The organism is Verrucomicrobiota bacterium, from assembly GCA_016871495.1.
Classification (GTDB): Bacteria; Verrucomicrobiota; Verrucomicrobiia; order Limisphaerales; family VHDF01; genus VHDF01.
In genome coordinates this window covers 57,672-100,442 of record VHDF01000004.1, presented here as the reverse complement: position 1 = coordinate 100,442, position 42,771 = coordinate 57,672, and the positions used below count along the sequence as shown (strand labels likewise).

Annotated in this window: 33 protein-coding genes (1 of these 33 cut by a window edge); 21 read left to right on the top strand and 12 right to left on the bottom strand. The window is 60.8% G+C overall.

The features are described 5' to 3' along the window. The 3 genes from FJ404_02035 to FJ404_02025 form a co-directional block, all read right to left on the bottom strand. A partial coding sequence (locus FJ404_02035; GenBank protein MBM3821663.1) for a hypothetical protein occupies positions 1-3,483 on the bottom strand: 3,483 nt, incomplete at its 3' end. Between the two features lie 247 nt (positions 3,484-3,730). Continuing rightward, positions 3,731-4,273: a hypothetical protein gene (locus tag FJ404_02030; GenBank protein MBM3821662.1), complete on the bottom strand. Its 543-nt coding sequence runs from the start codon at positions 4,271-4,273 to the stop codon at positions 3,731-3,733. A 313-nt stretch (positions 4,274-4,586) separates the two neighbouring features. After that, positions 4,587-5,318, bottom strand: a complete 732-nt coding sequence (locus tag FJ404_02025; GenBank protein MBM3821661.1) for a type II secretion system protein — start codon at positions 5,316-5,318, stop codon at positions 4,587-4,589. Between the two features lie 37 nt (positions 5,319-5,355). On the opposite strand from FJ404_02025, the gene FJ404_02020 reads away from it, so the two are divergent. The 6 genes from FJ404_02020 to FJ404_01995 all read left to right on the top strand — a co-directional run bounded on the left by FJ404_02020 (position 5,356) and on the right by FJ404_01995 (position 13,251). Then, entirely contained in the window at positions 5,356-8,316 is a 2,961-nt protein-coding gene (locus FJ404_02020; protein ID MBM3821660.1) for a tetratricopeptide repeat protein, read from the top strand. Between the two features lie 438 nt (positions 8,317-8,754). Continuing rightward, positions 8,755-9,939 carry a glycosyltransferase family 4 protein gene (locus FJ404_02015; protein ID MBM3821659.1) on the top strand — a complete coding sequence of 395 codons (1,185 nt, stop codon included), beginning with the start codon at positions 8,755-8,757 and terminating at the stop codon, positions 9,937-9,939. Continuing rightward, positions 9,933-10,907 (top strand): undecaprenyl/decaprenyl-phosphate alpha-N-acetylglucosaminyl 1-phosphate transferase, encoded by a 975-nt coding sequence (locus tag FJ404_02010; protein MBM3821658.1) that lies wholly within the window; start codon positions 9,933-9,935, stop codon positions 10,905-10,907. Before FJ404_02015 ends, FJ404_02010 begins: the two co-directional genes overlap by 7 nt. 108 nt (positions 10,908-11,015) lie before the next feature. Next, a complete protein-coding gene (locus FJ404_02005) occupies positions 11,016-12,044 on the top strand; it encodes a Gfo/Idh/MocA family oxidoreductase (GenBank protein ID MBM3821657.1) in 1,029 nt (342 codons plus the stop codon). Between the two features lie 22 nt (positions 12,045-12,066). Continuing rightward, positions 12,067-12,690: a phosphoribosylanthranilate isomerase gene (locus FJ404_02000; protein MBM3821656.1), complete on the top strand. Its 624-nt coding sequence runs from the start codon at positions 12,067-12,069 to the stop codon at positions 12,688-12,690. Between the two features lie 168 nt (positions 12,691-12,858). Beyond that, positions 12,859-13,251: a hypothetical protein gene (locus FJ404_01995; GenBank protein MBM3821655.1), complete on the top strand. Its 393-nt coding sequence runs from the start codon at positions 12,859-12,861 to the stop codon at positions 13,249-13,251. Positions 13,252-13,686: 435 nt separating this feature from the next. On the opposite strand, the gene FJ404_01990 is transcribed toward FJ404_01995, so the two are convergent. Continuing rightward, complete coding sequence (locus FJ404_01990) at positions 13,687-13,890, bottom strand: zinc ribbon domain-containing protein (GenBank protein ID MBM3821654.1); 204 nt, start codon at positions 13,888-13,890, stop codon at positions 13,687-13,689. Positions 13,891-13,977: 87 nt separating this feature from the next. On the opposite strand from FJ404_01990, the gene FJ404_01985 reads away from it, so the two are divergent. Together FJ404_01985 and FJ404_01980 are read left to right on the top strand one after the other, a co-directional pair. Next, positions 13,978-14,595 carry a hypothetical protein gene (locus FJ404_01985; GenBank protein ID MBM3821653.1) on the top strand — a complete coding sequence of 206 codons (618 nt, stop codon included), beginning with the start codon at positions 13,978-13,980 and terminating at the stop codon, positions 14,593-14,595. Between the two features lie 26 nt (positions 14,596-14,621). Then, positions 14,622-15,605, top strand: coding sequence for an asparaginase (locus FJ404_01980; protein MBM3821652.1), 984 nt, complete (start codon positions 14,622-14,624; stop codon positions 15,603-15,605). Positions 15,606-15,703: 98 nt separating this feature from the next. Here FJ404_01980 and FJ404_01975 read toward each other — a convergent pair whose 3' ends face one another. Continuing rightward, positions 15,704-19,315 carry a hypothetical protein gene (locus FJ404_01975; protein ID MBM3821651.1) on the bottom strand — a complete coding sequence of 1,204 codons (3,612 nt, stop codon included), beginning with the start codon at positions 19,313-19,315 and terminating at the stop codon, positions 15,704-15,706. 2,194 nt (positions 19,316-21,509) lie between these two features. On the opposite strand from FJ404_01975, the gene FJ404_01970 reads away from it, so the two are divergent. The 3 genes from FJ404_01970 to FJ404_01960 all read left to right on the top strand — a co-directional run bounded on the left by FJ404_01970 (position 21,510) and on the right by FJ404_01960 (position 24,908). Next, positions 21,510-22,238 carry a sulfite exporter TauE/SafE family protein gene (locus tag FJ404_01970; GenBank protein ID MBM3821650.1) on the top strand — a complete coding sequence of 243 codons (729 nt, stop codon included), beginning with the start codon at positions 21,510-21,512 and terminating at the stop codon, positions 22,236-22,238. Then, the gene (locus FJ404_01965; protein MBM3821649.1) at positions 22,217-23,491 is read left to right on the top strand and encodes an NAD(P)/FAD-dependent oxidoreductase; all 1,275 of its coding nucleotides are present in this window, start codon (positions 22,217-22,219) and stop codon (positions 23,489-23,491) included. The genes FJ404_01970 and FJ404_01965 overlap by 22 nt, the downstream gene beginning before the upstream one ends. Before the next feature lie 592 nt (positions 23,492-24,083). After that, positions 24,084-24,908 (top strand): hypothetical protein, encoded by an 825-nt coding sequence (locus FJ404_01960; protein MBM3821648.1) that lies wholly within the window; start codon positions 24,084-24,086, stop codon positions 24,906-24,908. 263 nt (positions 24,909-25,171) lie between these two features. Here FJ404_01960 and FJ404_01955 read toward each other — a convergent pair whose 3' ends face one another. Continuing rightward, positions 25,172-25,897 (bottom strand): MazG family protein, encoded by a 726-nt coding sequence (locus FJ404_01955; protein ID MBM3821647.1) that lies wholly within the window; start codon positions 25,895-25,897, stop codon positions 25,172-25,174. 32 nt (positions 25,898-25,929) lie between these two features. Then, entirely contained in the window at positions 25,930-27,006 is a 1,077-nt protein-coding gene (proB, locus tag FJ404_01950; GenBank protein MBM3821646.1) for a glutamate 5-kinase, read from the bottom strand. A gap of 126 nt (positions 27,007-27,132) precedes the next feature. Between proB and FJ404_01945 the strand changes: the two genes are divergently transcribed. The 5 genes from FJ404_01945 to thiS all read left to right on the top strand — a co-directional run bounded on the left by FJ404_01945 (position 27,133) and on the right by thiS (position 32,063). Next, on the top strand, positions 27,133-28,314 hold the full coding sequence (locus FJ404_01945; GenBank protein ID MBM3821645.1) for an aldo/keto reductase: 1,182 nt from the start codon (positions 27,133-27,135) through the stop codon (positions 28,312-28,314). Positions 28,315-28,409: 95 nt separating this feature from the next. After that, on the top strand, positions 28,410-29,633 hold the full coding sequence (locus tag FJ404_01940) for a hypothetical protein (protein ID MBM3821644.1): 1,224 nt from the start codon (positions 28,410-28,412) through the stop codon (positions 29,631-29,633). A gap of 20 nt (positions 29,634-29,653) precedes the next feature. Next, on the top strand, positions 29,654-30,760 hold the full coding sequence (locus FJ404_01935; GenBank protein MBM3821643.1) for a glycosyltransferase family 4 protein: 1,107 nt from the start codon (positions 29,654-29,656) through the stop codon (positions 30,758-30,760). Continuing rightward, positions 30,721-31,815: a glycosyltransferase family 2 protein gene (locus FJ404_01930; protein MBM3821642.1), complete on the top strand. Its 1,095-nt coding sequence runs from the start codon at positions 30,721-30,723 to the stop codon at positions 31,813-31,815. The genes FJ404_01935 and FJ404_01930 overlap by 40 nt, the downstream gene beginning before the upstream one ends. Positions 31,816-31,847: 32 nt before the next feature. Further along, positions 31,848-32,063 carry a sulfur carrier protein ThiS gene (thiS, locus tag FJ404_01925; GenBank protein MBM3821641.1) on the top strand — a complete coding sequence of 72 codons (216 nt, stop codon included), beginning with the start codon at positions 31,848-31,850 and terminating at the stop codon, positions 32,061-32,063. Between the two features lie 7 nt (positions 32,064-32,070). Here thiS and dgoD read toward each other — a convergent pair whose 3' ends face one another. Together dgoD and FJ404_01915 are read right to left on the bottom strand one after the other, a co-directional pair. After that, positions 32,071-33,309 (bottom strand): galactonate dehydratase, encoded by a 1,239-nt coding sequence (gene dgoD / locus FJ404_01920; GenBank protein ID MBM3821640.1) that lies wholly within the window; start codon positions 33,307-33,309, stop codon positions 32,071-32,073. Positions 33,310-33,529: 220 nt separating this feature from the next. Next, on the bottom strand, positions 33,530-34,624 hold the full coding sequence (locus FJ404_01915; GenBank protein ID MBM3821639.1) for a hypothetical protein: 1,095 nt from the start codon (positions 34,622-34,624) through the stop codon (positions 33,530-33,532). Between the two features lie 372 nt (positions 34,625-34,996). Here FJ404_01915 and FJ404_01910 point away from each other — a divergent pair, with 372 nt between their 5' ends. Continuing rightward, entirely contained in the window at positions 34,997-35,725 is a 729-nt protein-coding gene (locus FJ404_01910; GenBank protein MBM3821638.1) for a hypothetical protein, read from the top strand. A gap of 190 nt (positions 35,726-35,915) precedes the next feature. Continuing rightward, a complete protein-coding gene (locus FJ404_01905; protein MBM3821637.1) occupies positions 35,916-37,274 on the top strand; it encodes a Gfo/Idh/MocA family oxidoreductase in 1,359 nt (452 codons plus the stop codon). Positions 37,275-37,385: 111 nt separating this feature from the next. On the opposite strand, the gene FJ404_01900 is transcribed toward FJ404_01905, so the two are convergent. Further along, on the bottom strand, positions 37,386-37,808 hold the full coding sequence (locus FJ404_01900; GenBank protein ID MBM3821636.1) for a hypothetical protein: 423 nt from the start codon (positions 37,806-37,808) through the stop codon (positions 37,386-37,388). Between the two features lie 86 nt (positions 37,809-37,894). On the opposite strand from FJ404_01900, the gene FJ404_01895 reads away from it, so the two are divergent. The 3 genes from FJ404_01895 to FJ404_01885 all read left to right on the top strand — a co-directional run bounded on the left by FJ404_01895 (position 37,895) and on the right by FJ404_01885 (position 39,808). Beyond that, positions 37,895-38,176 (top strand): hypothetical protein, encoded by a 282-nt coding sequence (locus FJ404_01895; GenBank protein MBM3821635.1) that lies wholly within the window; start codon positions 37,895-37,897, stop codon positions 38,174-38,176. Between the two features lie 14 nt (positions 38,177-38,190). Continuing rightward, positions 38,191-38,568 carry a hypothetical protein gene (locus FJ404_01890; GenBank protein MBM3821634.1) on the top strand — a complete coding sequence of 126 codons (378 nt, stop codon included), beginning with the start codon at positions 38,191-38,193 and terminating at the stop codon, positions 38,566-38,568. 88 nt (positions 38,569-38,656) lie between these two features. Then, the gene (locus FJ404_01885) at positions 38,657-39,808 is read left to right on the top strand and encodes a pyridoxal phosphate-dependent aminotransferase (GenBank protein MBM3821633.1); all 1,152 of its coding nucleotides are present in this window, start codon (positions 38,657-38,659) and stop codon (positions 39,806-39,808) included. Between the two features lie 150 nt (positions 39,809-39,958). On the opposite strand, the gene FJ404_01880 is transcribed toward FJ404_01885, so the two are convergent. Further along, a complete protein-coding gene (locus FJ404_01880) occupies positions 39,959-42,496 on the bottom strand; it encodes a hypothetical protein (protein MBM3821632.1) in 2,538 nt (845 codons plus the stop codon). Between the two features lie 69 nt (positions 42,497-42,565). Next, positions 42,566-42,771 carry the 3' portion of a DUF1080 domain-containing protein gene (locus FJ404_01875; protein ID MBM3821631.1) on the bottom strand. 373 nt of this gene lie beyond the right edge of the window, so 206 of the gene's 579 nt are visible here — the last part of the coding sequence; its start codon lies beyond the right edge, outside the window; it ends in the stop codon at positions 42,566-42,568.

The window sequence follows — 42,771 nt, the reverse complement described above, 5'->3', positions numbered from 1 at the left end:
GCCCAGGGCGTAGACATAGACATCGTAGCCGCCTTCGGTGAGCTTAGCCGGGATGCTGGCGATGCTGACGGTGGTGGTGGTGGCATTGCCGGTGTCAAGGTAACCGGTGGTCAGCTTGAGGTTGTTCCCGGTGAACTTGTTGTTTTCCTCACCACGTCCGGTGGAGGCCCAGGTGTTTCCGGACCTCCAGGAGACGGTGACGGAGGTGGGTTGGGCAGTTCCCTTGACATCCGCGACAATGCCGGTGGTGGCGCTGCCGGTGGCTGTTTTCAGGTTGTTCCAGTTGGCTTGAGCCACGCTGGCGACGCCCGCGACGTCAGCGGCCGCGAGGGTGCCTTTGTTGTTGCCGTTGGCTTCTTCAGCACCGAAGTTCAACCCGATGCCGTATTCGGTTGAGGAAGGAATCGTCGGAGGTCCGCCTGCGGCGTAGAGGACGGCCGCATCGAACAACTTGAGGCCGTCGGCGTTGAGGTTCGCAAACGTATTGTCCAGCATGCCAAAGTAGAGGCGGATGGCTGGAGCTTTGATGGAAGCGTCAAACAATTTGGCGCCTTTTTCGTAGACGTAGATCGCGGCGCGGGTGGCGTCATCGGCGATGGTTGCGATGATCGTGGCGGCGGGTCCAGGAACACCCCAACTGATGTCGGTGGCGGCATTCACGTTGGAAAGCAGTCCGGCTTTGAAACCGGCGGCCAACGGATGATCCGCTTTGACAATGTTGATCTGGGTCTGGCCGCCGGCATTGCCGCGGGTGACGTTGTCTGCGTCATTGGCGCGGTCGGTGGTATCGAAGTTGTCCTCGTTGGCGGGTTCCCAGAACATGACGGGAACGGCAGCGTCCTTGAACTTGTCGCCGACCTCCGCGGAACTGACGGTGGAGGAGATCATGATGAGCGATTTCCCGGTTGCGTCCGAGGTCTGCGAGGGCGAGGCGCCCACGGTGACCACTTGCCATCCCTGGGAACCGAGGCGATTGACGATCGCACGGTCGGAATCATTCGGACCCGCGGTGGAGTGGATGAACAGAACGCTCGGCAGGCCGTTGACGATGAGGTTGGCAGTCGAGCTGGTCGAGCTGCCTTCGTCATTGGAGACCACCACGGTGTAACTGCCGTAGGTGGATTGGCTGGCCGAAGCTACGGTGTAGTTGGCGCTGGTGGCACCGGCGATGTTCACGCCATTGCGCTGCCATTGGTAACTGAGCGGCAAGGAGCCAATTGCTTTTGTGCTGAAGGTCACGCTGGCACCCAGGTTCACGTTGGCGCTGACGGGATGGTTGAGGATGCTGGGTTTGCCTTGGTTTGGATCGATATCCGCTCCGAGCACATTGCCGCTGAGGGCGGCCGAGCCGTTGGCGGGATCGGGATCGGTGGCTTTCTTCCAGGTGAAGGCGCCATTATCGCCGCCGCCGCCTTCTTTGTAGATCAGGGATACCCAGTAATTTCGACCCGAGGTAAGCCGGATGGTGTTGCCTCCGGGCCATTCGGTTCCCGCGAACTTGTCCGAGCGGTTTTCGGGGAGATCGGGATCGCGCCGATCCCGGAGGACCCATTGACGTTCGCCGTTCCACTGCGGTTCAGTGGCGATTAATTTGGCATTGGCCGGTTTGTCGTCGGTCGAGAGGAAAAGTTGAGCGTTGTCGTCCGCCGAAAGGAAGAAGACATAATCCGCCGTTTCCGATGGCGTGAGGAACCCGCTGATGCGCGCGCCATAATTGTCACCGTAGCCGGTGGGACCTTCGGCCCGGCCGATCACGCGAACTTCGTCGGCGTTGTCGGGATACTTTGCGTCTCCGGTGAGCGCGTCGATCGCGGTGCCTCCGATGCCGGTGTAGGCTTCCCATTTCAGGACGCCTTGGGTGCGGGTCAGCACTTCCTGGGGCGTGGTGACCGAAACTTCGGCCGTGAAGCCTGAGCGGTTCAGAGCCGGGTCAATCGCGCGGATGCGGTATTTGGTGGTGCTGCCGGGTTTAACGGTTTCAGCGAAGCTGGTGGCATTGATCAGCGAGCCGAGCACTTCGCCATTCCGTTCAATCTCATAGGCTGCGCGACCGGAATCGTCCGTGGCCGCGGTCCAGGTCAGCTTCACTCGGCGAGGATGGACGGCGCTGCCGGCCAAGGCGGTGGGCACGGTGGGAGGGGTCGCGTCCGTGATCGACTCCGTGGTGAGCTTGATGTTGTCGATGTGGGTGTGTTCGTTGGCACCGCCGGTCCGGCCTGCCAGCACGAGGCGTCCGACGCTCGGGAAGTAGGCTGTTTGAGCTTTGTCGAGGAGCGTCCGGCCTTTGAAAATCACCGTCAGTTTACCGGTGTTGTCCAGCTCGACCACAAAGCGCTGCCAGCAGAGTGTCTTCCAGGATTCTGGGGCTTTGGGATCGCCATCGGGCCAGTAAGCGATGTCGCGCGGACCCGTTTGGAGGCTGGTGTTGTCACCGCAAGCGCCGTGCCGAGTCGGCAGGGGTTGGCGGAGGATCGTCTTGTTATCGACCCGGACGATGATGCCTTCGATGTCACCGCCGTCGGGCAGGGTGTTGCCGGACCAGGTGTCGAAGTCAATCGCGATGCCGGTGGTGGCGCCGCCTTCGGCGATGCCGCCGGCGAAGAGACCTTGGGAGCTGATGCTGTCAGGCAGGTTCGCCAGGACGGGGTCATTGCCGCGGGCGAAGCTGATGCTGAAGCCGTCCGCCGCACGATCGCCGGTGCTGTTCCCGATGCGGAGGTCGCATTCGAATTTGAACGCGGTGACGACTTTCCCGCTATCGATGTCGGGGAAGACGACGCCCGTGTATTGAGAGCCGATGGGGTAAGTGATGGCGAGGAACCCGCCTGGATTACCTCCGGAGGAGACCCAGGGCGTCTCGTTGTTTCCACCGATGATAAAGCCCGAGCCGGCTGCGGTCGGGTCCGCGGTGAAATCAAACGTCGCGCTGGCGGCTTGGCCCGCCGTCGTGCCGGCGATCAGCCCGGCGAGGCCTATGGCGGCGGCACAGGCTGACTTCCAGCGACCGCGCTGAGGTTGCTTGGTTAGATTCATAGTTGGTTTATGGGTTGGTTCTGATGCGCTTGCTTCCTTTGAGCGATAAACGGGCATGCGCGGTTCGAGAAGACATCGCGCAAGTCCATTTGCGCTTTCGGGATCGAGGTATCCTAGGAAGATCCCGGCCGGGATGCAAGCGCAAGTTGCGAGGAATCGTGCTTGCTTTTTAACAAGCTGGAAGCGGCGTAGCCCATCCCGGCACCAAAACCCAGTCCGTAAGCCACCCCCCAAAGCACCATGCCGATTTTGGGACCCAGCGCATCGTGCAGCAAACTTCCGAGAAAGTAACCGACGGTATGGCCTGTGACCAATGCGAGCGAGACAGGGATGATTTGGCCCTTGGCGGAGCAACCGACGACCACGGTGGCCGCCATCAGGAGGGGGCCGAGAATCGTCGCGACGATCTCCCCAGTCCGATTGGGGGAGGCGAACCACGCTGCGCACCATCCCAGGGTGTAGGCGATGAAAGCGGCGGTGAACAACCCCGCAAACGACTTGATCGGGACGCGAAATGCTTTGGAGAGCAATAAGTTGGAGAGAATGATGAACAGGAGCGCCCAGACCGTATAGGCACCGGCCTCCGTGAGATTACGATACATCCATCCGCCGGCTCCTGCGACGGTCCCGAAAACGACGAGGCTGGAGAGAAGGAACGCCACCGCGCCCCTGACCATGAACGTGACACGGCTCACGGCTATTTCCGTTTCATGGCCTTGAGCGCTTCGTAGGCTCGTTTGGCTTGAGGATCGCCCGAGGCCATGGCATCAAGGAGCCGGGATTCAAGAAGCACCGTCGAATTGTGGACGGCAAGTCCCTGGTCCAGAGTGACTTTGGGATCGTCTCGAACGACTTGGAGGGAGAGGACGGCTTTCTCGTAATCGCCTTGTTTGAGGGCGGCGGAAGCGGCCTGCGCGTTTTGTTTGATGTGGGAGGGAGCGGATTCGAAAGCTTGGTCCAATTGAGTGGCCGCTTGTTGAGGAGTGGCGGGGGTCTTGAGATCTTGATCTTGCTTCTTCGAACATCCCGCGAAACTGGCGAAGACCAGAGCCAAAAGGAGAATTGTTTCAGGGGAAGCGATGATTCCGGAACTGCGGATCGGAAACTGAGGGGCTTGGAGAGCGCGGAGCCACAGGGAGAAGCCGTAACGAATCAGCGAGAGAAGACGACTGGCGAGGCGCGGAGCGCCTTGGATCGCCGGGCTTCGGCGTTCCCGCCGTTTCAGTAACGGAATGCGCATGAAGGAATGATGGCGCGCGGTGGAATGGGCATTGAAGCGGCGTAAACGCCGCGCTCCATTTTGATTCGCACGAATCATCCATCGGAATGCTTCTCCCATTGTCCTTGGTTTTGAGTTCATGGTGATGGGGCTGAGCGCGAGGTCCGCTACCCGCTCGGCAAGAAAACGCAGACTAGCCGCAGGACGGCGTGATCCCGACGGGGAACGCGAGGAGCGACGGGCAAATGGAAAGCGACGTTGCTGCGGCTGGTGCTTCGCACACAGCCGCGCTCCATTCAAGGGAGATTTGGGAACCAACCGGTGAAGCATGGAATTATTCACCGGTTCGATTGCCGGGGTTGCACCAAAAGCGTCCGGGTCGCTGTCCGCGAAAGCCTCCAATGCCGGCTTCCATGGCATATTGCCGAAACTTCATGAATTCGGTCTGACCGCCGAACATGCCCATGACCACGCCTTCATTGTGTCGGCGGGTGACGCCTTCGTCGGGGCGGCTGGCGACGTTGTCGTAGTTTGAAGGCTGTTTTTCGTCAGCTTCCCAGTAGAGCATGTAATCGGGGTTGAACAGGGACATTTTGTAGGAGACGAAATTCCCGGCGGGGCCGGTGGTGTAGCCTGAGGCGGCGCCGTTCATCATGTAACTGGATACTTTCATTTCCCGGGCGCGGAAGTGGGTGGTGTTGGTTTTGTTGTCCAAGGGGCAGAAGTAGAGACTCTTTTCCTGGTGGTAGGTCCACAGTTGGCCGAGGGTGATGGTGTGGTCGGGTTTGTTGGTGACGACCCGCATGTAGCACCAATTCGCGACATTGAATGTGCCGGAGCTCCAGGAAGTGTAGGGCAAGTAGTCCTGGTGATCGCCGACGTACATGTGGGTGGAGAGCAGGATCTGTTTGACCTGGCCGAGGCATTTGGCGCGGCTGGCTTGTTGTTTGGCCTTGCTCAGCGCGGGGAGCAGCATGCCGGCGAGAATGGCGATGATCGCGATGACCACGAGGAGCTCGATCAGGGTGAAGGCATCGCGGAGTTTGGAGCGAAAATTCTTTTTCATGGGCGCGGGATGCGTTTGATGGAGTGGGGCGGGGCGAATGGCGGCGAGAGGGATCGTTATGGAGGCGATACTCGACAGGCTTTCCGCTGTCGAGGCAATTCAAACCAGCCAAGATAGCCTTGCCAAAGGCGGGGGAACTCGCTTCAACTGGCGGCTCCCGATTATGGAAGAAGCGGACCGCAATCCACGCTCCTGGGTGATTTCAAAGTGGCCCTGGGTTATTGCCTTGCTTGGCATGATCCTCTACGGCGCCACGCTGAACCGCTGGGTGTCGATGGCCAGTTTGCCGGTGGTGGCCAAGGTGACGGGTTGGGATTGGTCGCCGCAGGTGAATGGGCCGCTGCTGCATTTGGTGACGGTCCCGTTCAAGTTCTTGCCTGAAGCCAGCAGGCCCGTGGCCTTGAATGTGTTCACGGCAGTCCTCGCGGCCCTGACGCTGATGATGCTGGCGCGATCGGTCAGTCTGCTGCCCCAGGATCGGACGCGTGATCAGCGGCAGCGAGAGCGCAGCGAGCACTCTTTCCTCTCGATTCCATCGGCTTGGATGCCGCCGCTGCTGGCGGCGCTGGTCTGTGGTTTGCAATTGACGTTTTGGGAGCATGCGATCGCCGCCACGGGCGAAATGCTCGATCTTGCCTGTTTCGCGTTCTGCATTCTCTGTGTTCTGGAGCACCGCGTCGGTCTGGAGCAGAAGTGGATGGACCGCCTGGCGTTGATGCTGGGTGTGTCGATGGCGAACAATTGGGCGATGGTGGGTTTCCTGCCTTTGTTTGTCGCGGCGGCGGTTTGGATTCGCGGACGCGCGTTTTTCGATGTGACGTTCCTGGCCCGGACGGTTGCGTTCGGTTCCGTCGGGTTGTTGCTGTATTTGTGGCTTCCGTTGGTGGCCACGATCCAGAAGTCCACCCCGAGTTCCTTTTGGGATTTGCTGCGCATCGAATTGGCGACTCAGAAGAATATTTTGCTCTACTTTCCGAAGAGCCGGATTCTGTTGCTCTCCTTGACGTCGTTACTTCCTTTGGCAGTGATCGGTGTGCGCTGGCCGTCCTCGTTTGGCGACACCAGTGTGGCCGGCACGGTGCTGACGAACCTGATGTTCCGCCTCACGCACATGATGTTCCTGGGAACGTGCTTGTGGGTGTCGTTCGACCCGAAGTTCAGTCCGCGCGAGTTGGGCTACGGGTTTCCGATGTTGACGTTCTACTATGTCGGGGCGCTTTGCGTGGGCTATTTTGCCGCCTATTTCCTCCTCATTGGCAGTGATGCGCGCGGCGGGAGCAGGGGGCGGCGGAACCCTTCTGGTTTGGCCGCGATAGCGGGGATGGCCACCGCAGGCTTGGTGTGGCTGGCCCTGGCGGGCGTGCCGGCGGGCCTGGTCTACAAGAACTACAAAACTCTCGCCGCGATGGACGGAAGTGTGCTTCGTGACTATGTCGCGGATGTGAAAGAGCGCATCCCGGCGAAGGCACCCGTCATTTTAAGCGACACGTCGAGCCAGATTCAGCTTTTGTCCGGAGGTTTCGGATCTGGTGGCGCGGGTGAGTCGCCGGTGTTCGTGGATACTCAGGCGTTGCAGTATGGGGCCTATCAAGTCCAGTTGGCCAAGCGATACCCGGACCTTCTGCCCAAGGAATGGGTTGAATCGATCGAGGGGGGCAAGGATGTCTTTGACCAGCGAACGCTGCTTCGCATCGTCATTCATGTTTCGTCTACGCGGGAGGTGTATTATTTGCAGCCCAGCTTTGGCGGATTCTTTGAATCCTTCTATTTGAAACCGGACGGCATGTTTTACCGGCTGCATTCTTATCCGACGAACTCCATTGCGGCGCTGGGGCTGGATCCGGTGGAGGTCTCGAAGAATCTGGAGTTTTGGAGAGGGCGTGAAACCCGTTTGACAGCCTTGGCCGACCTCATCGAACGTAAAGTTCCCGACGCCGTGGCCGTGGGGGCCTGGTATTCGCGATCTGCGAACTATTTCGGCGTGGAAATGCAAAAGCTCGGCGGCTTGAACGAGGCCGGGCAGTTGTTTAAGCGGGCGGTGGAGCTCAATGGCGAAAATATCGCGGCCATTCGAAACCTCCGGTTTAACGAAGGGTTGCGATCCGGGAATCCCAAGTCCATGGAAGCCTCCAAGACCGAGGAAAAGCTCATGGCCCGGTACCGGACCGTGGATGAGTTGCTGGCAGCCAATGGTCCGTTGGACGAACCGCAATCCTGTTTGGAAATCGGGACCGTTTTCGCGCAAGGAGGCTTGAGTCGCCAAGCGGCGTTGCAGTTTCTGCGCGTGCAAGCTTTGGATCCTGAGAACATGTCCGCCCGTTTCTGGCTTGGGAACCTGTATTTGACGGCACCCTTGCCGGAGAAGACCCTGGAAATCGTGCGGGAGATTCGCGATCGCAAGCGGACGACGCCGTTGTCCACTGCCGACAGCATCGAATTGATCCGGCTGGAGGCTTTGGCGGTTTTTGGCAAGGGCGACACGCCGGGCGCCGAGAAGATCCTGCAAGAGGCTCGCAAGGAGTTTCCGCGGGAAGATGCCTTATTGGACACGCTCTTTTATCTGTTTTTTGGAACACGGAGGTTTGAAAAGGGTCTGGAATCCATCGAGGAGCAGCTCAGGTTAAACCCCAAGAATCTCCGCGCCATTTTGAACCGCGGGGCGACCTACATCGAACTGAAGGACTATCCTAAAGCCGTGGCGGCACTGGATCAGGCGCTGAAACTGGACCCTGGCAACGCCAACGCCCTGCGCAACCGGGCGATCGCGAAACTCAAGTCGGGCGAGCTGGATGCTGCGGAGAAGGATTACAACGAACTGAAACGGATGGCTCCGGATTCCCACGTGGTTTTTTTCGGCCTGGGAGAAGTGGCCAGCGCTCGCAAGGACAAGTCCGCCGCCATCTCCCACTACGAAAAGTTCCTCGAACTCGCGCCGGCGGGCAGTCCCGAGGTGGTGGTTGTGGAGAAGAAGCTGAAAGAGCTGAAGGGCGGCCTCTAGTGTGCTGTTCATGAATGGGGTGGGCATTGGTTGCGCCGCTTTGGCGGTTCTGGCTAGGCGCGACGAGGGAGCATACCCGCCAGCGGTCTGTGACCGAGGAGCCACAACGCCAGAACCGCCCAAGCGGCGCAACCCTTCGGGCGGCGAGTCTTTCGGTCGTGGGCTTCGTGGCTCCTCAGTCACGTCTCTCTGCAGATATGCTCCTTCGTCGCGCCTCGTCCGCGGCCAAAATCCTTCGCCGCAAAGGCCCACCCCATTCATGAACAGCACACTAGCCGGGATGATGCAACGGGCTTCGTCGTTCCGGCTTGATCGTCCCGCGCAGGACCATGGCTCACCCCTCTTTCCTTTCCGCGGCCCGAGCATGCGCCTTCGTCGCCCGAAGGGTTCCGTTGCAACCGACTCCTTCCGGCTCTGCGCTCGATGGGCCGTCATTCCATGCGGATCGCGCACATCATCACGCGTCTGATCGTCGGAGGGGCTCAGGAGAACACGCTGGCTTCGGCGCTCGGGCTCGCGGCGAAGCCCGGGTGGGAAGTGGAGTTGATCTCGGGACCCACGGAGGGGCCCGAGGGATCCCTCGAAAACTGGTTGGAGGGTTCCCGCCCGGTGCGGCTGAGAATCGTGCGTTCCCTGATTCGTCCGGTGCATCCGTGGCATGACCTGCAGGCTTACCTTGCCTTGACCCGGGTTTTGCGAGCGTCGCGTCCGGACATGGTTCATACTCACAGTGGCAAGGCGGGCGTGCTCGGACGTTGGGCGGCGCGTAGCGCTCGGATTCAGACCATCGTTCACACCATTCACGGACCTTCCTTCGGTCCGTTCCAGGGCCGACTTGCGAACGCGGCATTTCGTGGGGCTGAGCGTGCCGCCGGGCGATGCACTCATCATTATGTGGCGGTTGCTCAGGCCATGATTGATCAGTACCTGGCGGCGGGCCTTGGACGGCCGGATGATTACACGCTGATCCGGAGCGGTTTCGACACCCGGCCTTTTGCGGAGGCGAGGAGGGATCCCGCGGTCCGTGCCGGCTGGGGCATTGGCGAGGACGACTTCGTGGTGGGAACGTTGTCGCGACTGGCTCCGCTCAAGGGCATGGAAGATTTGATTTCGGCCGCGCCGCTGGTGTTGGAGCGCGTGCCCCGGGCGAAGTTTCTGATGGTCGGAGACGGGTCGTTGCGGGGTGTTCTGGAAGCGGAGATCCGCCGGTTGGGTTTGGAACGGGCGGTTGTATTCGCCGGGCTGGTCCGGCCGGAAGAAGTTCCCGGTTGTGTGGCGCAGATGGATGTTTTGGCGCATTTGTCACGCCGTGAGGGTTTGCCGCGCGCACTTCCCCAGGCCTTGGCGGCGGGAAAGCCGGTGGTGGCGTTCGACGTCGATGGCGCCCGGGAGGTCTGTTTGGACGGGGAGCATGGCTTCCTGCTGAAGGCAGGAGACGTGCGGGGATTGAGTGAACGCCTGGTGGAACTTGCGGAGAAGCCTGAACTGAGGCGACGGTTTGGAGAGCAGGGCCGGAGATGGGTTGCAAGCCGGTTTTCGGTGGAGACCATGGTGGATTCACTGGAGGCCTTGTATCGGCGCCTCGCCGGGAGAACTGATTTGGAACCGCGACCTTCATGTTGAGTTTTCCGTTCCATGTTTATCTGGCTGCTTTTGTTTCGGCGGCCTTGTGCGCAGGGGTGGGCATGCCCTTGTGGAGACGATGGTGCCGTTCCCGAGGGCTGATGGATGATCCCGGGCATCGGAAAATCCATCAGGAGCCGGTACCTTTGGCAGGGGGTTGGTCGATTCTGTGCGCGGTTTCGTTGCCCTTGATGGTGGGAGGATTCCTGATCGTCTGGCCGGGATGGTGGGCAGGGGAGTTGGGACCGCTGGCTTATGGCATGGACCGTCGCCTGGGAGCGATCGCCGGGCTCTTGGCGGGCGCTTTGGGAATGGTGTGGCTGGGCTGTCAGGATGATCTGAGGGAATTGGGACCTGGGCCGAAGTTCGCGGGACAATGCGCCTGCGCTCTCATCGCAGCCGTTTCGGGGTTTGTGCTCCCATTGAGCCGGGAATGGGGGTGGTTGAATGGGGTCGCCACCGTGTTTTGGGTTTTGGCGGTGACCAACGCCATGAATTTTATGGATAACATGAATGGTTTGTGCGGGGGTATTTCGGCGATCGCCACCTTTGCCTTCGGCGTCTGGTTCGCCCAGCATGGACAGTATCTGGTGGCGTCCCTGGCCTTCTTGTTTTGCGGCGCGATTGCAGGATTCCTGCCTTGGAACTTTCCGCAAGGCAGAGTGTTTCTGGGCGACACGGGCAGTCATCTGCTGGGCTATTTGTTGAGCGTGCTGCCGCTCGCAGGGCAGGGCGCGGCGGAAGAAAACGAATCCGTCCGTCCGTTCCCCACCGCCCTCTGGTTGCTGGCGGTGCCGCTGGTGGACATGGTGTGGGTGGTGGTTTGGAGAACGTGGCATGGGCGGCGTTTTTGGGTGGGCGACACAAATCACCTGTCACATCAATTGGTGCGGGTCGGCCTTTCGAAATCCCGCGCCGTGTTGTGCTTGTGGCTGGCGGCGGCAGCGTGCTCGGTTCTGGCTTTTTGAACGGACTCCGGGGCGAACATCAGCGAAGGCGCGCGCGCGTTCCCTTGCATTTTTCGGTCGGGTACTTAACCTCCGCGGCGATCCCTACAACACGCACTCCTTTACACCATGAAAAAACTCAATGTTGGAATCGTTGGATACGGCTGGGTGGCCGGAGCGCATATCGCCGCCATCAATGCGACGTCGCAGGCTCAAGTGACGGCGGTGTGCTCGGCTCGCCGCCTGGCTTCGGGGGAGCTTTCGGCCAAACACGGAGGACACATCAAGGCTTATGTCGATTTGGGCGCGATGCTGAAGGACCCCGACTTGGATGTGGTTTCCCTGTGCAGTTACCCAGACTCACACGCGAGGCAGGCCATTCAGGTGGCCAGGGCGGGCAAGCATCTGATCATCGAAAAGCCGCTGGCGTTGAGCTGGAAAGACTGCCTGGACGTGCAGGACGCGGTTCGCAAGGCGAAGGTGAGGACTTGCGTTTGCTTCGAATGCCGGTATTCCAGCCAGTTTCTGGCGACGAAATCGGTGCTGGACCAGGGGTTGCTCGGCACCCTGCATTACGCCGAAGTCGATTACTATCACGGGATCGGGCCGTGGTATGGGCAGTTTCGGTGGAATGTGACCCGCAAAGTGGGCGGGAGCAGTCTGCTTTCCGCCGGATGCCACGCCCTCGACGCCCTGCTCTTGTGCATGCCGGGAGAGGTGGAAAGCGTGCAGAGCTTGTCTGCCCGGTCGGCCAGCCCCGTCTTCAAACCTTACGAGTATCCCACGACCAGTGTGTCCATTTTGAAGTTCAAGGATGGCCGCGTGGGGAAATGCTCGTCGTCCATTGATTGTCATCAACCCTATTACTTTCACACCCATCTCGTCGGGAGCGAAGGGAGCTTGCTGGACAACCGATTTCACTCGAGCAAGGTGGGGGGGTTGGACAAGCACCACTGGAGCCAGCTATCCATGAAAATGCTCGATTCGGGTGATGTGAGTGATCATCCGTATCAAACTCAGTTCGAGGCTTTCTTCGAAGCGGTCAGGGCCGGACGCGAAATGCCATTAACATCGCTGACCGACGCCATGCGCACCTTCGAGGTTTTGTTCGCGGCGGACCGCTCGGCCGAGACGGGCAAGCCGGTCAAACTTGGTTAATGCGGGCAAGCCGGTGCCAGGCATGCGTCCCCGAATCAAAATCTGCGGTCTTACGCGCCCGGAGGATGCGAAAATCTGCTCGGATCTCGGGGTGGACGCGATCGGTCTGATGTTTTACGCGGGCAGCAAGCGCCATGTCACGCTGGAGCAGGCTTGCGCCGTGGTTTCGCCATTGGCGCCCTTCGTGGCGCGGGTCGGAGTCTTTGTCAATCCGGCTGCCGGGGAAGTCAGGGAGGCGGTTGCTCGATGTGGGTTGTCGGCGGTCCAATTGCACGGGGAGGAAACACCGGAATTTTGCCGTCAGTTTGCGGGATTAAACATCATCAAGGCTTTTCGCGTTCGAGACCGGACGGTGCTTGAGAATTTGCCGCACTTCCAGATTTCCGCGTGGCTCCTGGACGCTCACGTCGAAGGGGCTCATGGCGGCACCGGGGCAAGATTCGATTGGGATATTGCGGCTGAGGCCACGGCTTTGGGCAAACCGGTGATCCTTGCCGGCGGGATGAACCCCGACAATGTGGCGGACGCCGTACGGCGGGTTCGGCCCTATGGGGTGGATGTATCGAGCGGGGTGGAATCCGCTCCGGGCTTGAAGGATGTCCGAAAAATCGAGGCTTTCCTGAAGGCCGTTTCGAGTGCCGGCTGATCAGATCCTTCGTCGCCCCGCAGTTTGGGCAGCCTGCGCCACAGCAGACAGGGCTGTCTGCGTGACCACGACAACCCGGTCACCGACAACCTTAGGATGCACCGCGGGGCGTGGAGAATCGAGATCCCACTTTACTCCGCGGATACGCTCGTGTATCGGATGTCGATCATGAAGCTCCTTTCGGTACTGGGAAGAATCGTGGCCACAGGCATGGTCCTCGTGTTGAGCGGTTGCACCACCACGTCCATCCACAACCTCACGCCTTCGCGTTATCCGCGCCATCAGGACGGACTCTACCTGTTCCAGGTGGAATGGCAGAGCAACCAACAGAGTTTGCGCAAGGACACCTTGAAGCCCTATGTGGTGATTGGGACGGAGAGCTATCCGCTCCAGCGCACCCCCATGCTTCAAAACCGTTGGGAAGCCATGGTGCCCCTGCCTGCAGAGCAGCCGGTGGTGAACTATCGGTTCAAATTCGACTACGAGTATCTGAGCATCCCCGCGCGGCGTCCGAACAGCAAGCTCTCGGCGCCGTATCAGCTGCAGATCCAGCCGAAGTAAGCGGCGGGGCGCCTCGCGGAATCGCGGAGACCGGGGGTGGCGGACTGCAATGCCGTTCATGCGGGGCTTTGCGGAAACGAAGGCTTCGTTTGCGTATGGCGGCTTAGGCGCAAGTTGCCCAACCTGCGAGGTGGCGCGAAGGGTTAGGCTCTTGATCCTTTCAACATGGGGCGGACTAGCCCTGCCTATTTCATGCACGGGACGCCCGGTGAGGACACCGGGCCTTCAAACACAGAGGTCGTCGCGATGGTAGGCCGCGTGCCGTCACGCGGCGCACACTCGCGGATTCAAGCCCAGTGCGAAATACCCGGGCTATGCCACTTCCTGGGCCTCTGAACCCGTCGCGGTATCGGCACAGGCAGGCTCGCGCGACTCAGCCAAAATCAAGAACCCCCGGCTGGCACCATCGTCTGTGCCGTGCGGGGGCGAACCGGGTTACTTGGATCGTTTCACCTTCATGGACAGGATGCTGGTGCCGTGGGTGACCCAGCCGCTTCCTCCGATGATGATACGGCGAACAGGTTGTCCGGATTGGGGATCGTGCGTGAGGGCAGGGTCGCTCATTTTCTGTTCGATTTCGAACCGGCGGGGCTTTTGTTTCGGATTGGATGGAATCGTTTCGTAAACGTAAGTGGCCATAGGGAGATTCTCTTGCCAGAATCCTTTCTCCCATTCAAGTGGCGGGTTTTCGGTTGCAGTTTGTTTGAGCTCGCGCAGAGTTGTTTCATGTCTTCCGGTTCGGATTCGCCTCTTGATCGTTTATGGATCGAGTATGGGCTCGTGTTTAAAGATTTCGACGATCACACCCTGGCCCGGTGGATGTCGCAAACCCTCAGCCAGTTGCATGGGCGGGTTTGGCGCCTTTCGCATCCCCTGCTGGGAGCCTACCGACTGGCGGCCCAAATCGGCCATGACCGTCAAGTGTGGTTGAAGAGGCTGGCGAGTCCTCCGCACGGTTATCCCGAGTCCCCCTGCTGCCGCGCCCCGTTGCTGCCTTTATTCACCCGCGATATCACCGAATCAGGACTCGTCTGCCAGCACTGTGCGGGCAGCGCGGTGCCCTACGAGGACATTGCCGACGAGTTACGCTCGCCCATTCAGCAGTGGGCGAAGGAGTATGCCGCCGTTCATGCCGTCGCCCACTGGGACGATCCGCAACGGCGCAGCGTCAAGAATTACGATCGGGAGCTGGAGCGCGCGGCGGAAAAGGCCGAGTTGCTCCTGGCCAAAGCCGGTCTGGAACTGATCCCGCGGTTGCTGGAGTTCTTCCCCGCGGTCGTTTGGGAGGATCAGGACGAATGTCTCGATATCCGTCCTGAGGACATCGAGACCAGTCCGGCGTAGGCCCGATCACGCGGGTGCGAAAGCCCATGTCCGCCTTGCCCAAAGTCGTGATGGTTTTCACCGGAGGAACGATCTCGATGCAATTCGATCCAGCGTCCGGCGGACCAGTGCCCGCGCTGTCCGGAAAACGCATTCTGGAGACCGTTCCAGGTCTGGAGGCTTGGGCTCAATTGGAATGCGTCGATTTCGCGCTGCATCCGGGGCCCCACATGACGCCTTCCGAGATGGTCAGGCTGATCGCCGTCCTGGAACCGCTGCTGGCGGATCCGGTCGTGCAAGGCGTCGTCGTGACCCATGGCACGGATACCTTGGAAGAGTCGGCCTATTTGGTGGAGCGCGCATTGAGGCCCATGAAACCGGTGATCTTCGTCGGGTCGATGCGCAACAGCTCGGAGTTGGGCTGGGATGGGCCGGCGAATCTGCGATCCGCCGTCCGCGCTTGTGTGGAACCGGCCTGCGCGCTGCTGGGGACATGTGTGGTGTTGAACGATTCCATCGTCCATGCGCTGGACGCGCAGAAGACCCATACGGAGCGTGTGGACACTTTTCAGGGGCGTGATTTCGGGCCGGTGGGGATTGTGGAGAAAGATCGCGTCATCGTTTCTCGCAGCGTACCGAGGCGCGAACCTTTATGGGGCGGGCGATTGGAAGAACGCGTGGAGATCGTGACACTGGCCGCGGGTTCGGACGGAAGGTTGATTGACGCGGCGTTGGGTGGCGGCGCTCGCGGGGTGGTGTTGCAGGGGCTGGGACGGGGCAACGTGCCGGTGACCGCCATTCCGGCGGTGGAGCGCGCTTCTCAAACGGGAGTGCCCCTGGTGATTTGTTCGCGGTGTCCGCAGGGCCGCGTCTTGGATACTTATGCTTACGCGGGATCCGGCAAGCATCTGCGCCGCCTGGGAGTGCTATTGTCGGGTTGGCTGCCGGCGCCCAAGGCGCGTTTGGAGCTGATGCTGGCACTCGGCGCCGGCCTCGATCGGGAGGGAATGCGCGCATTGTTCGAGAGTTGAGTCGCGAAGTGGAAACCGCGAAACGGGCGAGCCGGGTTGGGATCGATCCCCGACCAACGATGGGAGCTCGAGCCTCTGCGTCTTGGCAGGTGAGTTGCTCAAGGACTCGTTTTCACATGGAACGTGCCGATGCCGAAAGGGGGGAGGTCAAACTCGAAGGTCCGGGCGCTGGATTGGACTTTTTCCTTGGGCAACTCGAGCGCGTTGCAGCGATGAACGGATCGAAGGTTCCAGAACGGGGATGAAACCTTCGCCCGTTGAGGCTTCCCGCTGATTTCGAGAAAGCGGAGCACGTAGCCTTGATCGTTTTCAGCCCGTTTCCAGGTGCTGAGGGCGACCCTCTCCGGTTCGATCCGCAGGAATTCCCGGACGGATGGGCCAGTGCGCTGACGCTGGTCCGCGCGGTCGTTCCGGGTGATTTCATTCACTTCCAGGGGCGATTGAATCTCGGCGGCGATCCGGTAGGCGGTGACGGGATCGAAGGCCGTGCCGGTGGTGAACGTGCAGGCAAAGGTAAATTCGCCTCCTTGTCCAGCCAGGTAACCTTCCGGCGTGTAATTGTTCATGACGTAGGAGTAGAGGTGAGCGGGACGAGAGCCGAATACGCTGGGCCAGGCTCCGCGGGCAATGTCGCCCAGTGTGAAGAGGGGTGCGTCCTGAGGGAGCAGGAGGGCCTGACCTTGCGTGTCCGAGGCCGAGATCCATCCTTGATGGATGAACCATTCGAGGCCTGCCCCCGGCAACATATCCCGCCCGGGATTGACGAAGCCGTTTTGGGTGGCGTGGCGGAACTCGGGCTCGGTGATGCGCAGGGGATACGCGAAATAGACTCCTTCTTTGCGGTAACTTCGCTCCTTGGTGAGCCGGTTGACGATATCCAGGCGCTTGAGGTGATCGTGCAGGATGTATTCGGATTCCAGGACGGGGGTGAGCTGATTGCGGGATCGCACGAGCAGATGTGTGGCGACGGGGGATTTCCAGGCCCGAAGAACTTTGAGGTCGGTCGGGGTGTGGATGTGCAGATTCGGCAGTGGTGAGACCGAACTGAATTGCACCAGGCGGTTTGGCAGATCGTCCGCACCCGTCACGTGCAGATGCTGATTGAAGGTGTGGGCAGCTTTGCGGTCGATCCATTCGCGCTGAAGTTGCTTGTCATAGAGGCTCGCGAGGCCTCCGCGCTCGAGGTCCGCCTCGATACGGTAATGGCTATTCTCAAGGGGCCGGCTGGGATCGAGTTCAACGATGGCATCGGACGATGACGCGGGAACCGCGCGGAGTACTCGGTATCCGACGGAGCCGACTTCCGGAATCCAAGCCGAATGGCGGTGGATGCCATTTCCCGTGAAGACGATTTGAGAAGGGATGGCCTGGCCAGTGACGGCGTCGATCAGGCGGCGTCCTTTTGGCAAATCGAGCTCGATGAAACCCGGGCGTGGCCAACTGAGGGGATTGAACACCACCCAGTCCCCCGGAGGGGCGTCGAGGGTTTCCGCGAGCGCGGAGAAGGCGCGTCCGGCAAGGTGATCGATGTCCTGCTTGGCACGCTGGGCTCGGGATTCCTTGACCTCGCCCTGGCGAAGGCTTTGGTGGCTCTCCGGCTCGCGCACGCTCTGGTCCGCGTGCCACGTGTGTTCGTCCGTCAACAGCAGGTTCCGCCAGGCCGAGGCGAAAAGAGGGGTGTCAGGGCGGAAATCGCGGGCAAGCAATCCGGCGGTTGAGGAGAGGATCTCGGCGGTCAGGATGCGATCCATGTTGCGGCGGGCCAGGGCGGTGAGACGGGCGTTGGCGCCCAGGCCGTCTTCCCAATAAGGGCCGCCGTCTCCTCGGTGGACCGGGGTGGGCGCTCCTTCGGCGACGATGCGGCGGAGGGCGTTCGGAAAGCTGGAGTATTCGATTTTGGGGTAGGCGAATCGAGCGTTCCAACGCGCGGCGAGTTCGGCTTGGGCGGGATGCAATTCCGTGTTCTCGACCTGCGTCCCGTAGAGCAGCACGGTTGAACTGGGATAGGCATCATGATCGTAGGCTTGGAGGAAGCGAGGGAGGGATTCCATGCCTTGAAGGATTTGCGGGGGCATGCCGAAGAGCGACGCGACTTGGTGATAATGCCGCGAGTACCAGGTCAGGACCCGCGCGCCGTCAGGACCTTCCCATTCGTGCGGAGAGGTGGTGTGGTAAAGGTTGTAGAGAAGGAAGGGAGCGCGGTAGGCGTCACTCGCGGCCACCAAGTAGCGAATGTCCGCGGCCGCGAGCACGGAAGCCAGAGACCACGAGTAGGAGGGCACGTCGGTGATGAGGGCGAACTCCGGTTGTTGACCCACCGAATGGAGAAACTGCGCGGAAGGGTAGAGGGACCGGATCAAATTCTCCAGACTGGCGAATCCGGTGAAGCCACTTCCATAGACGGCGGGAATTTGGAGGGTTCCTTTTCGCACCGCTTCACGCATCCGCCGCCGCCAGAATTCCGAACGCCCGGCGAGAAACTTCTCGGCCACCCAGAAGCCGTCCAGGGTAAACGTGAAACCGGGATGCTGGCGCGTGAGTTCCAGGGCGCGGTCAATCGTCCGGCTCTGAAGTTCCGCCACCTTGGATTCGTAATCCGTGTAGCCGACATCGAGGTGCTCGTTGGGAACCAGGAGGAGTGTCCATCGCCGGGCGGCACGGAGGCGGACGGGATAGTCGAAGGTTTGTCCGTGATGGGTGAGAGAAACGGAGGCGTCGAGGGTTCCTAAAAAGGCGGGAATCCAGACTTGGGCGCGTTGTTCCCCGAAATGGGTTGGCGCTTGAAGTTTGAATTCGCGTTGAGCGCCGGCCACTTTGATGGCCCCGGTCGCGCCTGCCAGGGGAGAGGTGGATTCGACGATGAGGTCGAATCGCTCTTCCAGGTTTGGGCCGGCTTTTCGGAAGAAAATCGTCGGTTCGACCCGCAGGGCGGGAGATGAGCGTGGAGCGGCATCGGGTTGACCCTGGAGCAGAATCGCGTCGTAAATGATGCCGGAATTCCCGGGCCAGGGATAACCGGAGGGGCGGACATCGTCGCGGTCGGAAGGATGATCCACGGCAGTGAGAACGATTCGGTTGCGTCCGGGTTGCAGCGCGTGGGGTGGCAGGTCGCATTGGAGCCGGGACGTGGAGTAGTGAGGGAGAAAGAAGACGGCGGGATCCCCGGCGCGATGATCGAGGACAGGCGATTGAAAGAATTCGCCCTGGCGTCCATGGATCTCGATTTTGAGCGCGGGCAGCCGTGTGCTATAGGCCAGGAGGGCGACGTCGAGCCGGGCGGAAGCGGGAGCGGGGGAAGGGCAGTCGAACTCAATGGTGAAGGGGTGCGCGCGATGACCCACGGCGCCGTTGGCGGTGCCGGGTTGGAAGGAAAACCATTTTTCGTCGGGTCGATCGCGCCCCACCACAAAGACCGGATCGGATTGGGGATTGGCGTAGTCGATGCGGCGTTGACCCGTGGCCGGGTCGAAGATAGGGCTGAATTCCGAGGAAGAACCGTCGAATGTCCCAAGTTGGAAGAGCACCTGGCTGTGGAGTTGCGGGAACAGGGAGAGCAGCAGGAGGCATGAGAGAAAAAGCGAGGAGAATGGCCAAACTCCGGCCATGATATTGGGAAGGAGGACGGTGCGGTCCGGAAAGTTCATGCCTGTTCCGAAACAGGGAGCTTGAGGGCTCAGGACGCCGCACCACGGTGTCTTACCTTGCTTCATTTTGGTTGCTGATCAGGAGAAAGCCCGCCCCACCGTGTGTCGAGAGGTAAATTCAGGAAAGGGGTGCCGTTTCGTTCAGTGCAAGTTGCGAAAACTCGATTGTTTGGAATTTCGAGTGCTCTCAACGCCTTGAACGCCCCGCCCGCCGCTCCGGAGGTGTCCGGACTCAAGCTGCCGCTTCCGGCACCGGCTCAGCCCAAACGCAAACGCCAACCCGGGCGGCCATGATCCGGTCAAAGACTTGATGCCCGAAGTCGTTCGCCGCCTTGGAGGGAGGATGACACCGCAGAGGCGAGAAAAACGCAGAGGAAGTTAGGGAGCGGAATCGGAATTCATCTCTGCGCCCTTCCCATCTCTGCGGTGTACGCTCGGGGTGCACCGGCTACCTTCGGTTCGAAGCACCCGATGGTTCGGCGGCCTCATCGGTTCACTGCCACCGAACGTCGCAGATCAGTGACGCGCTGTCCAGCGGCTCCGGCGCGCTCACTGGATCAGCCTGTTCGGCTCTCGATGCGTCCCGTGTTCGAAAATCCTGGATCTCGACCTGCTCGACCGCACTGCAATCGACCCGATAACTATGACGCCATTCGCTCGAAGCCTTCTTCGAGAACTTCGCGTCCTCTACGTGATGAACCTCAACAACCTCACGCAAAGGCCGCAAAGTGCGCAAAGGAAAAGACGGGCCGATGACCCTCGAATGCGAACTGCGCGCATAGGCCGAACGAGCAGGGTCAGCGACGGTCTCGGCGGCGGCGGTGGGGCGCACGGTGCGAGCACGAATTCCCGCGACGCTCGAACTTCGCGGCCTTTGCGTGAGGAAAAGCTAGATCCTCGCACCCAACCCGTAAAGCGGCGCCATGGGCACCATCGTGATCTCGGGATAGGATTCGAGATCTCGGTCCCCAAAGAACCTCTTCCTCTCCCTGCAAAGCATGAGCGGGGAGGACCGAGGAGAGGGGTAGGCTGAGAATGCCCCTCTCTCCGGCTCTCTCCCCACTCGTGCATCGCGGGGCGAGAGAGAAAGCGGTGTGATGCCCGTGTTGTGCGAACGGCCTGTCAATCAATTGCACTCCGCTAGGTCACAGCGGGAAGTCGGAGGGCTCTCACGGAGGCACAGAGACACGGAGAGAAGGCGCCGAAGCCATTCTCATTCAAGAGGTTGTCGGTTTAAGCATGCTTCGCCATCTTCGTTCCTCCGTGAGATCCGATTCCATTTTTGTCTCATCATTCGATTCGAAGGTTGGGATCAACGAACCCGGGATCTTCGTTCAGAGCGAACTGGCTGGTTCGTCTCGAATCCCAACGGGATTCCGTCCTTCAGCCCGGGGTTGGGCCGCGTCCGCGCGGACCTACCCCGGGTCACCTGCGTGTGTGAAATCCAACCCCAACGGGGTTGCGCCATGCGCGCCGCAGGCCTCGAAGGAGTTCTCCAATCCGAGCGCAACCCCGTTGGGGTTGGGACCGGTGGGGGCCTTGTTCCCCGGGGTAGCCCCGCCTTCGCGGGCCAACCCCGGGCTGAGGGACAGAACGCCGTTGGCGTTCCAGCGTGGCCCCGAACTTCGCAGCTCAGTGACGAGTCGTTCAGCATGCTCGCCCAAAGAAGCGGACCCGAGATCTCTGCCTCGAGCGAACCTCCACCCTGCTCCAGTGTTCTCGGACCAACCACGTCGTCAGGCTGTCCACGCTGAGGCACCGTGAACGGCGCGGTCCGGAGATTGCGGTTGCACGCCTGGGGGAATTGCGGGGCGATAGGCTTGGCACCGGCTCGCAGGCTGGGCAGCCTGCGGCACAGCAGACAGGGCTGTCTGCGTTACGGGGGAAGCCTGGGGCGTCATTCGGGACGGGTTGGGAATCCACGCGGATGGGTTGTCCACGTTGAGGCGCCGTGAACGGCGCGGTCCGGGGATCACAGTTTCATGCCTGGGGGGAGGCACTTGGCATGGGCGAGTCTCCCGATCGCATGAGCCGGGCGAGCGGTGTCTCCCGTTTGATTTTGGAATCAGGATTCGGTCGAATCTCGATGGATCGTGGGTGGGTTTTCCATGCGAATTGACTCGTCTGGCCCGGAAATTTCATAGTTGCCCCTCAGTCTGGGATTTCCGGGCTCAAGACACCGCTCCCTGGTTGTGCGGAATGATTCTTAATCAGGCCGAGTGTGGATCCTGCGGGCAAGCGATTGTTCAGTGCCAAGAGCATGATTCTCTTTCTGATGGGTGTGTTTGCAGTAGGGCTGGTTTCCGGAGCCACGGCGGGCTTGGTGGGATTCGGGATTGGCAGCCTGCTCACGCCTTTGATTGCGGCGGAGTATGGCATGGAGCGGGCGGTGATGGCGGTGTCCCTGCCGCATTTGATGGCCACGGTGTTTCGGTTTTGGAGGCATTACGGCCACGTGGATTGGGGGGTGTTTAGAAAATTTGGAGTCTGGAGCGCGGCGGGGGGATTGGCGGGAGCCCTGTCGCATCGCTGGCTGGGAGGCCAAGGCGTGACCATGGCGATGGGCTTGCTGCTGCTGGCCACGGCGGCGGCGAATTTGAGCAGTGGATTTTTCGGGTGGCGCCCGCGGGCCGGGCGAACGCTCGGCCTGCTTTCCGGATTCTTTGGTGGAGTCGCGGGGAACCAAGGCGGCTTGCGCGCTTGCGCGCTTCTGATTTGCGGGTTGGAGCCCCGGGCTTTCTTGGCGACGAGCACCGCTATCGCGCTGGCGGTCGATGTGGCGCGAACACCGGTTTACTTGGCGCGAGGATGGGAGAGTCTTCAGGGCATGGGGCTTACGATCGTGGTGGCCTCGGCGGGGTGCGTGGCCGGCACGGCGCTGGGGGAGCGGATCTTGATGGGGTTGGGCGTCGAGCAGTATCGCAAAGGTGTAGCCTTGGCGGTGGGCATTTTGGGAATTTGGATTTTATGGAATGCAGCGCGGAGTTGAACACACTACCTCCGGTGGGGGTGGTGGGGGGCGGGGCGGCGGGTTTCTTCGGCGCCATCGCGTTTGCCGAGGCGCGTCCAGGGATCGCCGTGGCGATTTTGGAGCAATCCGCCGTGTGCCTTTCCAAAGTCCGGATTTCCGGCGGCGGCCGCTGCAACGTGACACACGGTTGTTTCGAGCCGCGAGAACTCGCCGTGCGGTATCCGAGGGGCGAGAGGGTGTTGTTGGGGGCGTTTCAGATGTTTCAAGCGAGGGACGCGGTGGAGTGGTTTGAAGCGCGCGGCGTGAAACTGAAGGTGGAGCAGGATGGGCGCATGTTTCCGATCACGGATTCATCGGAAACCGTCATTCGATGTTTGCAGGAGGCCGCGGACCGGGCGGGCGTGAAAGTGGTCACGCGATGCGGGGTGAAGCGCATGGCACGGGAACCGGACGGCAAAATTCATTTGGAACTGGCGTCCGGTCTGTCCGGTTGCGCCGAGCGTGTCTTGGTGGCGACGGGGGGAGCCAAGCGGGCGGATTTTGCGGCGATGCTGGAGACCCTGGGGCATTCGTTGCAAGAGCCGGTGCCTTCGTTGTTCACCTTTCATCTGGAGGCGCCCTGGGTTCGGGAATTATCGGGGCTATCGGTGGCGGACGTGGAGTTGAGCGTGGAGGGATCGGCCAAGCGATTGCGAGAGCGCGGGGCTTTGTTGTTCACGCATTGGGGATTGAGCGGGCCGGCTGTTCTGAGGCTTTCCGCCTGGGGAGCGAGAGCGCTGCATGAGTGCGGCTACCAGTTTTCCTTGCGCGTGAGTTGGCTGCCACAGTTGGGGATGGAGGGAGTGAGGCAGTGGCTGGAGCAGCAACGCAAGGAATCGGCGGCGAAACTTTTGACGAACCAGACCCCCCCGGGGCTGCCCTCGAGGCTGTGGGCTGCGTTGCTGGCCCTGGAGCGGTTGGGCGGGAAATGGGCGGAGTTGTCCAACGCGGCAGCCCATCGATTGAGCGATCGATTGGTGCGAACCGAACTTCGAGTGGTGGGCAAGTCCTTGAACAAGGAAGAGTTCGTGACGTGCGGAGGCGTGAAGCTTGGGGAAGTGGACTTCAAGACCATGGAAAGCCGGCGATGTTCCGGGTTGTATTTTGCGGGTGAAATCCTGGATGTGGACGGGATTACGGGGGGATTCAATTTCCAAGCGGCCTGGACGACGGGTTGGATCGCGGGGCGGGCTATGGCGGCTTCGATGGCTGAATCTGGAAACGGCCATTGATCCGCATTGATCACTGGCAAGATCTGGACGGCGAAGCCTTTCTCCGGTTTCCGACATCCTGACCCGGGGGTGGCTTGAGGCACGAGCGCCACCCCCGGGTATTGGCACCTCGGACGCTGGCATCCCTCCGGAATGCCCATGCTTGGGGGACCCGGTGGACCGGTGGTATTGTCGCTGCGCTCCTCAACCACCGGCTAAAAGCTGGCAAGCCTCCGGCTTGCGACTGTGCCGCTTCACGTCACTCTGGTCTCACATCCCTTCTGCATCCGTCCCGCATTTCCCGCTTGGGGGCAGGATGTCTGAGTTTCGAGCTGCGGATCCACCTCAACTTTCGGCAGGCCTTTGACGCTCGAGCTCTTGCGCATCTCGACCCTGCTTAACGGCCGTTTCCAGCAAAAGACTCCGCCGGGCCGGGGTGTGCAATGGTGAGTAACTTCGGCATCAAGTGAGTGGGGGATCATGCTTGAGTCGAGGCGAGAACCGGAATTTCGGGATTTTTCGTCAGGTCCTGTCTTTCTCTTCTCAGTAGCGGGCAACTGATGGTTTTCTCCCGAGACGGCGCGGATCGTTCCGGTGGATTGGGGGCGGCCACATGGACGAAAAGGCAAGCATTGTGAGGATGGCGGAAAAGACTCGAAGGGCGGTGGCGGGTGGCCGGGATGGGGGCCGCGTCGCAAGAGTTTCGTTTGATCCGACATTGCCCAGCCACGCCGTCAAGGCATGGCCGAGCCAGGAGTTGGGCATGGAACTGGTGCCTGGCCTTGAGGCGACGGAAATGGGGCGCGGGGAATATCGAGATCGAGGGACGCGTCAGATTCGCGGACTCTATCGAGGCCTGCACAGGGCTTGGATTCTGGAGCTTGCCTTGGATGCCGAGACGGAATTCGGAGCGATTGCGGTGACCGGCCAGTGCTATTTCCTGGCGGAAGGGGAACTTCGTTTGTTTGGAGGTTTCTATGTGGAGGGGTTGATGGTGACGAGCAACTCAGGGAAGTTTTGCATCACCGGCCGTGCCGTGACCGACTGGCGCGCAAGCTACGATCGCCTTCGCATCACGGTGCCGCAGGTTCCGGTGATGAGCCCGCCAGGACGGGCAAGGGTGGAGTGGATGGACATTGGGAACAGCGCCGGCGCCATTTATGTCTGCGCCTATCAATCTGATGATCTTCCATCGCCAGGCGGTGGGAGGAGGGCGGACGATCCCAAGCGCGGGGTCAATCCGGCCGAACCTGGGTCAGGCGATCCCGCATTTCCCACGTCGGATGTCAGCGGAGCGAAGGAGGCGGAAGCGTTCGAGGGGAGGCCTTGGAATGTTGACTGCCTGCCTTTCCCTGGCTCGCAGTCCTTGAGGTTGATGGCCGGGAAGTCGTGTCTCGCGTTCGGAGAGAGAACGGGGATGTCCAACCACGCCGCCTAGCCGTGACTGCGTTCGAATCGGTTTTCAAGGAGCTCCGGTCGCGCTTCCTCAGCGGGCCGAGAACGGTCGAGGGTGCCGCCCTGGTGGGAAGGGGCGGTCTTAGGTCATGGGCTCCGGGGGAGAGCACGTCTCCCGGAGTCTCATGATAAGGCCAGCCCGCGTGGTTCAGATTCGACTGGATTCGGTCAGGCGCATGATCGAGTTGCCAGAATTCGGGCAACTCCGGAAATTCCGGATCGCAAGAGAAAGATGAAGTTTCGGGGCTAGTCGCGGCTTAATGAGGAAACCGCCATTTCCTGCTTTCGCATGTTTCGTTCCTGACGATCGGTTTCGAGGCGAAGGAGGTCTTCCAGATTCCAGCCTTTGACTTGAGCTCGTTCGACGAGCTTCCAAAGCGACTGTGCAGCATCCCGCGCCGAGCCCGGGCCTTCGGGGGTGTTTTTGCCGGGAGGGAGAAGTTTTGCCTTGCGGGCTTTTTTGAGAAGCTTTTGCGCGCGGAGGAGCGCGGGGAGATGACGGGGAATGCCGTCCAAAGCCGAGGATCGCTCGGAGGAGGCGCCTCTTTTTTCGCCCACCTTGATTTTCTCCCATTGCGCCCACACGGCATCCACGTCGCGCACCTTGACATTGCCGAAAACGTGGGGATGGCGGCGGAGAAGTTTGTCCACGATGCGGCGGGCGACTTGCTCGAAGTTGAAGGCCTTGCGTTCAGAGGCCAGTTGGCAGTGGAACACGACCTGGAGCAGGAGGTCTCCCAATTCTTCGGCGAGTTCCTCGTCATTGCGCGAGTCGATGGCGTCGATCATTTCGTAAACCTCTTCCACCGCATGGAAGCGGATCGAACGATGAGATTGCTCGCGATCCCAGGGACAACCTTGCGGTGATCGAAGGATCGACATGATCTCCAGCAAACGGGAGATCGGGGTTCTGGACTGGACGCGCGGTGGTGGTCGAAGGGCGCGGCGTCGCGGAGATCGCTGGGAAGGCATGAGGAGTTTGGGCTTGGAAGGAAGGCTTCGTTTCAAAGCACCACCAGGTCATCGCGGTGGATGAGTTCCAGGCGGGAGTGTTTCTCGCCGGCGAACTGGAGGGCGGAAAAGCGCGCGATGCCGCGGGCGAACTCGAGTCCATCCGCGTCGCAGATGCGCACAACGTCTCCTTCGGCGAATTCGCCTTCGACGCGCTGGACGCCGGGAGCCAGCAGGCTGCGACCGTGATCGCGCAAGGCGTCCATCGCTCCGCGATCCACGAACAACGATCCTTTGGGTTTGTGAAAAAAGGCGATCCAGCGTTTGCGTCCGCGCAACTTGCCCTCTTTCGGGAGGAACAATGTGCCGTCGTCCTCTCCGGCCAGCAGGCCGGCCAGAAGTTGGGGCTTGCGACCGGAAGCGATGATCAGCGGGATGCCGCTGCGGGTTGCGATTTTGGCGGCTTGAAGTTTGGTCGCCATGCCGCCCACTGCGGTGGCGCTTGTGGTGCCGGAGGCGTGTCCTTCGAGGTCGGAGTCGATCGATTCGACGATGGAGATGCGGCGAGCGTCCGGCTTTCCGTAGTTATGGAACATGCCTTCGACGGTCGTAAGGATGACGAGAAGGTCGGCGGGCAGCAGGGAGGCGACGAGGGCTGAGAGCTTGTCGTTATCCCCAAATTTCAGTTCCGTGGAGGAGACGGCGTCGTTTTCGTTGATGATGGGGATGACTTGATGGCGAAGGAGGGTGACGAGGGTGTTGCGGGCGTTGAGATGTCGTTCGTGATGTTCGAGGTCGTCATGGGTCAGCAGCACTTGCGCGATGGGGATGCCCCGAGGATTGAACAAGCCCTCGTAGGTGGACATGAGCTTGGATTGGCCGATGGCTGCGCAGGCTTGCTGGGTTGCGAGATCGGACGGTCTTTTGTCGAAGCCGAGCGCGCCCATGCCCGCCCCGACGGCGCCGCTGGTCACGACCACGACTTCCTTGCCCGCCTGCTTCAGGGAGGCGAGTTGATCGGCGAGTTGCGCGAATTGCGCGGGATCTGGTTTTTTTTGGCTGTCGGTGAGCACTCCCGTGCCCAGTTTGACCACAATTCTTGAAATGGATTGAAGGCAGGCATGCCGCATGCGCTGAGCTTGCGAAAGACCCGGGGCTTCATCAAGTCCCTCGTCCTTGTTCGAACACCTTGTCCGGTAGCGGCGCCGGATTCATCCGCGTTGATTCGGCTGGCGCCCTGTGGAATAACACCGCGCATGCGCCACCGCCGATTTGGCAAAACTGGACTCCGGATGCCTGTGTTTTCATGTGGAGGCATGCGGTACCAACACAAGTGGCAGGATACACCGCTTGAGGAGATTCCTGCCGACAACCAATCGAATCTTGAGGCCACGGTGCGGCGGGCGATCGAGTTGGGCATCAACCACATTGAGACGGCGCGGGGTTATGGGACTTCGGAAATGCAGTTGGGCCGGATTCTGCCTTCCCTGCCTCGCGAGGAATTGATCGTGCAAACGAAAGTGGCGCCCATGGCCACGGCGGGGGAGTTTCTGAGGACCTTCGATCGATCCATGGACTATTTGGGGCTGGATCACGTTGATCTACTCTCTTTGCACGGAATCAACCATCGGCAGCACCTAACATGGTCTTTGCAGAAGGGAGGATGCCTGGACGCCGCGCGAAAGTTGCAGCAGGAGGGCCGGGTGCGGCACGTGGGTTTCTCGACGCATGCGACCACCGATATCATCGTTGAAGCCGTGGAGAGCGGCGGATTCGACTACATCAACGTTCATTGGTATTTCGTGAATGATTTGAACTGGCCGGCCATCGAGGCGGCTTCGCGGCGGGACATGGGTGTGTTCATCATCAGTCCGAACGACAAGGGGGGAAAGCTTTACGATCCGCCCCCGCGATGGCGTGCCTGGTGCGCGCCATTGAGTCCGATGCAGTTCAACGATCTTTACTGCCTGAGCCGCCAGCAGGTTCACACGTTGAGTTGCGGGGCGGCGCGACCTTCCGATTTCGACGAACATGTGGCCGCTTTGGAGCACTATGATCGAGCTGAGGCCGCGATCGCCGGCATAGAGGCGACGTTGAGGCGTGAGATGGGCCGCGCCCTGGGCGAGGACTGGTGCCGGAGCTGGTTCGAGGGCGTGCCGGAGTACGTCGAGGTGCCGGGGCAGATCAATGTGAAGGAGATCCTCAGATTGTGGACCTTTGCCAAGGCGCTGGACTTGGTGGGCTGGGGAAAAATGAGGTATAATCTGCTCGGCCAGGGAGATCATTGGTTTCCAGGATCGAATGCCTCCCAGTTCGATGAGGCGAAAATACGGCATGCCGTGCGGCATAGTCCGTTTGCGGATCGCATCCCGGGCGTGCTCAAGGAAGCGCACGCCATGCTCTTTGAAGTGCCGTTGAAAAGACTCAGCCAAAGCTAAACCTTATGAGAAGTTCTTGTTGGAATCGAATTCGGCCCTTTCTCCTTTGTGTGCTCGGGGTTGGGGGTTGGGTTGTGGCCGGGGTTGTGGATGTCGTGGCCGCACCATTTCGCGCCGGTTACGCCGAAGTCGTGCTCACCCCGGATCCTCTGCTGCCGGTGAGCGGGGGAGTCGGGCCCAGCAAGGCGGCCCGCGTGAAGCACGGGGAATTGTTGGCGACGGTGATGGCCTTCGAAAGCGGGGGCGAGCGCGTGGTATTTGTCGGTGTGGATTTCCTGGGGTTTCCTTCGGTGTTGGGGAACCGGGTGCGTTCGCGGGTGACCTCCGTCAAGCCCGGGAACATCCTGATTGGTGCCAGCCATACTCACAGCGCTCCCGATTGCTACGCTTTTCCGGATGGCCAGGGCGGCACTTCGGCCGATCTGGCGTATCTGGACCGGACTTGCGTGAGCATCGCGGAGGCCATCGAGCGGGCGGTGTCCGGATTGACTCCGGCCCGGTTGAAAGTGGCCACGGGCGAGGCACGGGGAAAGATCGCTTACAATTACTACGCGGACCGGCTTTATGATCCTCGCTGCCACGTGATTCAAGCGGTGGGACTGGACGGCAAAGCGCTGGCCACCCTGGTGAATTACGCGATTCATCCGGAGGTCATCGGGGCTTCGCGCGGTGTGTGCAGTCCGGACCTCGTGGGGCCGCTGCGCGATCGGGTGCGGGAGCTTGGTGGTGGGGCGGGCTTGTTCATGAACGGCGCGCAGGGCGGCATGGTGACGGCCGACAATCGCGCCGAGGGTGGTGGTGAGCGGAACGATTGGGAGGAGTGCCGCCGCATCGGGCGTTTGCTGGCGGAAGAGGCGATGCGGGTGGTGAAGGAGGCTCCGGAGCAGGAAGACCCAGAGTTGGCGTGCTGGTCCCGGCCTCTCGAATTCACGATAGAATCTCCTTTGATGAGGGCGATTCTCAAGGGCTCTCCCTTGAAGTATCCGGAACGGACGGACGGCAAACTCGCCACGCAACTCAATGTGGTTCATCTGGGCGGCGCGCAAATCCTGACCATCCCCGGCGAGGCGCTTCCCAACATCGGCTATTATTTGAAGCGGAACATGCGCGGTGAGCACAATTTTCTCTTCGGGCTCACGAATGATGCCTTTGGCTATCTGTTGACCAAAGTCGATTGGGGGAGTTTCAAGATCTACGATTATGTCTCGAGGACTTCGCTGGGGGAGATGGCGGGGGAGACCTACATGGAGGAGGCCTTGAAGCTGGTGCGCGAGCTGCCCGCACCGAGGAAGACGCGGTCGTCTCCCGCGAATCGCTAATCGCTCCTCGATCCGGCGAGATGCGATTCTTGATGTTGAACTGGCGCGATCCGAAGAACCCGCAATCGGGGGGCGCGGAGCGAGTGACGGAGGGCTACCTGACAGCGCTGGCTGAGCGCGGTCATGAGGTGGTGTGGTTTGCCAACTCGTTTCCCGGCTGCCTCCCGGAGGAGCGCTGGGGACGGCTCACCGTGCGGAGGGGGGGAGGCGTGGGAAAATCATTCTTGGCCGCGCGTGCCTGGTGCCGGACGCAACCCCGCTTCGATCTGGTCATCGATCAGCATCATGGCATTCCCTGGTACACTCCGTGGTGGGCGCAGACCTCCCGCGTTTCTTACATTCATGAAGTGCTGGGGCCGATTTGGAATGCTTTCTATCGCTGGCCTTGGAATTGGATCGGGCGGCAGCAGGAACGATGGACCCACTGGTTGTATCGGAAAGAGGTGTTTTGGACCGCGTGCGAATCGACGCGCGACCAGTTGATGCGCCATGGGGTCCGCCAGGTGAAAATCATTCGCTACGGCGTCCACACGAGGGCATTGGAGGAGCTGGATCCCAAGCCTTTGCAGGTTCCGTTGCGTCTGGCGGCGGTTTCGCGTTTGGCTCCGAACAAGAGGGTGGATCATTTGATTCGCACCCTCGCATTGCTCCACGATCGTGGTGTGGCTGCGCGACTCACCATTGTGGGTTCGGGCGATGCCGAGCCGGCTTTGAGACAAATGGTCAAGGAACGGAACCTGGAGGCGATGGTGGAATTTACCGGACCGCTTTCCGAAGCGGCCAAGGACCAGATGCTTCGCGCGTCTCATTGGTTGTTGCACGCGTCCCAGAGAGAAGGATGGGGGCTGAACGTGATCGAAGCCAATGCGATGGGCACGCCGGCCGCCGTCTATCCGGTGGAAGGTTTGCGGGAATCGACTTTGGATGAGCGAACGGGCGTGCTGGCGCGCGCGGAAACACCGGAGGCCTTGGCGGATCGTCTGGCGGAGTGTTTGCAACATCCCGAACGTTACCAAGCGTATCGCCGTCAGGCTTGGGAGCGAGCCCAGTCCATGCATTGGTCCCGAATCCTGCCGGAAGCGTGTGACTGGCTGGAAGCCCGGGCCCGAGGGGAGAAGGTCTTGTGAACGAGGAAACCGTTCAGGCACGACCCTGGGTCAGCGTGGTGGTTCTGAACTACAACGGGCGGGCGTGGATCGACAGGTGCCTCGACTCGGTGAGAGCGCAAACGTGCGCCGGTCGCGTTGAGTTGATCGTCGCGGACAATGCCAGCGCGGATGGTTCGGACCTGATGTGTGAACGATGGGTCTCGGGTTGGAAATCATCGCGATTCATGCGAATGGGGGGCAATGTGGGATTCTGTGCGGGCAACAATCGGGCGGCGGCGGTTGCCCGAGGCGAATGGCTCTTCTTTTTGAATCATGACGCCTGGCTGGAGCCGGAATGCCTGGAACGGCTGGTGGGAGAGGCGGAGCGCTTTCGGGCGCAGGCGGCGATGCCCAAAGTGCTCGATTATCACGACGACCGGTTTCAATCCCTGGGCGCGGCGGGGTTCGACGTGTTTGGCTGGGTGAGCACGCGAGAGGAACATGAAGCTGTGCGGGAGGTGTTGATGCCGGAGGGGTGCGGCTATCTCATACGAAGGGATTGGTTCGAGCGCCTGGGCGGGTTCGATGAGCTCTTTTTCATGTACTCGGATGAGCTGGATTTGACGATGCGGCTGTGGGTGGCGGGTGGGCGGGCGATCGCCGCGCCCTCGGCCCGCATGCATCATCGAGGGGCGGTCGATGTGAATCCGGCCGGGGGCGGCAACGTCGTCGAGTTCCGCACCAGCGACACGAAGCGTTATTTCGCCAATCGGAACGGACTCTGGGTCATGGCGAAAAACACGGAATGGCTGTGGCTCTGGTTCGTGCCGGTGCAATGCCTGGGGCTGGCCTTGGAAGCGCTGGCGGGATGCCTGTTGATTCGAAGGACTTCGTTTCTCAAGAAGGCCTATGGGGACGCGTTGCTTGACGCCGTGAAACACTGGCGCCACGTGTGGGAGGCGAGGCGAAGGTTAGCCGGGATGCGAGTTCGATCCGACTGCTGGCTTTTGCGTTTTTTTCGGTGCCGACTGAACCGGTGGGACGAGGTTCAACGCTGGCGAACGCTGGGCGCTCCGCACGTCAGCGCGAGGTGAACCTCGATCCAACCCTCATGGACGAACGGCCAATGGAAACCACGGAAGGCTGGGTCATCGCCAACGGGCAGCGCAAACAGGTGAACCTGCCCTGCACTCTGCACGATTTTCTGGTGCAGCAGGCACTGCTTCCGCGCAGCGTGGTGGTGGAGCTCAATGGCGAGCCCGTCTCTCCTTCTGAATTCGCTCAACGCCCATTGGGGTCCGGGGATCGGATGGAAATCGTGAGAATTGTGGCCGGAGGATGAAAGCGGGTCACCAATCCACGACGGAGCCGTCCGCAGGGTCGTAGGTTTCCGGATTGCGCCAGTCGTGGTTGAGTTTGCCCTCAATTTGGTTGTCGTCGAGTTCGATGCCTAGGCCGGGTCCTTCGGGGATTTCGACGAACCCTTTTTCAATCTTGAAGGGTTTCTTCAGGTAGCCTTCGCCGAGCGAAACCTGCTCCTGGCAAAGGAAATTGGGGACGGATGCGGCCAGTTGAAGTCCGCAGGCAAGGGAGATGGGGCCCAGGGGATTATGGGGTGCGATGGCGGCGTAGTAGGCCTCCGCCATGCCGGCGATCAGGCGGCCTTCGAAGATCCCCCCGGCGTGGCAGAGATCGGGCTGCAAGATGGACGCCGCTTGTTTCTCCAAGATTTCGCGGAATCCCCATTTCGTGAAAATGCGCTCTCCGGTGGCGATCGGGAGGTGAGTTCCGCGGGCGATGTCGGCCATGGCATCGACATTTTGGCATTGCACGGGTTCCTCGATAAACATCGGCTGCATCGGTTCCAGGGCCTTGATGAGGAGCTTGGCATTCTGCGGGCTGATGGCGCCATGGAAGTCGATCCCGATGTCCACATCCTTCCCTCCCGCCTCGCGCAATTCGCCGAATGCCTGGGAAGCTTCCTCGATGAAGCGCGGGTGGGTGACGATGCCCGAGCGGGTCGAGTTTTTGATCCCGGTTTTGAAGGCGGTGAACCCCTCGGCCTTCCGCGTTTTCAACGATTGCGGGCTGCCGGCATGGGCATAAACACGGACTCGGTCCCGCGTGGGGCCACCCAGGAGTTCGTAAACCGGCACCCCCATGAATTTCCCTTTGATATCCCAAAGGGCCTGTTCGATGCCGCTGAGCGCGCTCGTAAGGATGGGGCCGCCGCGATAGAAGGCATGCCGGTAAATTGCCTGCCAGTGGTGAATGACGTTGCGGGGATCCTTGCCGATCAAGTAGTGCGAGGCTTCCTCCACGGCCATCGCGCAGGTGCGCGCTCGCCCTTCCGTGATGGGCTCGCCCAGCCCCACGATGCCGGCGTCGGTGTGGATCTTCAGGAAGAGCCAGCGCGGCTTGACCAGAAACGTTTCGAGCTTGGTAATCCTCAATTTCGTTTTGAGCCGCGGAGGCTGGCCTTGGGTGATCCTTGGCCCTCCGGCATAGGGATCCTTCGGGGGGGCGGACTGAGACCGAGTTTGGGCCTGGCCTGTGGGTTGGCTTATCGCGGCGAGTCCCGCCGCCATAAAGGCCTGCTTGAGAAAAGTACGACGTCCACGACGGGTGTCGTCACAATGGGTTGAGGGAGGGGCGGTTTTCATCCTGGGATCCATTTCGTTTCTGAGTCTGCTCTTGGGACGGTCGATCTTACGCGTGGTGATTCACAACCCGCGGAAATCCAGATCAGCTGGCTGCGACGGATGGCGCCGGACTGAGGTGTCGCACGCATGGGTTCCCGATGTGTGCTTATCTCCGAGCGGGCACCCACGCGCGCAACGCGGAAGGCATGCCCGGAACGGGAATACGATGGCCGGTATCCGAGACGCGCCCGGATTTGACGGCGAATACCTGCAAGACGCGGTCAGGGTGGCCTTGCACCACCAAGAATCTGCCGTCCGCTGTGAAGGCCACCCCTTCCGGAATCGGGACGATCGGGACTCGTTGCGTTTCGACGAACCGCTGGCTTTTCCGCCTGAGCATGACGAGCTGGCCCTGCTTCGTTTTGTGCGGATCGCCCGGCGCCAGGTTCGAACCGTCCATGACCACCGCGGCCAGGTGTTTTCCGTCCGGACTCAACTCAATGGACTCCGGGGAAGCCCCCAAAGGCACATAAGCCACGGTTTGCGGTGAGGCGCCGGTGAGATCCACGATGCTCAACGCGTCCAAGTCGCGAGCATTGCCTGCTCCTCCTCCGGCTACCAATCCCAGTTGTCCATCCGGGGTGATGAGGCACCGGTAGGGTTGGCCGCTGACCGAAATTTTTCGTCCGGTGAAATGCAGATGACCGGGTTCGATTCGCAGCACCGCCAGGAAGCCTCCTTTTTGCGCGCTCGCCAGGGCGAGACGTCCGTCGGGACTCACGGCCACGTCCGAAACCGCTTCGATGGGCTCGCAGACTTTGACGGAACCCTCATGGCGAACTTTGAGGCCGTCCACATGGAGGAGCGAGACCGTGCCGGCGGCGCGATTGGCCACCAGGGCCTGGCGTCCGTTCGGAGTAAACGAGATGCCTGAAGGCTGGGCCTCGACGTTGACGCGGCCGGCGAGGGCAGGGGGGCGCGACGTCAAATCGAGGATATGGATGGAGTTTTCGGGGACCCAATTCGTCGCTCCGGGGAAGGGGACACGGATCGAATTGGCGATGAGGGCGAGGCGTCCGTCAGGGCTGATGGCGACATTGGACGGCGGGCCCAGGACCGAGTTCTCGACCCCTTCGAGATGTTGCACGCGGGGAGGGAAAACCGAGAAATCGAGAAAGGTGAGCGAGTCGGGACGCGGATTATGGACCACTTTCGGTCCGCCGCTGGTCAAGTCGATTTTGTTCTCATTCGCAGAAATCATGATCTGACCTCTGAGAATCACGCAGCCGCAGAAGGCCCCTAGGGCCAGGAGAATTCGGCATTTCATAGCATCGGGATGCGTTGGAAGGTGGCATTGTGGGGATTAGGATTCAATGAGTTACTGTGCAGAAACAGGAGTTCTCATTTTGCCCCGGAGCGCGGCTGGTCGTCTTTCGACCAGCCGCAGCACGTTGAAAAATCTGGAATCTTCCGATCTGTCCGCGCGCTGCGGCTGGTCTTCGACACAGCCGCGCTCCCCAAAATGAGCATGGCTGGTGAGGAAACCAATTCCACAGGGTTGGCCAAGCTGGCCTCACGGTAGCGTGGTGGCGAGCGAGGTTCGGCATGACAGATGCTTCAGAGCCGAGTCGCTATGAATCGCTGTGCTTCCAGCTCCAAGAAATTGACCCATCACCGGTTTCTGATCGCGAGTTTGCTGCCCCTGGGCGCGAGCGCGCTGTTGGGGGCCTCTGTTCCAGTGGTGAATCCAAGTTTTGAGGATATCTCCGGCGAGTTCGTCATTCACGAATTCACCTTTGGCGCGCTCAACGGGTGGAATCTTTACGACCCGGCCAATATCACGAGTTCTGGCGATGGACCCAATTACTACATTGGGACCCTGTTTCCAGAACTGGATCCCATCGGAAACCCGGGGGTATATGAGGGGTTCGATCATGGCGCGGCGCATGGCCAGCGGGTAGGCATCGCGTTCAATTTTGCCTCCACCGGCGGCCAATCAGAGTATGGATTCGTCCAGACGCTGGCCAGCATGTTGGAGCCGGAAACGACCTATACCCTTCAGGTCGAGATTGGGAATATCGACTCGGCCAGATCGCGTACCGGAGTGTTTTTCAACCTGGAAGGTTTCCCGGGTTATCGGGTGGATCTCATGGCGGGAGGAACGGTATTGGCCTCCGACAACAACAGTTTGGCCGGGGCGATTCCCAACGGACAGTGGCGAACGAGCACGGTCTCTTTTACGACTGGAACGACCGTGCTGGCGGGGCAACACCTGGGCATTCGGCTGGTGAATCTTAATCAGATTGACCCGCTTCATCCGGCTTCGGACATCGAAGTTGATTTCGACCATGTTCCGACTTGAGGCATCGCCCGCGTCGGTGCCGGACGGCCATTCCGGCTGGGTTGGGGGATTGGCGCTGGTGGGGATGATGTTCTGGTGGAGGCGTGAATCGGCCTCGGAGCTTGGATTAGCACAGGCACGGATTCGCCGCCGCCGTTGAACGTGCCGTCCGGCGCTTGACCGCGAAGGCTCACCGGCGTTTGCTTCGTTGATGCAAACGCCCTTTCAGATTTCGCGCCGTCGATTTTTCTCCACCTGCGCCGCGGTTTCGGCGGCGACCGGGCTGCCTCGCTGGTTTATTGAGCAGGACCTGGCGGCGGCCCCCGCTCCACGCCGACTCTCACCCAACGACCGTCCAGGCATTGCCGTGGTGGGGTGTGGAGGCATGGGGCGGGCGGACGCCAAGAACGCGAGTCGTTTCGGCGAAATCCTCGCGATTTGTGATGTGGACCGCGAGCACGCGGAAGCGGCGGCGAAACCGTTCGCGGTCGATGGGAAGAAACCCGCCCTCTACGAGGATTTCCGGAAGGCGTTGGAGCGCGACGACATTCATATCGTGGTGCAGGCCACCCCCGATCATTGGCACACCCTGGTCAATTTGGGCGGCGCACTTGCCAAGAAAGATGTTTATGGAGAAAAGCCCCTGACCTTGACCATCGACGAAGGAAAGCGGCTGGTCCGTGCCGTTCGACGAAACGGCGTGGTCTTTCAAACCGGCACTCAACAGCGGAGCGACAAGAAGTTCCGGCTCGCTTGCGAGTTGGTCAGGAATGGCCGACTGGGCAGGTTGAAGGAGGTTCATGTCTTTGTCCCCGCCGGAATTCGCGCGGGTCCCTTTGTTCAGCAGACCCCGCCGGCCCATTTCAATTACGACTTTTGGCTGGGGCAGGCTCCGCAGGCCCCTTACTTCAAAGAACGCTGCCATAGCACCTTTCGCTGGTGGTGGGATTACGCGGGTGGACCCGTCACGGATTGGGGCGCGCATCACAATGACATTGCGCTCTGGGCGATTGGTCAGGACGGTCCGCTCAGCATCGAAGCGCGCGTGACGACTCCGTCCCTGCCGTCGGGCTACACCACTCCGACGGAATTCGAAGCCACCTTGGGCTGGGCCCATGGGGTTACTCAAATGGTGAGGACGACGCCTGATGACACGCCTTTTGGCGGCATCATCAAGCCCGATGGACAGCGCAACGGTCTGAGATTCGTCGGCACCGACGGTTGGATTTGGGTGAATCGTTCGGATTTACGAGCGAGCCGGGACGAGATCATCGAGACCCCGTTGCCGAGCACGGCGGCTCGGCTGGAAATCAGCCAGGATCACATGGCCAATTTCTTCGAGTGCGTTCGCTCTCGCAAGACACCGATTGCATCGGTCGAGGCGGGACATCGGTCGGCGGTGGTCGGACACTTGATCGTCATCGCTTTGCGTTCAGGACGGAAACTGCAGTGGGATCCCGGCAAGGAACGGTTTGTGGGCGAGGGCGCCAAGGAATCCAACGTGTGGATGGCGCGCGCGATGCGAAAACCTTACGATTACACCTTCGTGGGGGCGTCGATGAAAGGCTGACGCGGCGAATGATGCGAAGGTCTGTTTGGACGGAAAGGCTCCGATGGGAGTGACCTATTCCTCGTGGATTTGATCCGCTCGTTCCAACGCGGCGAGCGCTCTGCGCTCCCATCATACGGGGGCGAGCCAGAGCACGGTCAGGATGGCGCCGTTGATGGCAATGCCCCGGGCCCATGTTTTTTCCTCGAGACCTATCGGGATGTAGTAAATCGCCGCGCTCAGCACCATGGCTCCCAAACTGCCGAACGCGTTGATGTCCTGAACGAACAGGTAGAAAAAGAGCAGCATCAGGCAGAGGGAAATCAACCCTGCCAAAACCCAAAAGCCGTGTTCGGCCCAGGCGAAGACCAAGAACAACGTCCCTGGAGCCCATCCCAACGACAGTACGCGGCGAAGGCGGTCATCATGAGGACCACGCCGATCGGGAATCGTACAAAGAAGGCAGTGAAGCCCGAAACAAACGCCTCCACTGGGTTTGGTATAGGTGAGCCCAAGCGCGGGCTTCAGTTCAGGCCAAGGAGCCTTGGAATTCAAGCGCGGAAATGGGGCGTGACGGCGCGCGGGCATCACCCCTAAACTAGGCCGCGCTGTTCGCACCAAACAATCGTTCGCCTCTGGACATGATGTCGCGTAAACAAACCAATCTCTTCAACGTTTTGGGAGTCGCCTGCGCCGCCGTGGTGTTCAGCAACCTGATTCTGGCGACGCTGAACGGCAGGTTGAACCGGCAACTCGCCGAGTCGCAAACGGAAATTCAAAGGGCGCAATCGGTCCAAAACACGATGAACAATCTTGTGGGCCAGACGATGCGGGGAGCGGAGCGCGATCCTTCCTTGAAGCGGTTGTTGATTCAGCACAAATTCATTCTGGCGGATCCCACCAACGCGCCCTCCCGGCGCTGATCTCACCTGCCCTCATGGAACCGACTTCCCACGCCTCCCACGGCCACGAGACGCCCGCGACCCCATTCCTCGGTTTGATGGCAGTTCTCATTTCGCTGCTCGTTGCCAATGTCCTGCAAACGTTGAATCTGATTGGGCAGCGCGGCGAAATGCTTCAAGCGCAAAAGCGGCAGGTGGCCATGCTGCCGGAGGCTCGTCTGCTTCAAAGCCAGATCGAACCCCGTCTGGAGCTTTTCTCTCGCGACTTGGTGCAAATGTCGGCCACGAACGATACGGCGCGACAATTGGTCAACCATTTTGGGATCACCTGGACACCGAATCCCGCAGCGGCGGGCACCAACAAGCCCCCCGCTGCGCCGAACCCCTCGAATACCAAGGGGCGATCTCCTTGACGGGCTTTGCCGGACCAAAGCTGGCTTCCGCTCTTCCGAATCCTTTCCCATGAGTGAACTCGGCGACGAGCGCGGCCGCTCCCCTCGGATGAGCCGCGTGCAGACACCGGTCATTCCGGTGGTGGCGGATCTGATTCGGCGTCATCCTGGCACCATTTCACTTGGGCAAGGCGTGGTTTACTACGGGCCTCCGCCTGAAGCGGAAGCGGCGATGCGGGAGGGGTTGCTCGCTCCAGACATCCATAAATACAAACCGGTGACGGGCATGCCCGCGTTGGTGGACGCGTGGGCGGCCAAATTGCGCCATGAAAACGGCCTTGAAACCGGGAAACGGAGCCGGTTGGTGGTGACCGCGGGAGGAAACCTTGCGTTTTACAACGCCATTCTGGCGGTGGCGGACGAGGGCGATGAAGTCATCCTTCCACTTCCTTACTACTTCAACCACGAGATGGCTATTGTCATGGCCCATGCGCGTCCGGTGCTCGCGCCCACGGGACCGGATTATCACTTGCTGCCGGATCGCCTGCGAGCTCTGGTCACTCCGAAGACGCGGGCCATCGTGACCGTTTCCCCGAACAATCCCACGGGTGCGGTGTACCGCGAGGAGGAATTGCGTGCGGTGAATGAACTCTGTCGGGAGAAGGGGTTGTTCCATATCCACGACGAGGCCTACGAGTATTTCGCCTGGGATGGCATGAAGGTGGTTTCCCCGGGGGGATTCGAAGGGGCAGAGGATCACACGATTTCGCTCTATTCCCTTTCCAAAGCGTATGGCTTCGCGAGTTGGCGCATTGGATTCATGACCATGCCCGCGGATCTGCTTGAACCTGTGCGAAAGATTCAGGATACCCTGCTCATTTGCGCGCCGGCGGTGTCGCAGTTGGCCGCCCTCGGGGCGCTGCGGGCGGGACGAGCGTACTGCGAGGCGCGTTCACAGATGATTGCCGGGAATCGATCGCTTTTACGGCAGAAGCTGCGGCGGCTGGAGGGGAAGCTGGAATTCAACGAACCCGAAGGGGCATTTTATGTGATGGTCCGGCTTCCTGGCACCCGTTCCTCCATGGCTTGCGTGGAGCGGCTCGTCGAGCAGGCGGGGGTGGCGGTGATTCCGGGAAGCGCGTTCGGACTGGAGAAAGAGTGCGCGCTCAGAGTGGCTTACGGCGCGCTCGAAACAAGGGAAGCGGGCGAAGCTTTCGACCGGCTCGTGAATGGTCTTGAACGTTTGCTGGGCGAAAACTGAAACCGGATCGACCCGGGAAACTTCATCCGGGTTGCGCGGTCAGGAGTTTCCTGGCTGCCCCGCATGGCGGCGACTTGATCGTCCGCGTTTCCCAACCATGCAAGCGTAAGTAATTGGCGAGTCGCTCTTCTTTGCGACCCGCCCTGCTTCTCACGGTTTCCACACGGCGCGATAGAATCGCTGGGAGATACCGTTCGCCGCGGGGTCCGAGTAAAGGGCGACTCCCTCAATGATGGTGAGTTCGCTCAGGGAGCGCCAACCGTTCGGATTCGATAAATCTTCCGAGGTCTGCAGGGAGAATCGCCGACCGTTCGGTCCAAGCAACCTGACGTTTGACGGTGGCGAAAACGCCAGCGTGGCTTCCGGCCCCAGCACAAACAAAGCTCCGCATCCGGCCGCGCCGCTATGCGTCGTGCCATAGATCAAACCGTCCCGAGCGATCGTCAGCCCACCATAGGGCTGAGCTCCGGCTCTCGTGTTGCCCGTGAAATGCGTAAGGATGGACACCGGTCCACCGCCCTTGGCCAGGCGGTAAACGGTTCCGAGATTGGATACTCCTCCGCTGTAAGTCACTCCGTAGAGCGCCCCATCCTTGCCCTCGACCAAGCCTGCGTTCGCAGAGGGGAGTGATCCATCGACCGGCCCCCCGCGGAAGCGGTGCAGCACTTCGTAATTGTCGCTGCTGGGGCGGATCCGAAAAATCGTGCCGTGCTGGGTCAAACCTCCCGAAAACGTGGTGCCATAGAGGAAGCCGTCGGAAGCCAGAGTGAGTCCGTGGAACGGAAAGGTTCCATCCTCCGGACGATCTCCAAAGGCATGAAGGGTGCTGAAGCCGGATCCGTCTTTGCCTACACGAAAGATCGTCCCGTTATTGGTGGCATCCCGGTAGGCGGTGGTGCCATAGAGCCAGCCGCCTGGTCCCTGCACGAGACCGCCGAACGGCTGTGTTCCGCCGCCTCCGGTGCCGGAGAACGTTCGCAATACCTGGTAGGCTGAACCGTCCGGGCGCAGCCTGAACAAAGTGCCGTAGTTTGCAGTGCCCACGTCGCCCGAGGTGGTGCCATAGATCATGCCGTCGTCGGCTTCGAGCAACCGCCCGAAAGGGATCATGCCGTCCTGGACGGTGCCCTCGAAATGTTTCAAGACCGCGAATCCCGATCCATCCTTGTGGAGTCGAAAAAGGGTTCCCGCGTTGCGCTGACCTCCGCCCCCGGCGGCACCGAACAGGAATCCGTCCCGGGTTTCGATGACCCCAGCGTAGGGCTGTGACCCATCCGGACCGCTGAAGCTGTGCAAGATGCGGTAATCTCCACCGTCTCGATTGACTCGGAAAATGGTGCCCAAATTGGTGTGGCCGCCTTGGAAGGTCGTTCCGTAAAGGATTCCGTCCCGCCCCTCGATCAGGGCGGTGTAGGGGCTCGCTGCTTCCCCCTCGGTGCCGGCGAATTGATGCGAGATCGAATAACCCGAACCATCAGGCCGCATTCGAAACGCCAGGCCCGAGTCGACGGATCCTCCGGTCACGGCGACGCCGTGCAACCATCCGTCTGCATCTTGCGCCAGCCCCGCGTAAGAAACGGCGCCATCAGCGAGTCCGCCCTGAAAGCGCCGGTGAATGATGTAAGAAGTGCCGTTGGTGGCAATTTGAAACACCGTCCCTTGATCGTTGGTCCCCCCGAACGCAGTGGTGCCATACAACAATCCGCTCCTGGCCTGGAAGAGCTCGCCGTAGGGCTGATGTCCACCCGCCTCCAGAGTGTTGAAGCGATGCAACAAGGTGTAGCCGGAACCATCCTTTCCCAGCTTGAAAAGGGTTCCAAACTGACTCTGGCCGCCCGCGGAGGTCGTGCCGTAGAGCAATCCATCGACCCCTTCGATCAAGCCGCCGAACGGATAGGATCCATCCCCGCCTTGTCCGGTGAAACTTTGCAGAAGAGTGAAGCCCGAACCATCCTCTTGGATGCGGAACACCGTTCCAATGCTGGACGCGCCGCCAAGATAGGAAGTGCCGTAGAATCGCCCGTCGGAACCCTTGAGCAATGTCGATGTGGGCTGCGACGCGTCGCCCGGCGCATCGCTGAAATGCTTGAGCGCCGCGAAGCCCGTGCCGTCCTTGCGAATCCTGAAAAAGGATCCTCGGTTGGACGCGCCACCCAGGAATGTGGTCCCGTAGAGTGCGCCGTCACTGCCCTCGACCAAACCTCCGTAGGGTTTGGCGGCGTCGTTGGTTCCGCCCGTGAAAGCGTGCAAGACGGTGAAAACCCAGGTCCCGCGTTCCAGTCGATAAATGACACCACGATTAGCGGGCCCTCCCTCGTAGGTGGTGCCGTAGAAATGCCCGTCCCCGGCTTCGAGCAGCCGCCCGTAGGGACTCGAGCCAAGATCCGGCTCGGTCGAGGTGAATCGGTGAAGGATACGATAATCGCCTCCGTCCGTCCGCATGCGAAAAAGCGTGCCTTTGAGCGTGCCACCCGCCAGCAGGGTGGCTCCGTAAAGCATGCCGTCGCGGCCGAGGACCAACGTGGTGCGGGGTTCGGCGCCCATCTGCACGTTTTCGGAGAAAACACGCAAGGGAAGCGCTGAGAACTGGGCTCTCAGCAAGGGTGCCACGGCGAACACCAGGCCGACGAACCAGAGGAATTGCGAGGCGGACCGCCTCCGCGACGCGTGAACAAAATTCCTGACCATGGGAGGGAAATGAGGCAGCCGGTGCGAATCGACGCTGACCCTGGGGAAAGGTTGTGGAGGAAGCCGCCGTTACAGATCCCCGAGCCGTACTGCCCAGATGTTACGGTATTGTACGGGATCACCGTGATTCTGGAGCATCAAGAAGCCGCCGTGGGGGATGCCTCCACCGCCGCCCTTGCCCACGAGTTGGGAGGGTACCGGGGCTTGATCGACAACGGTCACACCGTTGTGAACGACGGTGATGGCAGGCGGAGCTCCCGCTTTGCCTTCGCGAA

Coding starts and splice junctions, on each gene's coding strand:
- FJ404_01975 (MBM3821651.1), bottom strand. CDS start 19,315: ATGAAGCAAGGTAAGACACCGTGGTGCGGCGTCCTGAGCCCTCAAGCT.
- FJ404_01885 (MBM3821633.1), top strand. CDS start 38,657: ATGAGCCGCGTGCAGACACCGGTCATTCCGGTGGTGGCGGATCTGATT.
- FJ404_02000 (MBM3821656.1), top strand. CDS start 12,067: ATGCGTCCCCGAATCAAAATCTGCGGTCTTACGCGCCCGGAGGATGCG.
- FJ404_01945 (MBM3821645.1), top strand. CDS start 27,133: ATGCGCCACCGCCGATTTGGCAAAACTGGACTCCGGATGCCTGTGTTT.
- FJ404_01910 (MBM3821638.1), top strand. CDS start 34,997: ATGAATCGCTGTGCTTCCAGCTCCAAGAAATTGACCCATCACCGGTTT.
- FJ404_01915 (MBM3821639.1), bottom strand. CDS start 34,624: ATGATTTCTGCGAATGAGAACAAAATCGACTTGACCAGCGGCGGACCG.
- FJ404_01960 (MBM3821648.1), top strand. CDS start 24,084: ATGGACGAAAAGGCAAGCATTGTGAGGATGGCGGAAAAGACTCGAAGG.
- dgoD (MBM3821640.1), bottom strand. CDS start 33,309: ATGGCGGCGGGACTCGCCGCGATAAGCCAACCCACAGGCCAGGCCCAA.
- FJ404_01985 (MBM3821653.1), top strand. CDS start 13,978: ATGTCTTCCGGTTCGGATTCGCCTCTTGATCGTTTATGGATCGAGTAT.
- FJ404_01990 (MBM3821654.1), bottom strand. CDS start 13,890: ATGGCCACTTACGTTTACGAAACGATTCCATCCAATCCGAAACAAAAG.
- FJ404_02005 (MBM3821657.1), top strand. CDS start 11,016: ATGAAAAAACTCAATGTTGGAATCGTTGGATACGGCTGGGTGGCCGGA.
- FJ404_01980 (MBM3821652.1), top strand. CDS start 14,622: ATGTCCGCCTTGCCCAAAGTCGTGATGGTTTTCACCGGAGGAACGATC.
- FJ404_01890 (MBM3821634.1), top strand. CDS start 38,191: ATGGAACCGACTTCCCACGCCTCCCACGGCCACGAGACGCCCGCGACC.
- FJ404_01995 (MBM3821655.1), top strand. CDS start 12,859: ATGAAGCTCCTTTCGGTACTGGGAAGAATCGTGGCCACAGGCATGGTC.
- FJ404_02010 (MBM3821658.1), top strand. CDS start 9,933: ATGTTGAGTTTTCCGTTCCATGTTTATCTGGCTGCTTTTGTTTCGGCG.
- FJ404_01935 (MBM3821643.1), top strand. CDS start 29,654: ATGCGATTCTTGATGTTGAACTGGCGCGATCCGAAGAACCCGCAATCG.
- FJ404_02015 (MBM3821659.1), top strand. CDS start 8,755: ATGCGGATCGCGCACATCATCACGCGTCTGATCGTCGGAGGGGCTCAG.
- proB (MBM3821646.1), bottom strand. CDS start 27,006: ATGCGGCATGCCTGCCTTCAATCCATTTCAAGAATTGTGGTCAAACTG.
- FJ404_01955 (MBM3821647.1), bottom strand. CDS start 25,897: ATGCCTTCCCAGCGATCTCCGCGACGCCGCGCCCTTCGACCACCACCG.
- thiS (MBM3821641.1), top strand. CDS start 31,848: ATGGAAACCACGGAAGGCTGGGTCATCGCCAACGGGCAGCGCAAACAG.
- FJ404_01970 (MBM3821650.1), top strand. CDS start 21,510: ATGATTCTCTTTCTGATGGGTGTGTTTGCAGTAGGGCTGGTTTCCGGA.
- FJ404_01880 (MBM3821632.1), bottom strand. CDS start 42,496: ATGGTCAGGAATTTTGTTCACGCGTCGCGGAGGCGGTCCGCCTCGCAA.
- FJ404_02025 (MBM3821661.1), bottom strand. CDS start 5,318: ATGAAAAAGAATTTTCGCTCCAAACTCCGCGATGCCTTCACCCTGATC.
- FJ404_01895 (MBM3821635.1), top strand. CDS start 37,895: ATGATGTCGCGTAAACAAACCAATCTCTTCAACGTTTTGGGAGTCGCC.
- FJ404_01965 (MBM3821649.1), top strand. CDS start 22,217: ATGGAATGCAGCGCGGAGTTGAACACACTACCTCCGGTGGGGGTGGTG.
- FJ404_02030 (MBM3821662.1), bottom strand. CDS start 4,273: ATGCGCATTCCGTTACTGAAACGGCGGGAACGCCGAAGCCCGGCGATC.
- FJ404_02020 (MBM3821660.1), top strand. CDS start 5,356: ATGGCGGCGAGAGGGATCGTTATGGAGGCGATACTCGACAGGCTTTCC.
- FJ404_01905 (MBM3821637.1), top strand. CDS start 35,916: ATGCAAACGCCCTTTCAGATTTCGCGCCGTCGATTTTTCTCCACCTGC.